We start from the raw sequence: 53,281 nt of genomic DNA on the forward strand, positions 1-53,281 counted from the left end.
CGACCCAACCGGGCGGGCAAAAGGCGGTGTCGCTCTTGCCCAAAAAGGCTTCCGGGCCTAGAACCTCGGGCAATATGCAAGGATATCGCGATGCTTGATCTACTCAGCTTTACCCCGCCGAAACCCAAAGTCATTCAGGGTGCAAAGCATGATTGGGAACTGGTGATCGGGCTGGAAGTCCACGCTCAGGTCGCCTCGAACGCCAAATTGTTCTCGGGCGCGTCCACGGGCTTTGGCGCCGAGCCCAACAGCCATGTGGCCTTTGTCGATGCGGCCATGCCGGGCATGCTGCCGGTGATCAACGAGTTCTGCGTCGCGCAGGCCGTTCGCACGGGGCTGGGCATCCAGGCCGAAATCAACCTGCGCTCGGCTTTCGACCGCAAGAACTATTTCTATCCTGATTTGCCGCAGGGCTATCAGATCAGCCAGCTGTATCACCCCATCGTGGGCGAGGGCGAGGTGATCGTCGATATGGGGCCGGGCATTGCCCGCCGCGTCCGCATTGAGCGCATCCACCTGGAACAAGACGCTGGCAAATCGATCCATGACATGGATCCCAATATGTCCTTTGTCGACCTGAACCGTACCGGTGTGGCGCTGATGGAGATCGTCAGCCGCCCCGATATCCGTGGTCCCGAAGAGGCCGCCGCTTATGTCGCCAAGATCCGCCAGATCATGCGCTATCTGGGCACTTGCGATGGCAATATGCAAAACGGCAACCTGCGCGCCGATGTGAACGTCTCGGTCTGCCGCCCCGGCGCCTATGAGAAATTCATCGAAACGGGCGATTTCAGCCATCTGGGCACGCGTTGCGAGATCAAGAACATGAACTCGCTGCGTTTCATCCAGGCTGCGATTGAATATGAGGCACGTCGTCAGATTGCCATCGTCGAAGACGGCGGCACGGTCGATCAGGAAACCCGCCTTTACGATCCCGATAAAGGCGAGACGCGCTCGATGCGCTCGAAGGAAGAAGCGCATGATTACCGCTACTTCCCCGATCCCGATCTGCTGCCGCTTGAGATCGAACAGGCTTGGGTCGATGACATTGCCGCCGCGATGCCCGAACTGCCCGACGCCAAAAAGGCACGCTTTGTCAGCGTATTGGGCCTGTCGGAATATGATGCAGGTGTCCTGACCGCCGAGGTCGAGAACGCCAATTACTTCGAGGCCGTGGCACAGGGTCGTGACGGCAAGATCGCTGCGAACTGGGTGATCAACGAATTGTTTGGCCGCCTGAACAAAGAGGGGCTGACGGTTGATACCTCTCCGGTTTCGGCCGAGCAGTTGGGCGGCATTGTCGATCTGATCACCAAGGGCGATATCTCGGGCAAGATCGCAAAGGATCTGTTCGAGATCGTCTGGACCGAAGGTGGCAACCCGGCCGAGATCGTTCAGGCGCGGGGCATGAAGCAGGTCACCGATCTGGGCGCGATCGAAAAGGCTGTCGATGAGATTATCGCGGCGAACCCCGATCAGGTCGAAAAGGCCAAGCAAAACCCGAAACTCGCGGGTTGGTTCGTGGGGCAGGTCCTCAAGGCGACGGGCGGCAAGGCCAACCCCGCCGCCGTGAACGAGCTGGTCGCCAAGAAGCTGGCTGACTAAATCCAGATGCTGCGCCCCCTGATCATCGGTCTGGGGGCGTTTCTTTTGGTATTTCTGCCTTTGCTGCTGATTTTCCCACCTGATCTGGATTTGCCAGATCAAGGTGCGCCTTGGCATTGGTGGGGCGCGCTGGTTGCTGGCGGCCTGACAGCGGGGCTGGCATCTGGGGCTTCGGCGGCGATGAAAGCGGTTCCAATGGGACGCATCGCGCTGACCGCAGCCATATTAGCCCTGTGCGCGGCAGCTTTGCTATTGGCGGCGGCCTATTCCACCATTTTGATCATGCAGGTTGTGGTGCTGGGCATCGCGGTTCTGGGCGATATTCTAACCGCAGGACGATTGGCGCTGGCCGATCAGCTGCAGCAAGATCTGGCCATGCCCATTCCGCTTTCATGGTCTGATCTGGCGATGGCCGTTGCGGTCTGCTGGATCGCAGTGATGGTGGGGCGCGCGCTTTCCCGGTGGAAAAAGACGGCGTAGCGCAGGGAAATCCTGCACCGATCAGCGGAAATTCGGCTGGCCTTGCCTCGGTTCTTTTCAAAAGGCTCGATTTGTCATAACCCTTTGCTACGAAACCAGCTTGCGAGGCCAAGATGCAGCTTTTCGAATATACCGTCGTGCCGGCCCCCGATCGCGGGGAAAAGGGACGGGGCAGCAAGACTGCGACAGATCGCTTTTCGCAGGCCTTCAGCACAGCGCTGAATGAGATGGCCCAGCAGGGTTGGGAATATCTGCGCGCCGAAACCCTGCCCACCGAAGAGCGCAGCGGGCTGACCTCGCGGACGATGGTCTATCATAATGTGCTGGTTTTTCGCCGCTCACTTACGGCGGTCAATGACGTTCAGCCAGCGGCTGTTTCGGCACCATCGGTGCAGCCCATCCATGCCCCGGAACCCGCGCCGCAGCCCGTCGAGCCTGCAATTACCCCTGCGCCGGAGGCTGCCCCGATTTCGGCCCCAACCCCCGAAAGGGATGGGGCTTGAGGCCCTAACCCTACCAATGGGGCGGCAGCTGATCAGCCAAGGGGATCGAGCCCTCTTGGCTGGCCTCGCGTTCGGCCTCACGCTCGAGCAGCATACCGACCCGGCGTGACAGCCGGGCGATCTCGCGCTCTTGACGCGCCACGATCGTCGATAGATCCTCGGCCAGGCGCGTCAGATGCGCCACGTTTTCTTCTAGCCGGTCAACCCGATCTAGGCTTGGCTTGTCCATAGAGCCTCCATCCGTTAGACCCTTGCCAGAATTAGCCAAAAGGCAGAAACATGGCCAAGGATCAAAAAAAACAGCCCCGTCCCAAAGCTGAGACGCCAAAGGGCTTTCGCGACTATTTTGGCGCGGATGTGACGGAACGCAAGGAGATGTTGGACCGCATCGCCGCAGTCTATCATCGCCACGGCTTTGATCCTTTGGAAACCAGCGCCGTCGAAACCGTCGAGTCACTGGGGAAATTCCTGCCCGATGTCGACCGTCCCAATGCGGGCGTCTTTGCTTGGCAAGAGGCGGATGTCCCCGGTGGTGGTTCGGGCGATTGGCTGGCGCTGCGCTATGATTTGACCGCCCCGTTGGCGCGCGTCGCGGCGCAGTTTCGCAATGACTTGCCCTCGCCCTACCGCCGCTATGCGATGGGTCCCGTCTGGCGCAATGAAAAGCCGGGTCCGGGGCGTTTTCGCCAATTCTATCAGTGCGATGCTGATACAGTCGGATCGGCATCGGTCGCCGCGGATGCCGAGATTTGCGGCATGCTGGCCGATGCGCTTGAGGCCGTCGGGATCGAGCGGGGCGATTACATCGTTCGGGTGAATAACCGCAAGGTGCTGAATGGCGTCCTTGAGGAAATGGGCGTAACGGCGGGCGAGCAGGCCGATGCCGTTCTGCGCACCATCGATAAATTCGACAAGATTGGTGAAAGCGGCGTACGCGAGCTGCTGACGACCGGGCGCAAAGACGAAAGCGGCGCCTATATCGACGGCATCGGCCTGTCCCCCGAGGCTGCGGGTCCGGTGCTGGCCTTTTTGACCTCGAAAGGCGCGGATAATTCGGCCACGCTGGACAATCTGCGGGCGGCCGTTGGCGCTTCGGTCATGGGGGCCGAGGGGGTCGATGAGCTGGCGCAGATCTCCGAACTATTGGCTGCTCAGGGTGTGGGTGCGGATCGCGTGGTCATTGACCCTTCGATCGTGCGCGGCCTTGGCTATTACACAGGTCCGGTTTTCGAGGCCGAATTGACCTTTGAGATCTTGGACGAGAAGGGGCGCAAGCGCCAATTCGGCTCGGTCGCGGGCGGCGGACGCTATGATGGTCTGGTCGAGCGCTTCACCGGGCAAAAGGTTCCAGCAACCGGCGTTTCGATCGGTGTGGACCGCCTTCTGGCGGCGCTGCGTGCCAAAGGTCTGGCGGGTCGCGAAGCCCATGGCCCGGTCGTGGTCACGGTGATGGATAAGACGCGTATGGCCGATTATCAGGCAATGGCTGCCGAGCTGCGAGCGGCGGGCATTCGCGCCGAAGTTTATCTGGGCAATCCGAGAAGCTTTGGTAACCAGTTGAAATATGCGGATAAACGCGCGTCTCCAGTCGCGATCATCCAAGGTGAGGACGAGGCCGCGCGTGGCGTTATTCAGGTCAAGGACTTGATCCTTGGCGCCAAAATCGCCGCCGAAGCCAGCCTCGAGGAATGGAAGGCGCAGCCCGCCCAATTCGAGGTCGCCCGCACAGATCTGGTTGCCGCTACCAAAAAGATCCTTGGCTCATGATTGACAAGCGCGCCCGCCAAGAGATCGGTCAGCGCCTGCTGGCTGATTTCCGCGCCGCCGGGGCGACCGAAGTCGCCCCCGATATCTTGCTGCCCGCCGAGACGCTGCTTGATCTTTACGGCGAGGATATTCGCGCGCGCGCCTATGTAACCCATGATCCGATCCGGGGCGAAGTTATGCTTCGCCCCGATTTCACTGTTCCCGTTGTTCAGATGCATATGGCCGGCGGCGCCGAGCCTGCGCGTTATTGCTATCTGGGCGAGGTATTTCGCAAGCAAGACCACGGCGATACCCGTCCCGAACATCCGCGCGACAATGAATATCTGCAGGCCGGATTCGAGCTTTTCGCCCGCGAAGATGCCGCCGACGCCGAGGTTTTCACGCTGTTTTGGAACATCCTTTCGCCCTACCGCCTTGCGGCCGTAATGGGCGATATGCGGTTGGTTCTGGACGCGATCCGTGCTTTGCCGCTTTCTGCGACGCGCCGCGAGATGCTGTTGCATTACATCTGGCAGCCAAAACGCTTTCGCGCCTGCCTTGCGCGTTTTTCCCGCCCTGCGCCGCGGCGCAATTTCGGCCCCGAGACCGGCCCCTGGACGGGATTACGCACCCCAGAAGAGATGCAGGCGCGCATCGCAAGGCTAAATGCCATCGCCGACGAAGAGCCTTTGGCACCGGAATGGTCGGGTCGGCTGCAGCACCTGCTGTCGATCACCGGCTCGGCGCCTCAGGCGTTGGCAGAGCTGCGCGCAATGGTCGATGAGCTGCCCCAGATCGGCGAGGCGGTCGAGCGTTTGGGCAAGCGGCTTGATCTGATCGCGGGCCTTGGGATCGACATTGCCGCGATTCGGTTCGACGCAAGCCACGGCCGGCAGTCGATGGAATATTACGACGGCATGACCTTTTCGTTCTTTGCCCATCGCGCGGATTGGCCACCGGTCGCCTCGGGGGGGCGCTATGATGCGCTGACCTCGGTTCTGGGGCATGGTCAGGCGATTCCGGCGGTCGGGGGCATCGTGCGCCCGGGCCTTTTGGCTGAGTTGGAGGCATTGGCATGATCCGGCTGGGGGTACCGTCCAAGGGACGGTTGATGGAGCAGACCTTTGACTGGTTCGCTGGACATGGGGTCAAACTGTCACGTGCGGGTTCTGATCGGGAATATTCGGGCCGGGTCGAGGGGGCTGATGGGGTCTCGCTTGTGCTGCTGTCGGCGGGGGAAATCCCGCGTGAGCTGGCGGCGGGCCGGATTGAACTTGGCGTGACGGGCACCGATCTGATCCGCGAAAAGCTGGCCGGATGGCGCTCTGATGTGACCGAGCTGGTCGGAATGGGCTTTGGCCATGCTGATCTGATCCTTGCCGTGCCCGCGTGTTGGCTGGATTGCGAATCCCTGGATGATTTCGCGGCCATTGCGCGCGATTTCCGGCAGACACATGGTTTTCGCATCCGAATCGCGACCAAATATCACCGTCTGGTGCGGGCCTGGCTCTCTGAGCAAGAGGTCGCCGATTATCAACTGGTCGACAGCCAGGGGGCGACCGAAGGCACCGTCGCCAATCTGACTGCCGAGGCGATTGCTGACATCACCTCATCGGGTGAAACGCTGCGCGCCAATCATCTGCGCATCATCACCGCCGAACCGATCCTACGTTCGCAGGCGACACTTTTCGCCAGCCGCGCCGCCCATGGCCCCGAGCTGGACCGTTTCCTTGCGCAAATGGGCCTGAGTGCTGCCACCGGCGCCTAAAGCGGTTTCAGGACGGTTTTTCTCTAGGGCTGCATCGTTCGTCCCTTTGCTGCATGCTGCTGTGTCGTGGAAAGATTGGGTCCTTCCACGACATTTAGCACGCAAATGACAAGCTTTGGTTAATGTGGGGCCTATTAGGGCGGAAACCCTCCGGCCTCGCGCCGCGTTCCTTTGCCATGACGCCCCGCTTGCCCAACCCGTTGAGGACCCATGCGCCATTCAGCCCTGACCGCCGCTTGCCTTTCCCTGGCCGCAGCACTGCCTGCCTTGGCTTCATCCGATGAAGCCTGGAACGCCTTTCGCGACGAGGTTCGCCAAAGCTGTGCGGCGCTGGCCCCGACCGGGGGCGAGACCATGATCGAGGTGAACCCCTTTGGCTCGGACAGCTACGGGGCTGCGTTGATCGTGCATACGGTCAATGACGATCTCGCGGATCGCTATGTCTGTATTTATGACAAGGCGAGCAAAAAGGCCGAGCTAAGTGCGCCATTCACCCCGCCCGGCAGCACCCAGACCCCGGTTGCCGCACCCGATGGCACGATCAAGCCGGAAACCCAGCCCACCACCGATGCCGAGCTGATCAAGCCATAAGTCCTAGCTTTCCAGCCCGACCAGTGCGCGTGCAAATTCGCCCGCGTCAAAAGCATCCAGGTCATCGATCTGCTCACCCACGCCAATGGCATGGATGGGCAGGCCAAAACGGTCGGCCAAAGCCACCAAGACCCCACCACGCGCGGTGCCGTCGAGCTTTGTCATGACCAAGCCGGACACATCGGCAAGTTTTTGGAAGGTCTCGACCTGTGACAATGCATTCTGGCCCGTGGTCGCGTCCAGAACCAGCAGCGTGTTATGGGGCGCCGAGGGATCTTTCTTGCGAATGACCCGCACGATCTTGGCCAGCTCTTCCATCAGATCCTGACGGTTCTGCAACCGTCCTGCCGTATCGATCATCAACAGATCGGCGCCATCAGCCTCGGCTTTGTTCATCGCATCAAAGGCAAGACTTGCCGGATCGCTTCCCTCAGGCGCGGTTAGAACCGGAACGCCTGCGCGCTTGCCCCAAACCTGCAATTGCTCGACGGCGGCGGCGCGAAACGTATCGCCCGCAGCAATGACGACATTCTTGCCAGCCGCGCGAAACTGACTGGCCAGTTTGCCAATGGTCGTGGTCTTGCCCGAACCATTGACGCCAACCACCAGCACAACCTGCGGCTTTTTGGCATAGATCGGCAAAGGTTTGGCCACCGGCGTCATGATACGGGTGATCTCCAAGGCCAAAAGTTCCTTTAGCTCGCGCGACGAAATCCGCCGCCCCAAGCGTCCTTCGGCGATATTGGCGGTCACGCGCAAGGCGGTCTCGACCCCCATATCCGCCTGGATAAGCATCTCTTCGAGCTCCTCCAGCATCTCATCATTCAGCTCGCGACGAGGCTCTGCCTCGCTGCGCCCCAAGAGCCGGCCCAGAACCCCGGGCTTGCTGTCAGCGGGCTGCGGTGCTGCAGGTGCAGGTGCAGGTGCAGGTGCAGCCGTAAACGCCGCATTGGCACTCTCCGCCCGGATCAAGGGCGCTGCAGCTGTCATCTCCGGCCGTACGGGCGGCGCTGCTTCGGCCTGGGCCTCAGCTGGCGCGGGCCGGGCCACTGGAGCGGTTTCTGGCAGGCTTGTCCCGCTCTGATGCTCAAGGCCTTCAAGACCCTTTGCAACAATTGCAGCGATCGGCGCTTCGGCGGTGGGCTCAGCAAGCGGCGCGGCCCCTTGCTCGCCAGAGGGGGCCGCATCTTTGACCAGATCATCCAAACCCTCGCCGATTTTCGACGAGGACCGGGTCAAACGCTCGCGGAGCTTCGAGAAAAACGACATGGGCTATCCTTTTGACTTGCGCAACGAACCTAGGGCTTTCCGCTCCAAAGGAAAAGACAAGCCAATAGAAAAGGGCGCCCGCAGACGCCCTTTCTTTATCATGAAAATACCCTCGGGGGGTCTGGGGGCAGAATGCCCCCAGCCTTGAACCCCGATCAGGCTTTGTTTTGATAGATGTCGACCAGCTTTTGCAGCATCGCCAAAGCATCCTCGCGCGAGCGCTGGAAGCTGTTGCGACCGATGATCGAGCCGTTGCCGCCGCCATCGCGAATGGCGCGTGCGTCGTCATAGACGGCATCCGCTCCTTTGGCGGCCCCGCCCGAGAAGACGACGATGCGGCGACCGTTGAAGGATGCCTGCATGCAATGCTCGACGCGTTTGGCTTGGGTCGCGACGTCGATCTGCTTGTCCTCATAGACCTTTTTCGCTTCGCCCAGCATCAGATGGTCGGTCGAAAGCTTGATCTTGATGATATGGGCGCCGATCAGCGCAGCGATCTGGGCCGCATAGGCTGCGATGTCGATGGCGGTTTCGCCGTCTTTGGTGATCGCCTCACCGCGTGGATAGGACCAAATGACGGTGGCGACGCCTTTGGCAGCTGCTTCTTGACGCATGGCCGAGATTTCCTCGAACATGTCCAGCGCCATATCCGAACCCGGATAGATGGTGAAACCGATCGCCGAGCAGCCCAGACGCAACGCATCGTCAACGGTGGCGGTGATCGCCTGGTTCTTGCCAGCGGTCTCCGACATCAGGCTGTTGGCCGAGTTCACTTTCAAGATCGTGGGGATCTGGCCTGCGAACGTGTCTGCGCCGGCTTCGATCATGCCAAGCGGGGCGGCATAGGCGTTCAGACCAGCGTCGATTGCCAGCTGATAGTGATAATGGGGGTCATAAGCGGCCGGGTTGGCGGCAAAGCTACGTGCCGGGCCATGTTCAAAGCCCTGATCGACCGGCAGAATGATCATTTTGCCGGTGCCAGCCAGTTTGCCGGTCATCATGATCCGGGCAAGCTGAGCCTTCACGCCGGGCGTTTCGCCTTCATAATTGGCGAGGATTTTGCGAACCGTATCTGTCATTTGCATTGGAAGCTCCCCTTTCCAGATTGAGGCGCTGATAGCATGCCAACCGAGAAGGGCAATCTCGGTTGCGCTAACGGGAACTCACAAGCCGTATTTGCGTTGATTTCTGCTTAATAGCGAGGATGTTCCCATGGCCAACGAAGACCCCGCCGGCATTCCCGACCAGATCCGTCAAAACCGACCCTTCATGCTTGTTCTGGCTTTGGCGCTGCTGATTGCAGTCGGGACATTTCTATTCATTTTGTGGCAAGACCCGAATGAGAACGACCTCGAGCGGACCTCGCCACCTGCTGAACTTGTGACGCCGCCTGCGGCCGAAGCCCCGGCAGCTACGACAACAGCCCCCGCAACCCCAGCGCCAGAAACCCCAGCACCTGCGACGACAGCGCCTGCAGCTACAGAACCGGCTGCGACTTCTGCGCCCGCGGCCCCTGCAACTACGCCTGCGCCCGCGGCACCCGCGACGAGCAATTGACGCGCTAAGGTAATTCGGCGCCGGGCCGTGCGGCTTGTAAGGTCCGGATGGCGCAATGAGCGCACGAAAAAAGGGGGCGTCTGACGCCCCCTTGTCGCATTCTTACTTCGGCTGGCCCTAAAGGATCAGCGCTTTTGCAACGCTGCAACGCCCGGCAGGGTCTTGCCCTCCATCCATTCCAGGAACGCGCCACCTGCGGTCGAGATGAAGGTGAAATCACCTGACACGCCCGCCTTGTTCAGCGCAGCGACCGTATCGCCGCCCCCTGCAACCGAGATCAGCTTGCCCGCACGGGTCAGCTCGGCCGCTTCGCGGGCGGCGGCATTCGTGGCCATATCGAAGGGCGGAATTTCAAAGGCGCCAAGCGGACCGTTCCAGATCAGGGTACGCGATGCCTCAAAGACCTTGCGGATCGCTGCGACCGTCTGCGGCCCGGCGTCCAGAATCATCGCATCCGCCGGACATTGATCGGCAGGCAGGGTCTCGGTTTCGGCATGGGCTTTGAACTCGCGCGCCACGACAATATCGACGGGCAGGTGAATCGTGCAGCCTGCGGTTTTGGACTTGGCCAAAATCTCGCGCGCCGTATCGGCCATATCCCGCTCGGCCAGCGATTTCCCGACCTCGATTCCTTGGGCCACAAGGAAGGTATTGGCCATGCCGCCACCGATCACGAGATGTTCAACTTTCTCGATCAGATTGGTCAGCAGCTCGAGTTTGGTCGAAACTTTGGCACCGCCCACGATGGCGACGACCGGGCGTTCAGGCGCGCCAAGGGCTGCGTCCAGTGCCTTCAACTCGGCCTCCATCAGGCGACCCGCCGCCGAAGGCAGCAGCTTGGCAATGCCCTCGGTCGAGGCATGTGCGCGATGTGCGGCCGAGAAAGCATCATTGATATAGACCTGACCCAAAGCGGCGACCGAGGCCGCAAAGGTCGGATCATTGCTTTCCTCGCCCGGGTAGAAACGGGTGTTCTCAAGCAGCAAAATATCGCCCGCCTTCAGATCGGCAACCGCACGTTTTGCCGGGCCACCGATTGCTTCGTCGGAAAACTTCACAGCCTGGCCAAGGGCGCTTTCAAGCGCGGGCACCAGTTGCTGCAGGCTCATCGAGGGCACTTTCTGGCCCTTGGGGCGATCGAAATGGGCCATCAGAACCGGGATGCCACCTTTGGCCTGAATGTCCTTGATCGTGGGCACGATTTTTTCGATGCGCGTGGCATCGCTGACCTGACCGTTTTCGACGGGCACGTTAATGTCCACGCGGACAAGCACAACCTTGCCGTCAAGATCCATGTCGTCGATCGTGTTGAAATCTGCCATGTTCGGGTCCTCTCCGCGACTTTCGCTGTCCAAGCGGTTTTTCTATCAAGTTAACATTACCGTCAACTGATGCTCCCCCAAGGTTTCGCTAATGCGCTGTCTGCCGTTGTCCAAGACGGACGAAAGGCTTAACTCTGGTGCAGACCATAAAATGAGGAAACCTCGATGGCCGAGATCAAAGATCCTGAGAACACTATCATTGTCGAGCTGAAAGACGGTCCGGTCGTGATCGAACTTCTGCCCGATGTGGCGCCCAAACATGCCGAGCGCATGAAGGCCCTGGCCCGTGCAGGTGCCTATGACAACGTGGCATTCCACCGCGTTATCAATGGCTTCATGGCGCAAACCGGCGATGTCGAACATGCCAATATGGAAAAGGATTACAATCCGCGCCGCGCTGGCACGGGTGGTTCGGATCTGCCCGACCTGCCGGCGGAATTCTCGAAACTGCCGCATGACCGTGGCACTTTGGGCGCTGCGCGCTCGCAGAATCCGAACTCGGCCAACAGCCAGTTCTTTATCAACTTCAGCGACAACCATTTCCTGAATGGTCAGTATACGGTCTATGGCCGTGTGATTTCGGGAATGGAGCATGTCGACAAGATTGCCCGCGGCGAGCCGCCAACCAATCCTGATCGCATGATTTCGGTCAAGGTGGCCGCGGATGTCGACAGCAATGCTTAAGTTCGCCCTTACCCCCGCACTGGCATTGGCCGCTTCGGTGGTTGGATCTGCCGCTTTCGCAGAAGGTCTGCCGGGTGTCACGGATGGTCCGGGCCCTAATCTGGTGATCGAGGTCGCTGATGCGGCCGGCGCGCCCAAGGGCAAGATCGTTCTGGATCTTTATGCCGATAAAGCCCCCAAACATGTCGAGCGGATCGTCGCTTTGGCAAAGTCGGGTGCCTATGACAATGTGGTTTTCCACCGTGTCATCGATGGGTTCATGGCCCAGACCGGCGATGTCCAATATGGCAAAAAAGACGGCGAAACCTCGCGCGCTGGTATGGGCGGCTCAGAGCTTCCCGACCTGAAAGCCGAGTTCAACGACGTCGCCTTTCAGGCGGGTACGGTCGGCATGGCCCGCTCGCAGGATCCCAATTCTGCCAATAGCCAGTTCTTTATCGACCTGGCCCCGGCAGAGTTCCTGAACGGCCAATATACTGTCGTCGGTCAGCTGATTGACGGCTGGGACGTCCTGAATGCCGTGAAAAAAGGCGATGCGGCGGCCAATGGTTCTGTCGATAAACCGGATGTCATGGTGAAAGTGACAGTTCAGGAATAATCGCGATAGGGGCAAAATGCCCCAAGCCGCGCCATCAACAGGCCCCGCCATTCGCGGGGCCTGTCCTTTTCCGGGGCCGTTCCTTCAGCTGAAACGCTGCTGCTTGGCAATGGCCGTGCCCCGATCGCCCGTTCACGGCAGCGCGCCAATCATGCTGTGGCTTTGCAAGAGTTGCAGAAAATCCGCCCAAGCCGGGAATCGTTGATGCGGCGATGGATAGGCGTCGACAGCAGAGCGGGCCAGTGATTGGTTCGGACCATGCAGCTGCGCCGATTTGCCCCCGCCCTAACCATTCTTGCCACGATCTTATTGGCTGCGGCCTGCCTGATCTGGTTTGGTCGTCAGATCATCTGCAAATGCGGCTATGTCAAATTGTGGCACGGCCAAGTCATCAGCGCAGAAAACTCGCAGCATATCGCCGATTGGTACAGCTTTTCGCATATCACTCACGGCTTTGTCTTTTATGCAATTCTGTGGTTTTTCCTGCCACGGCTGGGGTTTGGCTGGCGCCTGAGCATCGCCACCCTGATCGAGGCCGCCTGGGAGATCGTCGAAAATTCGGATGCGATCATTGAACGCTATCGCGCGGTCACGATCTCGCTGGATTATTACGGCGACAGCGTGGTGAACTCGCTGGCCGATATTGTGATGATGATGCTGGGTTTCTTGCTGGCCAGTCGGCTGCCGGTCTGGGTTAGCGTCCTGCTGGTCGTGGGGTCCGAGCTGATGTTGGCCTATGTCATCCGCGATGGTCTGGCGCTGAACCTTTTGATGCTGAGCTGGCCCATTGATGCGGTCCGGGTCTGGCAATCGGGTCTTTGAGCACACAAAAGGCAGGCGGTGCCAAAGGCCGCTGTCGGCTGGTGCTGCCCATCTGGTAAAAGAAAAGGCCGGGATCTCCCCGGCCTTGCCTTATCCGATTTGCACCATGCGGTGCTTTTTCTTGCCGACCGAGACCTTGAGCCCCGTACCGATCACCTTGCTGTCCACGACGGCTTGCGGGTCGCTGACCGTTTCATTGTTCAGCTTGAGACCACCCTCGGCAATCAGGCGCTTGGCCTCTTTTCCCGAGGGGGCAATCCCGGTCTGAACCAGCAGCTGAACCGCCGAGATCCCGTCACCCAGCGCATCCGCACCAATGATCACGGTCTCTAGATCGCCGCCTGCGCCGCCTTCTTCAAAGACTTTGCGCGCAGTCGCCTCGGCCGAAGCGGCAGCTTCGGCGCCATGCAGCAGGGTCGTGACGGCATTGGCCAGAATGATCTTGGCATCATTGATGGCCGCGCCCTCGAGTTTGCCCAGCCGTTCGCATTCTTCGACCGGAAGCTCGGTGTAAAGCTTCAGGAAGCGACCGACATCGGCATCGGTCGAGTTGCGCCAGAACTGCCAGAACTCATAGGGCGATAGCATATCGCCGTTCAGCCAGGTCGCACCGCCCGCCGATTTGCCCATCTTGCGACCATCCGAGGTGGTCAGCAAAGGCGAGGTCAGCCCCCAGATCTCGTGATCCAGAACGCGGCGGGTCAGATCGATCCCGTTGATGATATTGCCCCATTGGTCCGAGCCGCCCATCTGCAATTTGCAGTCATAGCGCCGGTTCAGTTCCAAAAAGTCATAGGCCTGCAGAATCATGTAGTTGAACTCGAGAAAGCTCAACGATTGCTCACGATCCAAGCGTGATTTGACCGATTCAAACGACAGCATGCGGTTGACCGAGAAGTGCCGCCCGATATCGCGCAAAAATTCAAGATAGTTGAGATTATCCAACCATTCGGCGTTGTTCAGCATCTGCGCCTTGCCATCGCCGTAATCAAGATAGCGCGCGAAAACCTTTTGCATGCCGTCGATATTGGCCTGGATCTGATCCTCGGTCAGCAGCGGACGCTCATCCGATCGGAAGGACGGATCGCCAACCTTGGTCGTGCCGCCACCCATCAAGGTGATCGGACGGTTGCCGGTTTTCTGGAACCAGCGCAGCATCATGATGTTCAGCAGGTGACCGACATGCAGGCTGGCCGCCGTTGCATCATAGCCGATATATGCCGTGATCGGCCCATCTTTAAGGGCTTCGTCAAGCGCTTGCATATCTGTGCAATCGGCCAGATAGCCGCGCTCGATCATCACGCGCATGAATTCGGACTTGGCATGGTAGGTCATGGTCTTTTCCTTTCGAACGTGCCGGGTATACCGGGGGCAGAGTTCAAGGGAAAGCCATTCATGAACCAGGTCATTCACGCATTGGGTATGATGTCGGGCACCTCGCTTGATGGGGTGGATGCCGCAATGATTGCAACTGATGGCGTCCAGATCACGGGCTTTGGACGCAGCGCCTATGCCAGCTACCGCGACAATGAGGCGCAGGTTTTGCATGCGGCCCTTGGGGCATGGCCGGGCGATCCGGGGGTGAGCGAGGCGGCGGCACTGTCGGTCGAGGCCCATGCCAGCCTTGCCGCGCGCTTTCCCGAGGCGGCAGTCATCGGCTATCATGGCCAGACGCTGGCGCATGATCCGGCGGGCCGGGGCACCCATCAGGCCGGCGATGGTGCCGCCTTGGCGCGGCGGCTGGATCGCCCGGTGGTGTGGGATTTTCGCAGCGAGGACGTGCGTCAGGGCGGAGAGGGCGCTCCGCTTGCGCCGTTTTTTCACTGGGCCTGCGCGCAATGGGCGGTGGGGCAGGGCAAACTGGCTGCCGGACCTGTCGCTTTTCTGAATTTGGGCGGAGTGGGCAATATCACCTGGGTCGACCCGCTTTCGCCAAGCCCCGAATCCCAAGGGGCCTGTCTGGCTTTTGACACGGGCCCTGCCAATGCGCCGATCAATGATCTGATGCGCCAACGCTTGCGGCGCGAGCGGGATGAGGGCGGCGCCTTGGCAGGCGCGGGGCGCGTTGACGAGCAGGTCATCGAGGCCTTTCTTGCGCATCCCTATTTCGCGCGCCGACCACCAAAATCGCTTGATCGGGATGATTTCCGCGCCATTTTACCTGCCGTTGCCGCCCTGAGCGACGCCGATGCCGCAGCAACCCTGACCGAGGCCGCCGCAGCAGCAGTGGCAGCAGGGCTGCAATGGATGCCCTCGATGCCCAGCCAGCTGTTGGTATGTGGTGGCGGTCGCCACAATCTGACGATGATGGCAGCGCTCAGGCGCAGGACGGGGCTGGATGTGCAGCCGGTCGAGGCCGCCGGGCTGGATGGTGACATGCTCGAGGCGCAGGCGTTTGGCTGGCTTGCCGTGCGTGTTTTGCGCGGGCTGGCAACCTCGGGGCCTAAAACCACGGCGGCGCCCGCTCCGGTTTGCGGGGGGCGCATCAGCCATCCACGCGCGCACGCTCAGCAGATCTAAGCGGATCGGGGCATTTCTGCGCAACTGCGCCCATCGGGCGTTTTTGCGGGAACGCCTGCGGGGGTCAGGGGTTGTGTTGGCAACGGGCCTTTCGGCTCGAATCAACAAAAGCCTCGAAAGGACAAAGCCATGAAAGCATTTGTCATTGCCGCAACCAGCCTTGCAATTTCGGGGGCGGCCTTTGCCCAGACCGCCACAGGCGATGCGCCTGCCGTCGTTGTTCAGACCCCAGAGCAGACCCCTGCGCAAACCACCGTGGGCCAAGCTGCCGACGAGGCCGTGAATTCGGCCAAAGAGGCCGCAAAATCGGCCGCCGATGCAGCTAAGGCAGTCGGCGCAGATGCGGCTGCAGCTGCCGGAAACGCGGCAAGTGATGCGGCCGCCACCGCAAAAGCTGCGGGACAGGCCGCCGAAGCCGCAGCCGAAAAGGCCGTGACCGCCGCCGAAAGCGCAGCCAAGGACGCCGCAGAAGATGCAGCCAAAGCTGCCGATGCAGCGGCCTCGTCGGCCAATGAGGCAGGCCAGCAGACCAAGGCGATTGCCGCCGACGCGGCCCATGACGCGGCAACGGCTGCAGAGGCTGCCACCGATTCGGCCAAAGCTGCCGTCAAAGAGGCCGAGGCCGTGGTCGCTGCACCTGATGTCAGCGCCCCTGCAATCTCTGAGACCGAGCCGGGCATTCTGGGCTCGTGGATGACCAGCCGTCGCATCTGGACCACGAACGAGCCTTCAAGCACCGCTTGGGACAACCCCGCGCTGACCGAGCGCCCGGCCGAGTGGCAAGACATCGCCAAAGTGGATGACGTGGTGCTGGATCGCCAGGGCCAACTTGTCGGCTATGTGGCCGATATTGGCGGCTTTTTGGGAATTGGCGCGAAAAAGGTGCTGCTGGGCAAAGATGCGATTCACCTGGTTCAGGTGGGCAAGGACCGTTTCTATGCCACAAATTTCACCAAAGCCGAGCTGGAAGCCCTGCCTGACTTTAATCCCGCGACGGTCGTGAAATAGGCCAACTGCGTCAAAAACCTGCAAATCCTGTGTAAAACCACAGGTTTTGCGGGCGTGGATTTTGCGAATGGGACGCCTTCGGGCGTCTCTTTTACTTTTCATCAAGAATGTCTCAGATCGGGCCTTGACGCTGCGCGCTGCCACCCGTAGATACCGCCTCACTCCAGAGGCGATCTGGAGATGGTATACGCGGTTGTAGCTCAGTTGGTTAGAGTACCGGCCTGTCACGCCGGGGGTCGCGGGTTCGAGCCCCGTCAACCGCGCCACTACCATAAACAAATTCGCCAGATAAAATGCGCGGTTGTAGCTCAGTTGGTTAGAGTACCGGCCTGTCACGCCGGGGGTCGCGGGTTCGAGCCCCGTCAACCGCGCCATTTATCCTTCGCGTCAGCGACGACAAGCCCCTTTGGGGGCTTTTGTCGTTTCTGCATCATCTTTTCTATCGATGGTCATGTTTTTGCCGGTGATCGGATTTCGGCATTTCCGATTTCGGCAGGGCTTTTCATCGCCGGACATTTGCCTATTCTGGCCACGATCTGACTCAAGAGGTAAGCCATGGCACGCGGAATTGATTACGGCGGGATGATGCACCGCGCCATGCAGGGGCTGATTGCGAATGTCCTTCGCGAAATCGCTGCTGAAGGTCTGCCGGGCGAGCATCATTTCTTTATCACTTTCGACACGCGCGATCCGGGTGTCGAAATGGCGGATTGGCTGCGCGAGCGCTATCCCGAGGAAATGACGATCGTGATCCAGCACTGGTTCGACAACCTCAAGATCGAGGACGACCACTTCGAGATCACGCTGAATTTCGGCAACTCTCCCGAGCCGCTGCATATTCCTTTTGATGCGCTGCGCACCTTCGTCGACCCTTCGGTTGAATTCGGCCTGAGATTCGAGACCCAGTCCGATGACGAGGATGAGGACGACGAAGAGGAAGATGAAGAGCTGGAGATCGCGGTCGCTGAAGAAGCCCCCAAATCCAGCGCAGAAGTCGTCAGCCTGGATAAGTGGCGCAAGTAAGCAGGCACGAACGATGGCGTGCCTAGCCAAATGGCACGCCAGCTTCGCATACAATCGCATACAGTTGCGAATCTTTGCCCCACGGCCTACAACCTTCGCAAAACCGTGAGGGATTACCGCCATGACCAAGACCCGCACCGAAACCGATAGCTTCGGTCCGCTTGAAGTCGATTCGAGCAAATATTGGGGCGCTCAGACGCAGCGCTCGATCATCAATTTCCCGATTGGTTGGGAAAAGCAGCCGGTCCCAATCATCCGTGCGCTGGGTGTGATCAAGCAAGCCGCTGCTGAAGTGAACATGGCGACCGGCAATCTGGATCCGAAAATCGGCAATGCCATGGTCGAAGCCGCCAAAGAGGTGGTTGCCGGAAAATTTGACGACAACTTCCCGCTGGTCGTCTGGCAGACCGGCTCGGGCACCCAGTCGAATATGAACGCCAATGAGGTCATTTCGAACCGCGCCATTGAAATTCTGGGCGGCGAGCTGGGCAGCAAAAAGCCAGTTCACCCGAATGATCATGTGAATATGGGGCAGTCCTCGAACGACACCTTCCCGACCGCAATGCATGTGGCAATTGCCATGCTGGCACGTGATACGCTGCTGCCGGGCTTGGAAAAGCTGCATAAGGCGCTGGTCGCGAAATCCGAAGAGTTCAAGGATATCATCAAGATCGGGCGCACCCATACGCAAGATGCAACGCCACTGACCCTGGGTCAGGAATTTGGCGGCTATGCGCATCAGGTGGCCAAGGGGATCGAGCGCGTCAAGCTGGCGCTTGGCGATATCTATGAGCTTGCACAGGGCGGCACCGCCGTCGGCACGGGGCTGAACACCAAGAAGGGCTGGGATGTCGCGATTGCCGCAAAAATCGCCGAGATCACCAATCTGCCTTTCGTGACCGCGCCCAATAAGTTCGAGGCCTTGGCCGCCCATGACGCCATGGTCTTTTTCTCGGGCGCGCTGAAAACAGTTGCGGGCTCGTTGTTCAAGATTGCCAATGACATGCGTTTGCTGGGCTCGGGGCCGCGTTCGGGGCTGGGCGAGCTGATCTTGCCGGAAAACGAGCCGGGTTCTTCGATCATGCCGGGCAAGGTCAACCCGACTCAGGCCGAAGCGCTGACCATGGTCTGTGCCCATGTCATGGGCAATGACGCAGCCGTCACCTTTGCCGGTTCGCAGGGGCATTTCGAGCTGAACGTCTATAACCCGATGATGAGCTATAACGTGCTGCAATCGATGCAGCTTTTGGGCGATGCAGCGGCGTCCTTTACCGATAACATGGTCGTGGGCACGCAAGCGAATATTGCGCGCATCGACAAGCTGATGAAGGAATCGCTGATGCTGGTCACGGCATTGGCCCCCACCATCGGCTACGACAATGCCACCAAAGTTGCCAAAACCGCGCATAAAAATGGCACCACCTTGCGCGAAGAGGCGATCGCATTGGGCTTTGTCGACGGCGAGACCTTTGACAAAGTTGTCCGTCCCGAACAGATGATCGGTCCGGAGGATTGATGAAAGCGCTGCCGCAACTCATGTTCCAAGGGGGTATCCTTGCGGATGTCCTTGGGCATTGGCAGCGGGCTTTTCTCGATATGGAGATCAAGGTTCTGGCCGGTGATGACCGGCCGAACCGCGTTCAGGTAGACATCGGCGGACAAAAGCTGATGCTGTTTGACAGCCCCGCGGTTCATGCATTCGGCTTTACGCCCGCGATCTCGATCGTGGTGACGGCAAGCACGGCAGAGGTTGACCGGATGGCCGCGGTCCTGTCCGAAGGCGGCAAGGTTATGATGCCGCTTGGCGCTTATGACTTTTCCCCGCATTATTGCTGGCTTGAGGATTGTTTTGGTGTGAGCTGGCAATTGATGGTCGAACCATGAGCGTGATCAATCTGCGACAGGTCCGCAAAGAGCGGGCACGCGCCGAAAAGCGGGCCAAGGGCGATGAAAACGCCGCAAAATTCGGCCAAAGCAAAGCGGAAAAAGCGCTGAGCCAAGCCGAGGCCGCGCGCCTTGCACGTGGGCTTGATGGCCATAAGCGTGAAACCGACGATGATTGAGCTGCCGGATATGGGCGCGCCTGCCAAGCGCTCGGTCACTATCGATGGTCATCGGACCAGCGTCAGCCTGGAGCATGCGTTCTGGCGCGAGTTGCGCGCGATCTCGGCATGCCATCAGATGACGCCGGCGGCGGTGATTGCGCGCATCGATCACCTGCGCCCGCCCGATGTCGGACTGGCAACCGCGATCCGGCTTTATGTTCTTGCAGAGGTCAAAGCAGGGAGAAACCTTGCGGCGACGGCGCCTGACGCATAAAAGCACGGATGAAAACCTTCAGATTTACGACAAACGGGACCCCGCAAAATGGCAGGCCATTCCAAATGGGCGAACATTCAGCACCGTAAAGGACGCCAGGACGGCATCCGCTCGAAGCTGTTCTCCAAACTTTCCAAAGAGATCACCGTCGCTGCGAAAATGGGCGACCCTGATCCTGACAAGAACCCGCGTCTGCGCCTTGCGGTCAAGGAAGCCAAGTCGAACTCGGTTCCCAAGGATGTGATCGATCGCGCGATCAAAAAGGCGATCGGGGGCGATGCCGAGAACTATGATGAGATCCGCTATGAGGGCTATGGCCCGAACGGGATTGCGATCATCGTCGAGGCCATGACCGACAACCGCAACCGCACCGCGTCGAATGTGCGCAGCTATTTCACCAAAAGCGGCGGCGATATGGGGCAGACCGGCTCGGTCAGCTTCATGTTCGATCGGGTTGGCGAGATCTTTTACAAAGCGGCAGCCGGTGACGCGGATACCGTGATGATGGCGGCGCTGGAAGCGGGCGCGGATGATGTCGAAAGCGACGAAGAGGGGCATTGGATCTATACGGCCGATACCTCTTTGGTGGATGTCAGCAACGCATTAGAGGCCAGCTTGGGCGAATCTGAGCATGCCAAGTTGATCTGGAAGCCGCAGGCTCCGACCGAGATCACCGATCTTGAGACGGCGCAAAAACTGATGAAGCTGATTGATACGCTGGAAGACGATGACGATGTTCAGACCGTCACCGGCAATTTCGATTTGTCAGACAGCGTTGCTGCCCAGCTTTAAGCAGATGCGCCGGAGTTGAGGTCAATTTGCCTCCGGCGGGGATATTTCTGACATGGAAGAAATCAGGGTCGCAGTTCTGCTGCGGCCCTTTTGCTTATGGCGCGGCTGAGCGGAATAAGCGGGGCAGCCATGGCCCGGGTGACCTGCCAAAAGAGCGGCACATCAAGCGCGCTTTCGGGGATCAATGGGCAGAGCCTGTTTTGGGCAATATCGTTCTGGGCCATGGATTCGGGGATCATGCCCCAACCCAGCCCAAGGGCAATAACGCGCGCGAAAGGTTCTGATGCCGGGATCAGATGGCCGCTGAGGCGCAGTCGTTTGCCAGTTGCGCGCTCGGCCCATTGGTTTTGCAGATTGTCCTTGGCGTTGAAGATGACCGCCGGGGCAGAGGTAAGGGATTGGGGGCTGACACCATCTGGAAAATACCGAGCGATGAAAGCGGGGCTTGCCAGAGCCAGGTAGCGCATCCGCCCCAAAGGGGTTGAATCGCAGCCCGCCACAGGCTGATCGTTCGAGGTGATTGCCGCTGAGACCTCGCCGCGGCGTAGCCAATCGCGCGCGTGATCCTGATCATCGATGACGAGGTCATAGTTCACATCAAGTTCGGTCATCGCGGGGGGAAACCAAGTGGCGAGGCTATCGGCATTCACGGCAATGCGCAGCACGGCAGTGGCGCGGGTGGGGCGGATGCGGGCATCCAGGTTCTGTTCCAGGAGCCGGACCTGATCGAGATGCTGCATCAGTCGCAAGCCTGTCTGGGTTCCGGTTGCAGGTGGGCCGCGGTGGACCAATACAGCCCCCAGCCGTTCCTCGAGCCCTTTGATGCGCTGGGAAATCGCTGAAGGGGTAACACCAAGGCGCGCGGCGGCAGCATCGAAAGAACCCGCGCGGATGATTTCTGCAAGGGCCTCGAGGGCGGGGTAGTCGTGCATCAGTTTTCCTTAAGATGCTGAACAAGAATTAATTTGATTGAAAGGTGGACGCAGGGCAAGACGGCGTGCAAGCGGGGCCGCAGTCATGCCCCGGAAAAAGGAGGGGCAATGCAGTCCTATTTCGCTGGTCTGGCCGCGGGCCTGTCGTTGATCGTGGCCATCGGGGCGCAGAATGCATTCGTGCTGCGTCAGGGCCTGATGCGACAGCATGTCTTTGCGGTGGCGCTATTTTGCGCGCTGTCGGATGCGATTTTGATTGCGGCTGGCGTGGCCGGGGCGGGCGCGATCGTTGGCGCCCATCCGGGATTTTTGATCGCCATGCGCTGGGGAGGGGCTGCTTTTCTGGTGGTCTATGGCGCGCGCGCCTTTCGTTCAGCCTGGGCCGGAGGGCAGGCGCTTGAGCCAGATCAGGCGCGCCCCATGGCAATTGGCACAGTCTTGGCGACGGCTGCGGCGCTGACCTGGCTGAACCCTCATGTCTATCTTGATACTGTCATCTTGCTGGGCGCGATTTCAGCCCAGGAGAACAGCCGTTTTCTGTTTGCTCTGGGCGCGATCGCCGGCTCATTCTTGTTTTTCTTTTCTTTGGCCTATGGTGCGCGTTTGCTAGAGCCGATTTTTGCCAGGCCTGTTTCATGGCGGATTCTGGATTTTCTGGTGGGGGCCATGATGTGGACCATCGCCTTCAGTCTGATCCGAGGCGCCTAAGCCTTGCCTTTGCCAATGGCTCGGGGCAAGCGAGGCGGATGAACAGCACCTCGACCGCGACCCGAAATGATCTGCTTGGCATCGGCTGGATGCTGTTGGCCGGGCTTTGCTTTGTGATCGTTAATGGCACTGTGAGGTGGCTGGGCACCAGTCTGCCGTCGCCAGAAGCGGCCTTTATTCGCTTTGCCTTTGGGCTGGTTTTTCTGCTGCCGGTTCTGGTGCCTGTTATGCGCCGAGGGTTTACGCCCCGCAGTTGGCGGCTGTTTGCGCTGCGGGGGGCGGTGCATAGTTGCGCGGTGGCCTTTTGGTTTTACGCCATGGCTCGTATCACCGTGGCCGAGGTGACGGCGATTGGCTATCTAAGCCCGATCATCGTCACCCTGGGTGCGGCGCTGATCCTTGGTGAAAGCTTGTCATGGCGGCGCATGACGGCGATTGTCGTCGCGCTATGTGGGGCGCTGATCGTGTTGCGCCCGGGCCTGCGAGAGCTGACGCCTGGGCATCTGTCACAGGTCGTTGCATCGATGTTTTTCGGCTGCTCTTATCTGATCGCAAAACGGCTTTCTGCGGAAAATCCCGCGACAGTGGTCGTGGCGATGTTGTCGCTTAGCGTGACCATCGGGCTTGCGCCCCTGGCGATGATGGTCTGGGTCATGCCCCAGTTGTCGCAATTGCTGACGCTGGCACTGACGGCTGCATTTGCCACGACGGGCCACTATTGCATGACCCGCGCCTTTGCGATTGCGCCTTTGACCGTGACCCAGCCTGTGACCTTCTTGCAGCTGCTTTGGGCCAGCCTGCTGGGGTGGTTTGTCTTTTCCGAGAAGGTCGATCTATGGGTGCTTTTGGGTGGCACGCTGATGATCTCGGCGATCTGCTATATCACCTGGCGCGAGGCAGGGGCGCGAAGGGCGCGCCCCGCTGTGGTCTGAGCGGCGCCCTTCATTCCGGTCAGGGGGCTTGCGCCCCCGTGATCTTCGGGTGTCCGCATTCGGCCGGCGTCAGTCATCATCCCAAGAGGCGCGCGGGTCGATCAATGCGGCGATCACACCTGCACGGCTGACGCGGCCCCCGCCTTGCAGCGGCAGGCTGTCGGCATCTGCCAGCGCGGCCATGACCTCTTTGACGGGCATGTCGCGCGGTAATGGAATGCCCGTTGCCTCGCCTTCTTCGGCGATGTCTTCGGCGCGCAGAACCGCCATCGGGTTCATATGGGCCACGAATTGCTCGACATAATCATCGACGGGATTGGCAATGATTTCACGAGCGGTGCCAATCTGCACGATGCGCCCCCCCTCCATCAGGGCGATGCGGTTGCCCAGTTTGAAGGCCTCATCAAGGTCATGGCTGACAAAGATGATGGTGCGCTGAAATTTGGCCTGAAGCTCAAGCAGCTCATCTTGCAGGCGCGAGCGAATGAGCGGATCCAGCGCTGAAAAGGGCTCGTCCATCAGCAGGATCGGGGCCTCGGTGGCGAAGGCGCGAGCAAGGCCAACGCGCTGTTGCATCCCGCCTGACAGCTCACCGACGATGCGGTCCGCCCAGTCGGTCAGGCCGACGGTTGCCAGCTGGGCATCGACCTTGGCGCGACGCTCGGCGCTGCCCATGCCAGCCAGTTCTAGCCCTAGCCCGACGTTTTCGCGCACCGTCCGCCAGGGCAGAAGGCCGAATTGCTGAAAGACCATGGCGATGTTTTTCAGGCGCAATTGGCGCAGTTTCGCGGGACTGGCTTGCGTGACCGAGACCATCTGTTTGCCGTCCCAGATCCGGACTTCGCCGCGGCAGACCTCGTTAAGGGCGTTGACCCCGCGAAGCAGCGTCGACTTGCCCGAGCCTGAAAGGCCCATCAGGACCAGAATCTCACCCTCGCGCACGGTCAGCGAGCAATTGTGAACCCCAAGGACTTGGCCGGTTGTGGCCTTGATCGCGGCGCGGTCTGCGCCAGCGTCCATCAAGGGCAGGGCGGATTGGGGGCGGTTGCCAAAGACGATATTGACCTGGTCGAATTCGACCGCATTGCGTTCAGTCATCCTGTTTCCCCACGCGCAAGATCCGGTCCAGCATGATGGCCACAACCACGATGATGATGCCGCTTTCAAATCCAAGGGCGGTATTGACGCTGTTCAGCGCACGCACCACCGGCACGCCCAGCCCCGAGGCGCCGACAAGTGCGGCAATCACCACCATCGACAGCGACAACATGATGGTCTGGTTCATCCCCGCCATGATCTGGGGCATTGCGCTGGGCAGTTCGACCTTCCACAGCAGCTGGCGCGGCGTGGCACCAAAGGACTTGGCGGCCTCGACGAGTGAAGCCGGGGTCGAGGAAATCCCCAGATAGGTCAGGCGCACCGGGGCTGGCAGCACGAAGATCACGGTGGCGATCAGCCCCGGCACCATGCCGATGCCGAAAAAGACAATGGCTGGGATCAGATAGACAAAGGTCGGCAGGGTCTGCATCAGATCCAGAACCGGACGCATCCAAGCATAAAGCGTGGGGCGATGGGCGGCGGCAATTCCGATTGGAACGCCAACGACCATGCAGACAACGCAAGCCGACAGCACCAGGGTCAGCGATTGCATCGTCTCATCCCAATAGCCTTGGTTCAGGATGAAGATAAAACCCAATGCGACCAGAAGGCAGACCTTCCAATTGCGCTGCAGCGCCCAGGTCAGCACAACGATGATCAGCGTAAAGATCAAAGGATGCGGCAGTTCAAGAAGCCACAATATTCCTGCGATCAGCGATTCCATTACTTTTGAGATGGCGTTGAACACGACCGAGGCATGGGCATTCAGCCAGTCAAAGACCGTTTTGGCTGTTTTGCCGACTGGAATTTTCCAATCGGTCAGAAAGGCCGTCAATTGTTCCATCTTGCTATTTTCTCCGGCTTTCGGGCGCGTGGCGCCGGGGCAGGTTTGGACCGGTTGGCCGCAGGTTCAGGCGGGGCTGAGTGATCTCTGGAAATGCAGCCACCTTTGGGGCCTTTGGGGAAATGGACGCGCGGTTTGCGGTCATGTCCGATGGCCGGGCCGATGAGGGGGCCGACGGGGTGGCCGAGGGTATGGCTGACGGGATGCGCGACGCGATGGGAACCGCGAATGGCGCTTGCGCAGCATGTGCAGCCCAATGCGGGCCGCATTCGCCCGGCCCGACGAATGCCAGGCCGGGCGGGGGCAGAACCGCTATTGTCGGGGCAATGGCGGTTCCACGCTGTGACATCACTTTGCCAGTGCCGCATCCAGCGCAGCCTGCGCATCGCCGCCATCTGCGGTCGTTACACCGACCAGCCATGGTTTGCTTGCTTCGGGATTGCCCTTGAGCCATTCTTTGGCTGCTTTGGCCGGATCTTCCCCATCGTTGAGGATCTTGCCCATGACTTCGCTTTCCATTGGCAAGGTGAACTCGAGGTTCTCGAGGAATTTTCCGACGTTCGGGCATTCCTTTACGTAACCTGCGCGCACGTTGGTGTCGACCCGTGCCCCGCCGAAGTCGGGGCCAAAAATGTCATCCCCGCCCGTCAGATAGGTCATTTTGAACTGGGTGTTCATCGGATGGGGCTCCCATCCTAGAAAGACCACCGGCTTGCCGGCGCTGTCTGCACGTGCGACCTGGGCCAGCATGCCCTGTTCCGAGCTTTCGACGATTTCCATCGTGCCGGTTCCGAATTTGTCCGAGGCAACCATCTCAAGCAGCAGGCGATTGCCGTCATTGCCCGGCTCGATCGCATAAATCTTGCCGTCCAGATCTTTTTTATGCTCGGCGATCTTGGCGTAATCGGTGATGCCAAGGTTTTTGCCGGCCTCATTTGTCGCCAGCGTATATTTTGCGCCGGTCAGGTTGGTGCGTACCGTGTCGATCGTGCCCGAATCGCGATAGGGTTTCAGATCGCTTTCCTGGCTGGGCATCCAGTTGCCCAGAAACACATCCACATCGCCTTTCGCCATGGCGGTATAAGTCACCGGCAGCGAAAGGATCTTGGTTTCGGTCTTATAGCCGAGCGCCTGCAGGACGGTCGTGGTCAGTGCCGTAGTCGAGGTGATGTCCGTCCAGCCGACGTCGGAAAAGACGATATCTTGGCAAGATTGGGGTTCGGCGGCGAATGCTGGCGCGGCCAGCAAACAAACGGTGGCGGCCAGCAAGGTGCTACGAGCTGTCATTATTTAGGCTCCCTGTTTGTTGATTGACGAGTCAATTAAGAATAAGCTACCCCAGTCTGGCAACGATTTTTTTCGAAGAAGGCCAGAGGTTATGCCGAAACTTGGTGTCGAACCTATCCGAAAGGCGGCATTAATCAACGCTGCCATCACGATGGTGGGGCGGACCGGGTCCTTGGATGTGACCGTGGCCAAGATCGCCAAAGAGGCAGGAATGTCGCCCGCTTTGGCGCATCACTACTTTGGCTCGAAAGATAAGATCTTTCTGGCGGCGATGCGGCAAATCTTAAGCAATTACCGCGATGCTGTGCGCGAATCGCTGCAAACGGCCACGACGCCGCAGGAACGGTTACAGGCGATTGTGACCGCCAGTTTCGCCATGCCGAACTTTGATCGCAATACGGTCGCAGCATGGCTGAATTTCTATGCTTTGGCCTTGATCGATCCCGAGGCCACGCGCCTTTTGCGGGTCTATCGTAAGCGATTGCGCTCGAATCTGATGGCGGCACTTCGTCCGTTGATCCCGACCGATCCCACCCGCGCGGATGAAGTGGCCGAAACCCTTGGGGCGCTGATCGACGGCGTCTACCTGCGCGCGGCCCTATCGGAAAAACCTGATGCCTCGATGGCCGAGCGCATTGTTCACGACTTTCTGCAGGAGATCCTAGCATGACCCTGAATGCCCAGCCTCAAGCCAGCCTTTACATCAACGGCGCTTATGTCGAGGGCGAGGGGCCAGAGCTGCAGGTGCGTTATCCTTACAGCAACGCGGTCATCGCCACGCTGAAAGAGGCATCGGCGGCGCAGGTCGCGCAGGCAGTGGCTGCGGCCGCGCAGGCCCAAAAGGCATGGGCGGCGCTGCGACCGGTCGAACGGGGGCGGGTGCTGGCGCGCGCAGCCGCGATCATTCGCGCGCGCGGACCCGAACTTGCGCGGCTTGAGACGCTGGATACAGGCAAGCCCATTCAGGAAACCGAGGTCGCAGATTGGCCCTCGGGTGCGGATGCGCTTGAATATTTCGCAGGGCTTGGGCCGGTGCTGACGGGCGAATCGATCCCGTTGGGCGGGGATTTCGTCTATACGATCCGTGAGCCTTTGGGGGTTTGCGTGGGCATTGGCGCGTGGAACTATCCCAGCCAGATCGCCTGCTGGAAAGCCGCGCCTGCCCTGATCATGGGCAATGCCATGGTGTTCAAACCCAGCGAGGAAACCCCGCTTGGCGCCTTGAAACTGGCCGAGATCCTGACCGAGGCTGGCGCGCCTGCGGGCCTTTTCAACGTCGTTCAGGGGCGCGGCCAAGTGGGGGGGGCTTTGGTCAGCGACCCGCGCGTGGCCAAGGTTTCATTGACGGGTTCGGTTCCGACAGGGCGTAAGGTCTATGCCGCTGCCGCCGAAGGAATGCGCCATGTCACGATGGAACTGGGCGGGAAATCGCCCCTGATCATCTTTGATGACGCCAGCCTTGAGGATGCGGTCGGGGCGGCGATTTTGGCGAATTTTTATTCCTCGGGGCAAGTTTGCTCGAATGGGACGCGGGTGTTCGTGCAAGATGGCTTGCGCGACGCCTTTCTGGCGCGACTGGCCGAGCGCTGCGCCCAGGTGCGCATGGGCGATCCGCTGGATCCGCAAACCCAGCATGGGCCGGTGGTCAATGCGGCCCAGGCAGATAAAATCCGCGCAGCAATTGCCGCAGGCATCAGCGAGGGGGCAAGGCTGGTTTGTGGCGGCCCCGGCGAGGGGGCGTTCATTCCGCCAACGGTTTTTGCCGATGCCGATGACAAGATGAGCATCGCGCGCGACGAGATCTTTGGTCCGGTGATGACGGTCTTGTCCTTTACTGACGAGGACGAGGTCATTGCCCGCGCCAATGCCACCAGCTTTGGCCTGGCCGCTGGGGTGTTTACCCGCGATCTGGCCCGCGCACATCGCGTGATTGCCCAGCTTGAGGCGGGAACCTGTTGGATCAACGCCTATAACCTGACGCCGGTCGAAGCGCCCTTTGGCGGAGTCAAACAATCCGGGATCGGCCGCGAAAATTCGGCGGCGGCCATCGCTCACTATTCACAAATCAAATCCGTTTACGTCGGGCTGGGGGCCGTTGAGGCGCCATATTAAGGCAGATCCGCAACAAGCGGTGAAGGAGGGAAGATGAAGGCCGACTACGTCATTATCGGTGCCGGTTCTGCCGGATGCGCGCTGGCTTACCGGCTGGTCATGGCGGGCAAGCGGGTTGATCTGATCGAATTCGGGGGCTCGGATATTGGCCCCTTCATCCAGATGCCTGCGGCTTTGTCCTATCCGATGAACATGTCACGCTATGACTGGGGCTTTGCTTCAGAGCCCGAGGCCAATCTGGGCAATCGCCGTTTGGTGACGCCGCGCGGCAAGGTCATCGGCGGATCGTCCTCGATCAATGGCATGGTGTTCGTTCGTGGCCATGCCTATGATTTCGATCATTGGGCCGATCAGGGCGCTCATGGTTGGTCCTATGCCGATGTGCTGCCCTATTTCATCCGGATGGAAACATCGCATGGCGCGGTCAGCGACTATCGCGGCAGCGAGGGTCCGCTGCATGTCACCCGCGGTCAGCGTAAAAACCCGTTGTTCAACGCCTTTATCCGGGCGGGCCGCGAGGCGGGCTATCCCACCACCGAAGATTACAATGGCGCCCAACAAGAGGGATTCGGCGCGATGGAGGCCACGATCTGGGAGGGTCGCCGCTGGTCCGCCGCCAATGCCTATCTGCGTCCGGCGCTGAAAACGGGGCTGTTGCGGCTGCGTCGCGGTTTGGCAACGCGGGTGGTTTTTGACGGCAAAAGGGCCACCGGGGTCGAGATCCAGAATGCGCGTGGGCGCGAAGTGATCAGCGCAGCCCATGAGGTGGTCATTTCAGCCAGTTCCATCAACACGCCCAAGATCTTGATGCAATCAGGCATCGGCCCGGCGGATCATCTGCAAGAACATGGAATCACGCCTTTGGTTGATCGGCAGGGGGTCGGCGCCAACCTGCAAGATCACCTTGAAATCTATATGCAATACACCGCGACCCAGCCGGTGACGCTCTACAAGCATTGGAATCTTTGGGGCAAGGGCTCGATCGGGGCTCAGTGGATGGCGACGGGGCAGGGGCTTGGGGCCTCGAACCAGTTCGAAAGCTGCGGCTTTATCCGCTCGGCGCCCGGAGTGGCCTATCCCGATATTCAGTACCACTTCATCCCGCTGGCGGTGCGCTATGATGGCAAGGCCGCAGCCGAGGGGCATGGTTTTCAGGCCCATGTCGGGCCGATGCGTTCAAAATCGCGCGGAACGGTGCGGCTGCGCAGTGCCGATCCCGCCGAATCGCCCGAGATTCGCTTCAATTACATGTCCCATGAAAGCGACTGGGCTGAATTCCGCGCCTGTGTGCGCCTGACCCGCGAGATCTTTGACCAGCCAGCCTTTGCCGAATATCGCGGCCACGAGATCCAGCCCGGCAAGGATGTCAATTCGGACGCCGAAATTGACGCCTTTATTCGCGAACATGCCGAATCGGCGTTTCACCCCTGTGGCACGGCGCGGATGGGACGGGCCGACGATCCATTGGCGGTGGTCGACCCGGAATTGCGGGTCATCGGGGTCGAGGGGCTGCGCGTTGCCGATAGCTCGATCTTTCCGCGCATCACCAATGGCAACCTGAATGCCCCTTCGATCATGACCGGCGAAAAAGCCGCCGATCATATCCTGGCACGGGGGATGCTTGCGCCCAAGAACCTTGGCCCGCAGATGATTGCGGATTGGGAGCGGGCGCAAAGATCGGGCTAGGCGCCGTCGTTTTTCTTCAGCAGATCCGCCAGTCCCGCAAAGGGGCGGCGGGCGCTGTTTTCGTCGGTCGTATCATCGGCCTTGGGGGCGTCCAGCTGGGCGCCCTCGGCGCGCGGATAAAGCGGCAAAGCCAGTGCCAAAGCCTCGGCCATGACCTCGGCTGCGTCGATATACTGACCCAAGGGCTCGATATCGTCCTCGGGGATCTCGACCTCATCCTCTTCGGGGGGCGTGATATGGGGCGAGTAGACACGAGAGACATGCTCGGAGATCGAGGTCTTGACCGGCTCCAGCGTCACGACGCATGCCTGAACCACTGTGGCGGTCAGCTTACCGCTTAGCCGCCAGTCGTCCGATCCCGACGCCGTCAGGCGGCCCGAGAAGTGCAATTCGGGCAGGGCAAGCAGATTCAGCTGTTTTGCAAGCTCGGCCTTGGCCTCGGCATTTGGGGCAATTTTGAACTCTGTCGCTTGGCGTGGGTTCAGATGGGCCACGCGAAAGCGCGTATTTCGATCATTTTGGCGGGTCATAGGACGGTCTTTTGCTTACAAGTCTGATAGACTCAGGGATATTCTTGAGCGCGGGGGCCGAGTTTGCTAAGTCAGTCCCAAGGCGTCAACAGACGCATATGGGGGCAGACGATTAAGATGACCAGTTTTCGGCAGCATATCCGCGCGCTTGCCCTTATCTTGCCACTGGTGGCCGCCGGTTGCACCCATGTTTATCGCAATCATGGATATGTTCCGCCGCAGAATGATCTGGCCTTGGTCCAAGTTGGCAAAACCAGCCAATCCGAGCTTGATTCGTTGATCGGACGGCCAAGTGCTCAAGGTGTTCTGACGGGCTCGACCTGGTATTACGTCGGCTCGCGTTGGGATTATTTCGGGGCGCGCGAACCACGCGAGGTAGAGCGTCGCGTCGTCGCGATCAGCTTTAACGAGCAAGGCGTTGTGCAAGATGTGGCGACCTATGGGCTGGATCATGGCCGCGTGATCGAGCTGTCACGGCGCGTGACTGATTCGGGTATCGCCAATGTCAGCATCGTTCGCCAGCTGATGGGCAGCATCGGCCGGGTATCGGCAGGCGAGTTGCTGGATCAGTAAAACGCCCCAAGTCAGGCGCGGCGCAAGTCCTGTGCCGCATGAAAAAGCCCGGCCAAGGCCGGGCTTTTTGGTTTAAGCCACCGTCGCAGGTGTCAGCACTGATTTCAGCACCATTCCGGCTGAGCCGTCACGGCCGGGCAGGGGCGTTGCGTGCCACATTGCGTTAAGGACCGCTTCTTCGACGGCTTCGACCGTAGCCAGAAACAGCGGGTCCAGCCCATCGTCATCCAACCGCTCAAGCGACAAAAGCCCGCTGTCGGTTTTTTGGGGGCGGGCGGTGGAAAAGCCCAAGGCGATATCGCCGCTGCCATGGCCCAAATGGCTGCCAAGCCGCCCCAGACCCGCAGCCGCACGGCGCGAGATCCGCGTCAGCTGGCGCGAATCAAGCGGGGCATCGGTTGCCAGCACGATGATGATCGAGCCCTGATCGCGGGTCTCGGGGCCAGAAAGCGGGACACGCTGCCCCATGACCCGCAATTCAGAGCGCTGACCGAAGTTCGACAAGACCAATGCGCCAAGCGTATATCCGCCAACCTGACGCGATGCGGTGCCGATGCCGCCGTTGAAGCCAAAGGTTTTCATGCCGCGGCCAGCCCCGACAGTGCCTTGCGCAACCGGTCCCGGTTGGGCGGCGGCAATTGCGGCTGCCGCATCCGCAGGGCGCACGGCCAAGGCCTGAATATCATTCACGCGGCCATCATTGCATTCCAGCACCAGTGGATTGACCGTCGAGGTCGTGCGCCCAATCGCGGGATTGGCCGCGATGGCGTGGCGAATCAGTGCCTCGCTGCAGGCCGCGATGCCAAAGGTGTTGGTCAGCAGGATCGGGGTCTCGATCTCGCCCAGCTCGATCAGCTGGATCAGCCCTGCGCTTTTGCCAAAGCCGTTCAGCACCACCGCGCCCGCAGGAACCGGATCGGCGAAAAGATTGCCGTCATGGGGCAGGATTGCGGTGACGCCGGTTTGGATCGGGCCGTCATCCAGCGTGACCTGACCGACCGCCACCCCAGCGACATCACAGATAGAATTAGCCGGGCCGGCGGGCAGCGCCCACCAGTTCTGAGGATCAATATCGTGGCGCATATCAGCTTTCGGGGACGAATTTCAGGGCAAGACCGTTGATGCAATAGCGCAAACCGGTCGGTGGTGGGCCATCGGGAAAGACATGGCCAAGATGCGCATCACAGCGATGGCAGCGCACCTCGGTGCGAATCATCCCGTGGGTGACGTCACGATGTTCATCGATTGCGCCCCCCGGTTGCGAAAAGCTGGGCCAGCCGCAGTGGCTTTCGAATTTGGCATCGCCGTCAAAAAGTCTGGTCCCGCAGCAGGTGCAGACGTAATGGCCCGGCCCTTCGGGAAAGCCCGGATGTGAAAATGGGCGCTCGGTTCCGGCCTGACGGGTGATGCGGTAAGTCTCGGCGTCCAGAAGCGCACGCCATTCGGCATCTGATTTCGTGATCTTGTCGGACATCTGACCTCTACCATCTTGTTGTAGTCCTGTTACAACATAGAGCTAGCGATGAGCGGGACAAGGCAGGTTGGATCCACGGGGATCGGCGTTGGTTTCACTATGGGGTCTTCAGCCATGAGGGCGATTGAAAAAGGCCGCTATTCCCTTCGTCTCGCGGGAAATGCTCAGGATCTGGCAGCGGCGCAACGGTTGCGATGGTTGTGCTTCATGGGGGATCGGGGACCGTCGGGTTCACGCGATACCGATGATTATGATGCGCGCTGCGAGCATGTTTTGATCGAAGAGCGCAGCAGCGGCCAATTGGTTGCCTGTTTTCGCCTGCTGACGTTGCAGGGGGGCGCGGACATCGGGCAGAGCTATTCCGCACAATATTATAACCTATCGCTTTTGCAGACCTATTCGGGACGAATGGTCGAAATTGGACGCTTTTGCCTGCATCCGGAATGGCATGATCCCGATATCTTGCGCCTTGCCTGGGGCGCACTTGCGCGCCATGTCGATGAGGCCGGGGTTGGCATGCTTTTTGGCTGCTCGAGCTTTCAGGGCACGGCCACCGATCTTTATGAGGATGCATTTGCGATTTTGCGCGAAAAGCATCTGGCGCCGAAGCGTTGGCTGCCCCGCGTGAAGGCGCCGCAGATTTTCCGCTTTGCTCGTGCTTTGCGGGCGCGCAAGCCCGATCCCAAACGCGCCATGGCCGCCATGCCGCCTTTGCTGCGCAGCTATTTGCTGATGGGGGGGTGGGTGTCCGATCATGCGGTGGTGGATCCGCGCATGAACACGCTGCATGTTTTCACCGGGCTGGAGATTGCAGCCATTCCTCCCGCCCGAGCCCAGCTTTTGCGGGCGGCGGCAAGGTAGGATTTGGGTATTTAGGTGATGAAGAAGCCGTTGCGTTCTTATGTGTGAGGGACGCAGGCAAACACTTTGCATCTGCTCGGGGCTGGAGTATCTGTCCCGCTCATGAGCAAAAACTTTTCATTTTCGGTCTCGGCGAGCGATGGGCGGGCGCGAACTGGCGTGATCTCGACCCCGCGTGGCGAGATCCGCACCCCTGCCTTCATGCCAGTCGGTACGGCTGCGACCGTCAAGGCCATGATGCCTGAATCTGTCCGCGCGACCGGCGCGGATATTTTGCTGGGCAATACCTATCACCTGATGCTGCGCCCTGGCGCGGATCGGATCGAGCAACTTGGCGGTCTGCATAAGTTCATGAACTGGGAGCGTCCGATTCTGACTGATTCGGGCGGGTTTCAGGTCATGTCGCTGTCGGGGCTGCGCAAGCTGACCGAAGAGGGTGTGACCTTTTCCAGCCATGTCGACGGCTCGAAACATTTCCTGTCGCCCGAGACGAGCATGGAAATTCAGCGCAAGCTTGGCTCTGATATTGTCATGTGTTTCGACGAATGTCCGGCGCTGCCTGCGACGGATGAGGCGGTGGCCATGTCGATGCGCATGTCGATGCGTTGGGCGCAAAGATCGCGCGATGCCTTTGGGGATCGTCCGGGGCATGCACTTTTTGGGATCATGCAAGGTGGCGTGACCCGCGAGCTGCGCGAGGAATCGGCTGAGGCGCTGAAAGCGATCGGCTTTGAGGGTTATGCCATCGGCGGCCTTGCGGTCGGTGAGGGGCAAGAGGCGATGTTTGGCGTGCTTGACTATGCGCCAGGATTTTTGCCCGAGGACAGGCCACGCTATCTGATGGGCGTGGGCAAGCCTGATGACATCGTCGGCGCAGTTCAGCGCGGTGTGGACATGATGGATTGCGTTCTGCCCTCGCGTTCGGGGCGCACGGGCCAAGCCTGGACCCGTCGTGGTCAGGTCAATATCAAGAATGCGCGCCATGCAGACGATCCGCGCCCGCTGGATGCCGAATGCAGCTGCCCGGCTTGTACAGGCTATAGTCGTGCCTATCTGCATCATGTCTTCCGTGCGGGAGAGATGATCTCGGGGATGCTGCTGACTTGGCACAATCTGCATTATTTCCAAGAGCTGATGGCTGGAATGCGTGCGGCGATCGCCGCAGGCAATCTTGACGCCTTTGTTGCGGACTTCCATGCGCAGCGCGCCGAGGGTGATATTGAACAGCTTTAGGCTGCACCACCCGGATCGGCCGAGCGGCCCCTAGAAATTCCCAAGGCGGGCATTCTGCCTTGGGTGCTGTTTGCGCCACACCTGTGTTGCGTGAATTCATCACCGCAAAACATCTATGGGTTGAAAGTGCGCTTCGTGCCTGAGCGTGCTTGATATTTGTTCATTAAATCTGCTTTTGCACGGGTACGAAATGCGCAAAAGTTGGCGGACGACCCGCCCAATTTCGAAAGGCTCAGGCGGATGTCCGCAAAAGACGTCGAGACGATTACCACCACCGAAGAGCTGGCCGCTTTTTGCGCGCTGGCAAAAACAATGCCCTATGTCACGCTCGACACCGAGTTTCTGCGAGAGCGGACTTATTATTCCAAGCTGTGCCTGATTCAGGCCGCTTTGCCGCCGGCCGGGGTTGGTAAAAGTGGGGGCGGGCGCGCTGTCTTGATTGATCCGCTGGTGGGCGAAATGTCGCTTGAGCCGCTGTATGACCTGTTTCGCCATCGCGATACCGTCAAAGTTTTTCACGCCGCACGTCAGGATCTTGAGATCTTTTTTCACGACGCCGGCGTCTTGCCAGATCCGCTGTTTGATACGCAGATTGCGGCCATGGTCTGTGGCTTTGGCGAGCAGGTTGGCTATGAAACGCTGGTCAAAAAGATCGCACGTCATCCGCTGGATAAATCCAGCCGCTTCACCGATTGGTCGCGCCGCCCGCTGTCTGACGATCAGGCAGCCTATGCTTTGGCTGATGTGACCTATTTGCGGGCGATCTATGAATTCCTCTCTGCCCAGCTTGCCAAGACCGGCCGCGGTCCTTGGGTTGAGGAAGAGGTTGCCGTTTTGCTGAACGCAGAGACCTATATCAACCGCCCCGAAGAAGCATGGGAGCGCGTGCGCACACGCTCGGGTTCGCCCAAGTTTCTTGCAGTCGTGCGTGAGCTGGCCCAGTTCCGCGAGGCCTATGCCCAAAGCCGCGATGTCCCGCGCTCTCGGGTGTTCAAGGATGATGCCTTGGTCGAGCTGGCATCGACTCGGCCCCAAAGCGAGGCCGATCTGGGCAAGTCGCGCCTGTTACTGCGTGAGGCGCGCAAGGGCGAGATCGCGACAGGCATTCTGGCTGCGGTCAAGGCCGGGATGGAGAGCAAGGACCCGCCCAAAGTTGCCCATGAAGAGCCCGGACGCCCCGGCAATGCGGCCCTTGCCGATCTGTTGCGCGTTCTGTTGAAGGCCAAATCGGATGCGGCTGATGTTGCGCCGAAACTGATCGCCTCGGCATCTGATCTGGATGCCATCGCATCGGGCGAGCGGAACCTGCCGGCTTTGTCTGGCTGGCGCGCCGAGGTATTCGGCGCAGATGCCATTCGTCTGGCCGAGGGCGAAATTGCATTGTCTGCCGAAGGCGGTTCGGTGCGGATCGTCCAAGTTCCAGGGAAATAATGGTTCATATGTGATGCGCGTTACACTGGGTCGGCCATCGGTTGCGGATACGCTTGCGATCTCCGTCGCGATGATGGACCCGCGCATATCGAGCTGGCTGAACAGCTTTCCCTATGACGGGTTCAAGTCGCTGGACGCTCCGCTGAACTCGGCGACGCTTGGGGAATATGCTATTCTGGTCGAGGGGCGGTTTGCCGGACTTTTTCTGGCCGCCCCCGAGCTGGGATGCTGGGTTGACCGCAAATATCGGCGACAGGGCGTGGCCACCCGCGCGGCGGTTCTGGCCTTGTCGCGCTACTTTGCGCAAGGCGGCGGCTTTAGCCAAGCCCGAAGCCTGCCCGAGAACGAAGCCATGCGGTTTTTCCTGAAGGTGCTGGGCTTTCGGGAAAGTGCAGATGCATCGAGGCTAGAGCATCCGCCTGCGGTGATCTTGCATCGTCTGACCCGCGATGATTTCGCCCAAGCCCAGCCCTTTGCACTGACAACCGCGCGCACCACTGTCTCGCTGATACAGCCGAAAGATTACGCGTTGATCTATGACATCGCCATGCGCCGCGATGTCTTGAACGGGCATTCTCTGGCGGCTCCGGCGATGACAAAGGCCGCTTTTACGGCGCGATTCACGCCTTTCCGCGCAAGCCTTCCCGTACATGCGCTGATCCAGATTCAGGGACGAACAGTGGGCTATATCGGCATCAACGATGATCCCCTGCCCAAGGTCGATCTGCTGCTTCTTCCCGAGGTCTGGGGGCTTGGCATCGCCTCGGAGGTATTGCCAGCCTTCTGCGCCGAGATCTTCGAGCGTTACCTGCCCACAGAAATTTATGCCGAGGTGCGCACCGATAATCTGGCGGCCTGCAAGGTCATGGAGCGTTCAGGCTTCAAGCCAGATCTATGCATGACCGACATGCTGAGCCAAAACGCAATTTTGCGTTTTCGCTGCAAGCGGCCCTTTTCGCAGATCTAATCCCCTTGATCGGGGCGGCGGGCCGTCCAGCCGGGCAGGGCGTGATCGCAGGCCCGGCCTAGCTGGGGTGGGTGCATGCGCACCTGGATCGGATCAGCCCCGGGCCGCTTTTTCCTCGATGCCGGAACGCCCCTCGCGACGCTCGAGCTCGCAGATGACATCAGCCAGCGAGACATCGCGCGCCGTCAGCATGACCAGCAAATGATAAAGGACGTCGCCTGCCTCTGAGATCAGGCGGTCACGGTCGCCTTTGACGGCTTCGATAATGGCCTCTACCGCTTCTTCACCGAATTTCTCGGCGCATTTTTCGGGGCCTTTGGCCAAAAGCTGGGCAGTCCAGCTTTCCGCTGGATCTGCGCCACGCCTTGCAGAAATCGTTGCGGCAAGACGGGTCAGCGCGTCAGATTGCGGCAGGTTCTGGGTCATGACAGCCTCATGGGGATGCCGGCTGCAGCCATGTAAGCCTTGGCCTCGCCGATGGTGTAGGTGCCGAAGTGAAAGATCGAGGCGGCCAGAACGGCGCTTGCATGACCGTCTTTCACGCCTTCCACCAGATGTTCCAGCGTGCCAACTCCGCCAGATGCGATCACGGGAATATTGACGGCATCGGCGATGGCGCGGGTCAAAGGCAGGTTGAAGCCCGCCCTTGTGCCATCGCGGTCCATACTGGTCAGCAAGATTTCTCCTGCCCCTTTTTCTGCCACCAGGCAGGCAAATTCCACGGCATCGATACCGGTCGCTTTGCGCCCGCCATGGGTAAAAATTTCCCAGCGTCCCGGTGCCACGGTCTTGGCGTCGATGGCGCAGACGATGCATTGGCTGCCGAAACGGTCTGCGGCCTGTGCGATCACATCCGGATCAGCGACTGCCGCTGAATTGAAGCTGACCTTATCGGCCCCGGCCAGCAAAAGCGCACGCACATCATGATGGCTGCGAACGCCGCCCCCAACGGTCAGCGGGATAAAGCATTGCTCGGCGGTGCGGGTGACCAGATCGAACATGGTGCCACGGTTTTCATGGGTGGCATGAATGTCCAGAAAGCACAGCTCATCCGCACCTGCTGCGTCATAGGCACGCGCGGCTTCGACCGGATCACCGGCGTCGATCAGATCGACAAAGTTCACGCCCTTGACGACACGGCCGTCGGCGACATCCAGACAGGGAATAATGCGGGTTTTCAGCATGAGGCCTCCTGACCGGGCCGGGTGTAGCGGCTTGCGCCGCCAAGGGAAAGCCTAACCCACATGACGTGCTGGCAAAACGGGCTTGCGAATGCGCATCATGGCAGGTCTTGGGCGATCGGGTGACGGCTCCCGCCACTAAGCGGGAACCTGAATAAGCGGGGCCGTGCGACCCGAGGCGCCCCCTTAGGCAAGCGCCTTCAAGGCCGCGCTCAGGTCAATTGCGCCGTCATAAAGCGCGCGCCCCGAGATGGCGCCTGCGATCACGCCGGTTGCCTTCAAGGCCGCCAGATCCGCCATCGAGGATACCCCGCCCGAGGCAATCACCGGGATCGATACCGCGCGGGCCAAGGCCTCGGTCGCCGAGATATTGGGGCCCTGCATCGCGCCATCACGATCAATATCGGTATAGATGATCGCAGCAACTCCGGCATCCTCGAACTTTTTCGCCAGATCGGTCGCGTTGACATCGGTTTCCTCAGCCCAGCCGCGGGTCGCAACCTTGCCCTGACGCGCATCGATGCCGACGGCAATCTTGCCAGGAAAAGCCATGGCCGCCTCGTGGACCAAAGCGGGGTTCTCGACCGCCACCGTCCCCAGAATGACGCGCGAAAGACCGCGGCTGATCCAGGCCTCGATCGTTGCCATGTCGCGGATACCGCCTCCCAATTGCGTGGGAATGTCCAAAGCATCCAGGATCGCCTCTACGGCCTCGGCATTGACCGGATGACCAGCAAAGGCACCGTTCAGATCAACAAGATGCAGCCATTGCGCACCCGCATCCTGAAAAGCACGCGCTTGTGCAGCGGGATCCGTGCCAAAGACGGTCGCAGCCTCCATCTCGCCGCGCAGCAGCCGCACGCAATTTCCGTCTTTAAGATCGATTGCGGGGTAAAGGATCATCGCGTCTCTCCTGTAACTGCCCTTTGCGGGAAAGGTCTGGCGTCCCTTTGCCATATCTCGAGCGTTTCAGGAACCCTGACCGAGCCGCACAAAGCCTCCCCCCTGCGTGCTGACCAACAATCGCCCCCACCTGCCGCAAGCAACAGCCCTCATCACGGGCCGTCACTGCCCAAGGCCTGTCACATCCCCGCGGATTTGAACCTCACGTCACGCTTGCCGCAAACCCATCCCGCAAAGCATGCTTTGGGGTGTCCGTGGGTCTTAAGCAGGGGAGAGCAATGAAGACACTCATCTGGGCCGGCGCCATCTCGATGTTGGCCATGACCGCACAAGCCGAAGGTATCAGCGGCATTTTCCAAACTCAGCCCAATGATCAGGGCCATATCGGCATGGTCGAGTTCTACCCCTGCGGGGCAGCCTATTGCGGCAAATTGATCCGCTCTTTCGATACCCAGGGCAAGGAAATCACATCGCCCCATCAGGGCAAAAACATCGTTGCCAATATGAAAGACAACGGGGACGACACATTTTCGGGTGGCACGATCTGGGATCCCGGTTCCGGGAAAACCTATAAATCCAAAATGACGCTTTCAGGAAAGACGCTGAACGTGTCGGGCTGTGTCGCAGTCTTTTGCCGAACGCAAAGCTGGACGCGCGTCAAATAGGTAAGGACTGGCTTCCAGGCAGGCATTGTCTTTCATGCAGAAATATCCTGCGGGGTACGGGGGCGCATAGCCCCCGTGAGCTTGCCTGCAGATATCCGCTAAAGGTGATCGTTTCAGGCCCCTGTCACGACGCTTAAGGTTTCCAGCGCAGAAAGTTCGAAATCAGCCGCAAGCCAAGCGCTTGTGATTTTTCCGGGTGAAACTGCATGCCAAGAATATTATCGCGCCCCACGATCGCTGTAACCGCGCCGCCATAATCGACCGATGCAATCAGATCGGCAGGGTTGCTCACGCGGAACTGCCAGCTATGGACGAAATAGGCGTGATCCCCGGTCGAAACCCCGTCCAGCACAGGATGCGCGCGGTGCAAAACCAGATCGTTCCAGCCCATATGCGGCACTTTCAAGTTGCCCGCGTCAATCGCGACGATTTCGCCGCCGATCCAGCCCAAACCTTGGGTGGGGCGATATTCATAGCCGCGCTCGGCCAGCATTTGCATGCCCACGCAGATGCCCAAGAAGGGGGTTGCGCGTTTTAAAACCGCCTCCTCCAGCGCATCGATCATGCCCGGTACGGCACTTAGCGCGTCGCGGCAGGCGGGAAAGGCGCCATCGCCGGGCAGGACGATGCGGTCGGCTTTGGCGACGACCTCGGGGTCCGATGTTACCACCACTGTCGCCCCGACCTCTTGGCCGGCAAGCATCATCGCCTTGGCGGCAGAGTGCAGATTGCCGCTGTCGTAATCAACTAATGCGACCCGCATCAAAGCGCGCCCTTGGTCGAGGGGAGAATGCCCGACATCCGCGGATCTGGCTCGACCGCCTCGCGCAGCGCCCGCGCCACCGCCTTGAAGGTGGCCTCGGCAATGTGATGGCTGTTAAAGCCGTGCAGGCGATCGATATGCAGCGTGATCCCGCCATGTGTCGACAGCGCCTGAAAGAATTCGCGCACCAGCTCGGTGTCGAAGGCGCCAATTTTCTGGGTCGGAAAATCCACGTTCCAGATCAGAAACGGGCGTGCGGACAGGTCCAGTGCCGCGCGGATCAGGCTGTCATCCATCGCCAGATGGAATGAGCCATAGCGGCGAATGCCACGCTTGTCGCCAAGAGCCTGAACCAATGCCTGCCCAATCGCAATGCCGGTGTCCTCGACGGTGTGGTGATCGTCGATATGCAGATCGCCCGTGGCGCGAATGGTCAGATCGATCAGCGAATGTCGCGAGAGCTGATCAAGCATGTGATCGAAAAATCCGACCCCGGTCTGATTGTCGTATCGACCGCTTCCATCCAGATCGAGGGTAACCTCGATTTTGGTTTCGGCCGTCTCGCGGGTGATCGTGGCGCGGCGCATCGGCAATCCCTCATCATGTGACAAGGCCTTATAGGTCGGCTTCCTCTTGCTGGAAAGCCGCGCTTTACGCGCAATTGCTGCGTGAAAGTGCCTCGGATTTCATCGCAACCTTGTCATGAGGGTCTTGGGATGCCAAAAGTTGGCAATGACTGAAAAGGACGCAAAGACATGATCGGTAACCTGACCGCCAGCGAGCAACGTCTGAATGCGGCCTTGGACAGGATCGATGACGCCATTTCCCGCACGGCCGAGGCGCTGAGCAAGCCCGCTGCTGCGCCGCAAACCTCTGGATCGTTATCCGACGATGAGGTGCTAGAGGCGCTGGCAGCCGAGCAGGATGAGCTGCGCAAGGGCTATGAGGGGGCTTTGGCCCGTCAGGCCGAGCTGCAAGCCCAGCTTGATGAGATGCACAAGCAATTGAGCGCGGCTTGTGCGCAGGCCGAGGCGCTGGCAACTGCCAATGAGGCACTGACCCAGGCCAATCGCCAGCTGTTGTCGCGCGCCGATAGTGGTGGCGCACAGGCTGATGATATTCGCGCGGCACTCGAGGCTGAACTTGACGCCCTGCGTTCCGTGCGCAGCGCCGAAATCGGCCGAATCACGGGCATCATTGATGCGCTGGATCGCATGATCGGTACGCCACGCCCGCAAAGGCATGACGCCGATCCGCATCACCAACCAGCCGCAAGCAACGGTGTTGAGCAGGTGCAACACGCGCAAGAAAGCGAGAGGGGCTAAGAATGGCTGAGGTCGAATTCACCATCGGGCACAAGCAATATGTCGTGGCCTGTCAGGAGGGCGAAGAACGTCTGTTGAAGCGTGCCGCCGGTATGCTGGATACAGAAGCCCAGCAGATCCTGTCGCAGGCAGGACGGATGCCCGAGCCGCGCCTGTTGTTGCTGACCGGGCTCATGCTTGCAGACCGCACCTCGGCCCTTGAAGATCGCGCGATGGCCGCCGAACGCGAGGTCGCCCGACTGAAAGCCAACCCTCCCAAAGTCGAAGTCCCGATCGTGCCGCCGCATGTCGCCGAGGCCTTGGCCGAAATGACCGCACGTGCCGAGGCACTGGCCATGAAGCTTGAGGATTGCTTGGCGGGCAAGTGATCTTGCTGGCCCAGTCGCCGCAGCACCGCTTTAATCCATGACCTGAACCTGAAAGCGCCGTCCCACACTGGGGCGGCGTTTGCGATTCGCGGGAATATTCTTCTGATCCGGCCTATCTGGTTGCGATGATGCGAACCGTTTCCCGACAGGAATGGGGATCAAGGTAAATTTTCCTGATTGCGGCAGTGAAATCAGAAAGACTTAAAGTCTAGTGACTTTATCGTAATTTTTTCCTTGCTAATTACGACTAACACTGTCGATATTTGCGACGGATAAGGGTCGCGGGATCAAAAGCCGCCGCCTGATAGGAACAGCAGGAAGGATGTGGAAATGAACGGCACTGATCTTTTCTTCGGCAAGACCCTAAGATTGCGCGGTCTGCGCGGACGTGCCGCGGTGGTGATGACGGCGCTTGGTCTGGCTCTGGCCGGGCACGGCGCAAGCGCGGCCGACAAGTTGCTGAACGTCAGCTATGACCCCACGCGCGAACTTTACCGCGCCGTCAACGAAGCTTTCGCGGCCAAATGGAAGACCGAGGGCCATGAGGCCCCCTTGCTAGAGGCATCCCATGGTGGTTCGGGTTCGCAGGCGCGTGCGGTGATCGATGGGCTTCCCGCTCAGGTCGTGACGCTGGCGCTGGGCGCGGATATCGATCAGATCGCGGCCAAGGGGCTGCTGCCTGCCGATTGGCAATCACGCCTGCCGCATAACTCCTCGCCCTATACCTCGACCATCGTGTTTCAGGTGCGCGAGGGTAACCCGAAGGGCATCAAGGACTGGGGCGATCTGGTCAAGGACGGGGTCGAGGTGATCACACCCAACCCGAAAACCTCGGGTGGGGCGCGCTGGAACTATCTGGCGGCTTGGGCCTGGGCGCAGAAAAACAACCAAGATCCCAAGGAATTCGTCGGCAAGCTTTATCAGAACGTTCCGGTTCTGGACAGCGGGGCGCGCGGCTCGACCACGACCTTTACCCAGCGCGGTATCGGTGATGTGCTGCTTGCCTGGGAGAATGAGGCCTATCTGGCCTTGGCCGAGCTGGGCGAGGGCGAATTCGACATCGTCGCACCTTCGGTTTCGATCCTGACCGAGCCGCCGGTGGCCGTGGTTGATAAAAACATCACCTCGCCGGAACAGGGCGAGCTGGCCAAAGCCTATCTCGACTTTCTGTATTCGCCCGAGGGGCAGGCCATCATCTATAAGAATTTCTACCGCGGTTGGGACACATCCAAGGCCGATCCCGCTGATGTGGCGCGTTTCCCGGAACTTGACCTGGTGACGATTGCCGATTTCGGCGGCTGGGGCAAAGCGCAGGCCGAGCATTTCGGCGATGGCGGCACCTTCGACCAGATCTATACGGCGAAATAAGGCGAGGTCGTTTGATGAGGGCGCTAGTACAGAAATCCCCCATGCCAGGCTTCGGCCTTGGCATGGGCATCACCCTGACCATGCTGTCGCTGGTCGTGCTGTTGCCGATCGCGGCGCTGCTGGTTCAAGGGTTCAGCTTTGGTCCGGGCGCTGTTTGGAAAGTGGTCAATACTGAACGTGTCTGGGCAGCCTTGTTTCTGTCCTTTCGCGTGGCGCTGTTTGCGGCGGCATTCAACCTGATTTTCGGCGTGGTACTGGCCTGGGTGCTGGCGCGCTATGAGTTTCCCGGCCGGCGGGTCGTCGATGCGATCGTCGATCTGCCCTTTGCCCTGCCGACGGCTGTGGCAGGCATCGCGTTGACGGCGCTTTATGCGCCGAACGGTCTTTTTGGCGGCTTTGCCAAGGCTTATCTGGCGCCGTTGGGAAATACCCTGCTTGGCCCCTTTGGCCTGCATTTCTCGGGCAAGATTGCCTATACGCAATGGGGTATCCTGATTGCGCTGATCTTTGTCGGACTGCCTTTCGTGGTGCGCACGGTTCAGCCGGTCATCGCCGAGATCGAACGTGAGGTCGAAGAGGCCTCGGCCACATTGGGCGCAAGCCGTGGCTATACGTTGCGTCGGGTGATCTTGCCGATGCTGATGCCGGCTGCGCTGACGGGCTTTGCCCTGTCGCTGGCGCGCGCCGTTGGAGAATACGGCTCGGTCATCTTTATCGCGGGCAATATTCCCCTCAAGACCGAAATTGCCCCGCTGTTGATCGTCATCCGCCTCGAGGAATTCGACTATGGCGGTGCCTCGGCCATCGGGATCGCGATGCTGGCCATCTCGTTCACGATGCTGCTGGTCATCAACCTTATCCAGATCTGGAGCAGACGGAGAATTGGCAATGTCTGAGACCTCACTCGACCCCGTTGCCCTTGCCCCAACCTGGCAGCCCGTCACCGAAGAGCGGCGCCCCGTTCGCATCGCGCTGATCATCATCTGCCTTGCCGTGCTGGCACTTTTGGTAGTCGCGCCCTTGATGTTGGTCTTTGCCGAGGCGCTGGCAAAAGGGGGCCAAGCCGCCCTTGACTCGCTGAGCCAGCCCGAGGCGCGATCCGCGATCTGGCTGACCTTGCTTGTCGCGGGGATCTCGGTGCCGTTGAACGCGGTTTTCGGGGTTGCCGCAGCCTGGACCATCACCAAGTTCGACTTTCGCGGCAAAGCCTTTTTGATCACGCTGATCGATCTGCCCTTTTCCGTATCGCCCGTGGTGGCGGGGCTGGCGCTGATTTTGCTCTTTGGGACCAATAGCCTGATCGGGGGCTGGCTTGTTGGCATGGGCTATCCGGTGATCTTTGCCTTGCCGGGGATTGTGCTGGCCTCGATGTTCGTGACCTTTCCCTTTGTCGCCCGCGAGCTGATCCCGGTGATGGTCGAACAGGGCCGCGTCGAAGAGGAAGCCGCCTTGACCCTGGGGGCATCGGGCTGGCGCACCTTCATGACTGTCACCTTGCCCAATATCAAATGGGCGCTGCTCTATGGCGTCTTGTTGTGTAACGCGCGCGCCATGGGTGAATTCGGTGCGGTTGCAGTGGTTTCGGGCAAGATCCGGGGCCAGACCGCCACCATGCCGATCGCCATCGAAATGGCCTATAACGAATATTTGTCGGTTGCGGCCTTCAGTATGGCCGCAGTTCTGGCGGCACTGGCACTGGTCACCTTGCTGCTCAAGACGTTGCTGGAATGGCGTTATGCCGATCAGCTTGCCTCGGCGCGTCGTCATTAAACGCCAGATGAAAGGTTTGCAGATGCATATCGAAATCGACGAAATCGCAAAAAGCTTTGGCGCAACCTCGGCCTTGATGCCAGTCAGCTTGCAGATTCCATCGGGGGCGCTGGTCGCGCTGCTGGGGCCTTCGGGCTCGGGCAAGACGACGCTGCTGCGCATTCTGGGCGGGCTCGAATTTCCCACTTCGGGGCGGGTGCTGTTTGATGGCCAGGATGCGACCGGGCTGACGGTGCAGGAACGACGCGCGGGCTTTGTCTTTCAAAGCTATGCCTTGTTTCGCCATATGACGGTCTTTGAAAATATCGCCTATGGGCTGCGGGCGCGACCGCGCAAGACCCGCCCAACCGGCCCCGAGATCGACCGCCGTGTCCACAAGCTGCTTGAGCTGATCCAGTTGCCCGACATCGGCAAGCGCTATCCCAGCCAGCTGTCAGGCGGCCAGCGCCAGCGCGTGGCCCTGGCCCGCGCCTTGGCCATCGAGCCGCGCATGCTGCTGTTGGATGAGCCCTTTGGCGCGCTGGATGCGCGGGTGCGCAAGGAGTTGCGGGCCGGTTTGCGTGACATTCACGATTCGACCGGGCTGACATCGATCTTTGTGACCCATGATCAGGAAGAGGCGATGGAACTGGCCGATCTGGTCGTGGTCATGTCGATGGGCCGGATCGAGCAGATCGGCCGTCCCCAGGACATTCGCGCCCGTCCGGCGACCGAATTCGTTCGCAGCTTCATCGACGCCTGACGCGGATCTGACCGCCCGGATGCCTTGTACGAACGCGCCGCCCCCTTAGGATTAGGGGGCGCGCAGATGGCTGACATAGACCATCATCGCATTATCCAGTGCCGATACGATCCCCTCATTGGGGTGCCAATCCTCGATATGGCCATCCGTTGCCATGCGCGCCAAGCCGTAAACGATGGCGCGCGCGCCAAGGATGATGTGGTCAGGGTTGGCATCCGCACGCAGGATCTTTTTGCTTTGCGCATCAGCCAGCAGCCGCAGCATCAGCGCACGCAGCTCGCTATTGTTGCGCAACAACAGTTCCGAGGATTCGAATTCGATGAACTGACGCGAACTGATCACCGTGAAATGCGTAGGGTTGTTCATCGCCCAGCTTAGGTACCCACGACCAATCGCAGTCAAAGAGGCAATCGGATCGTCCGAAGTCTCTTTGGCCATCGCGACCTGAACCGCTTGGCGGAGCAGTTGCGATGCCTGTTCGGCGACAGCCGTCAGCAGCGCGGTCTTGGACGGGTAATGGCGAAACGGCGCGCCCGGCGAGACCCCCAACCGTTTGGCGACCTCACGCACGGAAAGTTTTTCCAGACCGGATTCTGCAATCACCTCGACCGTGGCCAGCAGCAGCGCCTCGGCCAGATTTCCATGATGATAGCCGCGAGACTGCAATGAATCGTCCGAGGGCAAATTTGTGGATTTCTCAACCGGTGGGGGAAACATGGCGGCTCAATGTAATCATTGTTTACAACGAAAGCAAAAAAAGTAGAGTTGTCGTGTGAGGCTTAGGTGGTGGTTTGTTTTTTTTAGCGTATGCCTAACGTAACGAGTTTGTTTTTATTTACAATTCCAGTGATCGCCTCTGCGAAAGTGCGTCCAAGGATTCGCCTACTTTGGCCGCCTGACGCAGAAGCGATTACAACGTAGCCCCCCTCCAGCGCCGCAAAAGCTTGGTTCCGTCGAAAGCAACCACGACCGGAAGTCAACCGGCATTGCACGCTGATCCCAGAGGTTTTGGCCAGCTTGGCCCAGGGCAGTTGCAGATTGCCGGCATGACGCGGGGCAGGCTCTATCGGCGCTTGTCAAAGTCGAAATGAATTCGCATTCTGCCGTGGGGTCGCAGTTTTTCCTTGCCGAAAAGCTGTGTCTGCACTTGCGCGTCTTTCAGCCATAGCTATAACCCCGGACGATTTATCAGCCGCCAACCGCCCGAGGAACATCCCATGCCGAAAAGAACCGATCTCAAATCCATCATGATCATCGGCGCGGGACCTATCGTCATCGGCCAGGCCTGCGAGTTTGACTACTCGGGCGCCCAGGCCTGCAAAGCTTTGCGTGAAGAAGGTTACCGGGTCATTCTGGTCAACTCGAACCCGGCGACGATCATGACCGACCCGGAAATGGCAGATGCCACTTATATCGAGCCGATCACCCCAGAAATCGTCGAGAAAATCATTGCCAAGGAACGCCCCGACGCGCTTTTGCCGACGATGGGCGGTCAGACTGGCCTGAACACCGCATTGGCGCTGGCTGATGCAGGCGTTCTGAACCGTTATGGCGTCGAACTGATCGGCGCACAGCGCGCGGCCATCGAAATGGCCGAAGACCGCAAATTGTTCCGCGAGGCCATGGACCGTATCGGCCTGGAAAACCCACGCGCGACGATTATCTCGGCTCCGAAGCTGGCCAATGGCAAATATGATGTCAGCGCCGGCGTTGCCGAAGCGATGAAGTCGCTTGAAGATATCGGCCTGCCCGCAATCATCCGCCCCGCCTTTACCCTTGGCGGCACCGGCGGTGGCGTGGCCTATAACCGCGACGATTACGAGGCGATTTGCCGCTCGGGTCTGGACGCATCGCCCGTGGCACAGATTCTTGTCGATGAATCGCTGCTGGGTTGGAAAGAATACGAGATGGAAGTCGTGCGCGATCGCAACGACAATGCCATCATCGTCTGCTCGATCGAAAACATCGATCCGATGGGCGTGCATACGGGCGACTCGATTACTGTCGCACCGGCTCTGACGCTGTCGGATCGCGAATATCAGGCGATGCGCAATGCTTCGATCGCGGTGCTGCGCGAGATCGGCGTCGAGACCGGCGGTTCGAACGTGCAATGGGCGGTGAACCCCGCTGACGGCCGCATGGTCGTGATTGAAATGAACCCGCGTGTGTCGCGTTCGTCTGCGCTGGCCTCGAAAGCGACGGGCTTCCCGATTGCGAAGATCGCGGCGAAACTGGCTGTTGGCTATACGCTGGACGAGCTGGACAACGACATCACCAAAGTCACCCCCGCGTCGTTCGAACCCTCGATCGACTATGTCGTGACCAAGATCCCGCGCTTTGCCTTTGAGAAGTTCCCCGGCTCCAAGGCCGAGCTGACCACGGCGATGAAATCGGTGGGCGAGGTTATGGCCATTGGCCGCACCTTCCACGAATCGCTGCAAAAGGCCCTGTGCTCGATGGAGAACGGCCTGACCGGCCTGGACGATATCGAGATCCCCGGCGCGCCGGAAAAGGCAGCTGTCATCAAGGCAATCTCGCCCCAGACCCCTGACCGCCTGCGCCTGATCGCACAAGCGATGCGTCACGGCCTTAGCGATGACGAGATCCAGCAAGCGACCGCATTCGATCCGTGGTTCCTGTCGCGCCTGCGCGAGCTGGTCGAGGTCGAGGCCGATGTGATCGCCAATGGTGTTCCCGCCGATGTGGATGGTTTGCGCCGCCTGAAAATGATGGGCTTTACCGATGCCCGTCTGGCGACCCTTGGCAAGCAGTCCGAGGCCGCTGTTCGCAAGGCGCGTCGTGCGCTGCAACTGCACCCGGTCTTTAAGCGCATCGATACCTGTGCCGCCGAATTCGAGGCACAGACGCCTTATATGTATTCGACCTATGAGGCCCCGGCGATGGGCGATGTCGAAAACGAGGCCCGTCCTTCGGACCGTAAGAAAGTCGTCATCCTGGGTGGCGGCCCGAACCGGATCGGGCAGGGGATCGAATTCGACTATTGCTGCTGCCATGCGTGCTTCTCGCTGTCGAAGGTCGGCTACGAGACGATCATGATCAACTGCAACCCCGAGACGGTTTCGACCGATTACGACACCTCGGACCGGTTGTATTTCGAGCCTTTGACCTTTGAACATGTGCTGGAAATCCTGCGCATCGAAAAGGAAAACGGCACGCTGCACGGCGTTATCGTTCAGTTCGGTGGCCAGACGCCGCTGAAACTGGCGAATGCTTTGCAAGAGGAAGGCATTCCGATCCTTGGCACCACGCCGGATGCAATCGACCTTGCCGAAGACCGTGAGCGTTTCCAGCAGTTGCTGAATGATCTGGGCCTGAAGCAGCCGATCAACGGCATTGCGCATACCGATGAGCAAGCCATTGAAATCGCGGGCCGCATTGGTTTCCCGCTGGTGATCCGCCCGTCCTATGTTCTGGGTGGTCGCGCGATGGAAATCGTGCGCGACATGGATCAGCTGCACCGCTATATCCGTGAGGCCGTGAAGGTTTCGGGCGACAGCCCCGTGCTGCTTGACAGCTATCTTTCGGGCGCAATCGAGGTTGATGTCGATGCGCTGTCGGATGGTAAAACCGTCCATGTCGCTGGCATCATGGAACATATCGAAGAGGCAGGGGTCCATTCGGGCGACAGTGCCTGCTCGTTGCCGCCCCACACCCTTAGCCCGGCAATCATCGCCGAGCTGAAAGAGCAGACCGTCAAGATGGCGCTTGCTTTGAACGTGGTCGGCCTGATGAACGTGCAATTCGCGATCAAGGGCGAGACGATCTATGTTCTTGAGGTGAACCCGCGTGCGTCGCGCACCGTGCCTTTCGTCGCAAAAGCGACCGATAGCGCGATCGCGTCGATTGCTGCACGTTTGATGGCCGGTGAGCCGATGGCGAACTTCCCCGCCCGCGCAGCCTATCCTGAAGGCGTTGGCATGGATGATCCGCTGCCCTTCGCCGATCCGATGACGCTGGCAGACCCCAATACGCCTTGGTTCTCGGTCAAAGAGGCCGTGCTGCCCTTCGCCCGCTTCCCCGGTGTCGACACGCTGCTTGGGCCGGAGATGCGCTCGACCGGTGAAGTGATGGGTTGGGACCGTACGTTTGCACGCGCTTTCCTGAAGGCGCAAATGGGTGCGGGCGTCGAGCTGCCCAGCTCGGGACGTGTGTTCATCTCGGTCAAGGATGCCGATAAGACCCCCGAGCTGGCCGAGGCCGCGCGGGATCTGACCGAAATGGGCTTTACGCTGATTGCCACCCGCGGCACGGCGGAATTCCTGCGCGAGGCTGGTGTTCAGACCGAGCTGGTCAACAAACTGTACGAAGGTCGCCCCAATATCGTGGATCGCCTTAAGAACGGCGAGATCACGATGGTTCTGAACACGACCGAAGGGACGCAGGCCATTGCCGACAGCCGCGAAATTCGCGCGGTCACGCTTTACGGCAAGACGCCCTATTTCACCACCGCAGCGGGCAGCATCGCCGCTGTTGCCGCGATCAAATCGCGCGGTGAAGGCGAAGTGGGCGTGCGCGCGCTGCAAGCCTAAAGCCACAAGCGAACACGAGTAAGAAAAGGGCCCCGATGACGGGGCCCTTTTTGTTTGTCGGAAACTGTTTGGTCTGGCGCGACCTTGCCCCGCAACCCTTCGCGCGCAGGGGCAGGGGCAGGGGGATGGCGGCGGCGTGGGGGGCCGAGTGCGTGGGCGAATGGCCACGGGTCGCTAACCCGCAGGAAAAGCGCGGGTGCAGGAAAAGCAGAGACCGGGAAAACAGGGGTCAGAAAAAGCAGGGGCGGCGGTCAGCGCGTTGTGGAGGTGCGCGCCTCAAAGCGGGCATAGCTGGCTCGGCTTAGACCAAGCGTTACCAGCGCCATGATGACCACACCCGCCATCATCAGATACCAAGCCTGCGTCAAGGATGCGAAATGGTCTTTGATCGCACCCGCAACAAAGGGCAGCGCGCTGGCCAGAATATAGCCCCCGCCCTGAACAAATCCTGCAAGATCACCGGCGATTTCGGGGTTCGAGGCGTGGTCCATTGTCACGATCAGGCCCAAAGGAAAGACCGAGCCGATGCCGATGCCGATGCCCAAAAGCACCATTGCCGGAACCGCCATGCTGATCGGGGCCGCCACCAACAAGATCAGTCCCAGCATCAGGCAGGTCAGCACCGCAAAAATCGGGCCCCGGCGGTCGGGAAAGCGCCCGATCAGGGCAGCGATGGCAAGGCCTGCAAAGACCTCGGTGATGGTCAGACCTGCCAGCATATAGCCGCTGGCCTCGCGGCCCAGACCAAGGTCCTGATAATAGGGCGGCAGCCAGGCAAGCACCAAAGTATAAGATCCGGTCCCCAGGCCGAAAAAGACGATCAACTGCCAGGCGCGCGCAATCGTATAAAGCGAGACCTTGCGGTTTGCGCTGTGACTTGCCGTCCCCACCGGGGTTGAGGGGGCAACCCACCACCATACGAGCAACCCCATCAGCGCGGGCAACGACCACAGGGCCAGCGCGCCGGGCCATCCCAGCACCCGCGTCAGATCCGCCGAGCTGGCCGCGCCAAAGGCCGATCCGGTCATGATGCCGGTGGTATAAAGAGCCATGACCGTGCCCGTCGACATGCCAAAATGGCGCTTGATCAGGCCAGGCAGCAGCGTCTGAACCAGCGCAATGCCCAACCCGCCCAGAACTGCACTGCTCAGCATTCCCGCCGCATTGTGAAAGGGCAGTCGCATTGCGCAGGCCACCGTCAAACAGAAGGCCCCCAACGCAATGCCACGCTTCTCGCCCATCAGTCGCCGCACGCCAGAGCCGCACAGAGCGACCAGACCCATCACCAAAATGGGCAATGTGGTCAAAAGGCCCGCCTGAGCCGAGCTTAGCCCGGCATGCTCCTCGATCAGATCAATCACCGGGCCAAGCACAGCCATGACCGGGCGCAAGCTGAGCGAGAGCAGCAAGATCGCCAAAAGAAGCGGGCGGTTGGCTTTGGTCATTGATCTGTCTCCTTCGGGCGTCAGCTTCGCGAACCTAAACCAGTGTCAACGGAATGACCCGCGCTAATGCGCCTTTACGGTTTCAGGAAAAGGTTGAACCTGCTGTCGGTATTTGTTGAAGGTCACGGCACAACAGGTCACACCGCTGCAAATTGGATCGGGGCGCAAAAGCATGACGACGGATTTTCTGGTGATTGGTGGCGGGATTGCCGGCGTATCGGCCGCGGCCGAGTTGTCTGGCCTGGGCAGTCTGCGCCTGATCGAGGCCGAGGCCCAGCCTGCCTATCACGCCTCAGGGCGCTCTGCCGCGCTTTACGAGCCATTCTATGGCCCGGCCCCGATTGTCACGTTTAGCCTGGCCTCGGGCGAGGGGCTGCGCGAGGCCGGGGTTTTGTCGCCGCGTGGTGTGATGCTGGTGGCCGGACCCGAGGATCACGCAGCCTTCGCCGCCGAGGCCCAGGACATGCAGATGGAGCAGATCACAACCGAAGCTGCGGTTGCTGCCTTTCCCGCGCTGGATCCGGCGCGGCTGGCTTGGGCCGCGATGGGGACGCTGGCACAGGATATTGATACCGATCTTTTGATCCAATCCTATTTGCGAGCGGCCAGATCGCGCGGCGCTGTTACCGACTTTTCAGCGCCCGCGACCCAGATCCGGCGCGAGAATGGCATGTGGCAGGTGACGACCCCCAAGGGCTGCTTTGGTGCGCGTATCTTGGTCAATGCCGCAGGGGCCTGGGCCGATCAGGTTGCAATCATGGCCGGGGTCGCGCCCAAGGGGATCGTACCACACCGGCGCTCGATGGCGCGTATCCCGGCGCCTGAGGGCATGGATGTCTCGGGCTGGCCGATGTTGTTGGGGGTCGGTGAAAGCTTTTATGCCAAACCGGATGCGGGCGCGCTGATCGTATCGCCCGCAGATGCCG

General features: G+C 60.1%; 57 protein-coding genes and 2 tRNA genes. 40 read left to right on the forward strand and 19 right to left on the reverse strand.

From position 1 onward, the window contains the following. Positions 1 to 90: 90 nt before the first annotated feature. From gatB to RTS12_RS04735, 3 genes are all read left to right on the forward strand, one after another. Complete coding sequence (gene gatB, locus RTS12_RS04725) at positions 91 to 1,605, forward strand: Asp-tRNA(Asn)/Glu-tRNA(Gln) amidotransferase subunit GatB (protein ID WP_312526001.1); 1,515 nt, start codon at positions 91 to 93, stop codon at positions 1,603 to 1,605. A 6-nt stretch (positions 1,606 to 1,611) separates the two neighbouring features. Continuing rightward, positions 1,612 to 2,085, forward strand: coding sequence for a hypothetical protein (locus RTS12_RS04730; RefSeq protein ID WP_312526002.1), 474 nt, complete (start codon positions 1,612 to 1,614; stop codon positions 2,083 to 2,085). A 113-nt stretch (positions 2,086 to 2,198) separates the two neighbouring features. Further along, positions 2,199 to 2,588, forward strand: a complete 390-nt coding sequence (locus tag RTS12_RS04735) for a DUF4177 domain-containing protein (protein ID WP_312526004.1) — start codon at positions 2,199 to 2,201, stop codon at positions 2,586 to 2,588. 10 nt (positions 2,589 to 2,598) lie between these two features. Here RTS12_RS04735 and RTS12_RS04740 read toward each other — a convergent pair whose 3' ends face one another. Further along, complete coding sequence (locus RTS12_RS04740; RefSeq protein WP_312526006.1) at positions 2,599 to 2,817, reverse strand: SlyX family protein; 219 nt, start codon at positions 2,815 to 2,817, stop codon at positions 2,599 to 2,601. Positions 2,818 to 2,867: 50 nt separating this feature from the next. Between RTS12_RS04740 and hisS the strand changes: the two genes are divergently transcribed. From hisS to RTS12_RS04760, 4 genes are all read left to right on the forward strand, one after another. After that, entirely contained in the window at positions 2,868 to 4,355 is a 1,488-nt protein-coding gene (hisS, locus tag RTS12_RS04745; protein ID WP_312526008.1) for a histidine--tRNA ligase, read from the forward strand. Continuing rightward, positions 4,355 to 5,413 carry an ATP phosphoribosyltransferase regulatory subunit gene (locus tag RTS12_RS04750; protein ID WP_409455667.1) on the forward strand — a complete coding sequence of 353 codons (1,059 nt, stop codon included), beginning with the start codon at positions 4,355 to 4,357 and terminating at the stop codon, positions 5,411 to 5,413. Before hisS ends, RTS12_RS04750 begins: the two co-directional genes overlap by 1 nt. Then, complete coding sequence (gene hisG / locus RTS12_RS04755) at positions 5,410 to 6,102, forward strand: ATP phosphoribosyltransferase (RefSeq protein ID WP_312526012.1); 693 nt, start codon at positions 5,410 to 5,412, stop codon at positions 6,100 to 6,102. The genes RTS12_RS04750 and hisG overlap by 4 nt, the downstream gene beginning before the upstream one ends. Positions 6,103 to 6,312: 210 nt before the next feature. Beyond that, complete coding sequence (locus RTS12_RS04760) at positions 6,313 to 6,693, forward strand: hypothetical protein (RefSeq protein WP_312526013.1); 381 nt, start codon at positions 6,313 to 6,315, stop codon at positions 6,691 to 6,693. 3 nt (positions 6,694 to 6,696) lie between these two features. Here RTS12_RS04760 and ftsY read toward each other — a convergent pair whose 3' ends face one another. After that, positions 6,697 to 7,962 (reverse strand): signal recognition particle-docking protein FtsY, encoded by a 1,266-nt coding sequence (ftsY, locus tag RTS12_RS04765; protein ID WP_312526015.1) that lies wholly within the window; start codon positions 7,960 to 7,962, stop codon positions 6,697 to 6,699. 155 nt (positions 7,963 to 8,117) lie between these two features. Further along, a complete protein-coding gene (locus tag RTS12_RS04770) occupies positions 8,118 to 9,047 on the reverse strand; it encodes a class I fructose-bisphosphate aldolase (RefSeq protein WP_312526017.1) in 930 nt (309 codons plus the stop codon). Positions 9,048 to 9,174: 127 nt separating this feature from the next. Between RTS12_RS04770 and RTS12_RS04775 the strand changes: the two genes are divergently transcribed. Then, positions 9,175 to 9,519 (forward strand): hypothetical protein, encoded by a 345-nt coding sequence (locus RTS12_RS04775; RefSeq protein WP_312526019.1) that lies wholly within the window; start codon positions 9,175 to 9,177, stop codon positions 9,517 to 9,519. Between the two features lie 125 nt (positions 9,520 to 9,644). Here RTS12_RS04775 and RTS12_RS04780 read toward each other — a convergent pair whose 3' ends face one another. Beyond that, positions 9,645 to 10,841 carry a phosphoglycerate kinase gene (locus RTS12_RS04780; RefSeq protein ID WP_312526020.1) on the reverse strand — a complete coding sequence of 399 codons (1,197 nt, stop codon included), beginning with the start codon at positions 10,839 to 10,841 and terminating at the stop codon, positions 9,645 to 9,647. A 165-nt stretch (positions 10,842 to 11,006) separates the two neighbouring features. Here RTS12_RS04780 and RTS12_RS04785 point away from each other — a divergent pair, with 165 nt between their 5' ends. From RTS12_RS04785 to RTS12_RS04795, 3 genes are all read left to right on the forward strand, one after another. Beyond that, positions 11,007 to 11,525: a peptidylprolyl isomerase gene (locus RTS12_RS04785; protein ID WP_312526021.1), complete on the forward strand. Its 519-nt coding sequence runs from the start codon at positions 11,007 to 11,009 to the stop codon at positions 11,523 to 11,525. After that, positions 11,506 to 12,123: a peptidylprolyl isomerase gene (locus RTS12_RS04790; RefSeq protein ID WP_312526023.1), complete on the forward strand. Its 618-nt coding sequence runs from the start codon at positions 11,506 to 11,508 to the stop codon at positions 12,121 to 12,123. The genes RTS12_RS04785 and RTS12_RS04790 overlap by 20 nt, the downstream gene beginning before the upstream one ends. A gap of 258 nt (positions 12,124 to 12,381) precedes the next feature. Further along, positions 12,382 to 12,945, forward strand: a complete 564-nt coding sequence (locus RTS12_RS04795) for a DUF2585 domain-containing protein (RefSeq protein ID WP_312526025.1) — start codon at positions 12,382 to 12,384, stop codon at positions 12,943 to 12,945. A gap of 90 nt (positions 12,946 to 13,035) precedes the next feature. Here RTS12_RS04795 and tyrS read toward each other — a convergent pair whose 3' ends face one another. Further along, a complete protein-coding gene (tyrS, locus tag RTS12_RS04800) occupies positions 13,036 to 14,280 on the reverse strand; it encodes a tyrosine--tRNA ligase (RefSeq protein ID WP_312526027.1) in 1,245 nt (414 codons plus the stop codon). 60 nt (positions 14,281 to 14,340) lie between these two features. Here tyrS and RTS12_RS04805 point away from each other — a divergent pair, with 60 nt between their 5' ends. The 10 genes from RTS12_RS04805 (at position 14,341) to RTS12_RS04850 (ending at position 20,607) form a co-directional block, all read left to right on the forward strand. Further along, positions 14,341 to 15,465 carry an anhydro-N-acetylmuramic acid kinase gene (locus RTS12_RS04805; protein ID WP_312526029.1) on the forward strand — a complete coding sequence of 375 codons (1,125 nt, stop codon included), beginning with the start codon at positions 14,341 to 14,343 and terminating at the stop codon, positions 15,463 to 15,465. Between the two features lie 129 nt (positions 15,466 to 15,594). Beyond that, entirely contained in the window at positions 15,595 to 16,473 is an 879-nt protein-coding gene (locus RTS12_RS04810) for a PRC-barrel domain-containing protein (RefSeq protein ID WP_312526030.1), read from the forward strand. Between the two features lie 189 nt (positions 16,474 to 16,662). Beyond that, positions 16,663 to 16,739: transfer RNA gene (locus tag RTS12_RS04815), tRNA-Asp, on the forward strand. Between the two features lie 31 nt (positions 16,740 to 16,770). Next, positions 16,771 to 16,847 (forward strand) — tRNA-Asp (locus tag RTS12_RS04820). Positions 16,848 to 17,028: 181 nt separating this feature from the next. Next, positions 17,029 to 17,496: a ClpXP protease specificity-enhancing factor SspB gene (locus RTS12_RS04825; protein ID WP_312526032.1), complete on the forward strand. Its 468-nt coding sequence runs from the start codon at positions 17,029 to 17,031 to the stop codon at positions 17,494 to 17,496. A gap of 121 nt (positions 17,497 to 17,617) precedes the next feature. Further along, positions 17,618 to 19,012, forward strand: coding sequence for a class II fumarate hydratase (fumC, locus tag RTS12_RS04830; protein WP_312526034.1), 1,395 nt, complete (start codon positions 17,618 to 17,620; stop codon positions 19,010 to 19,012). After that, positions 19,012 to 19,380 (forward strand): VOC family protein, encoded by a 369-nt coding sequence (locus RTS12_RS04835; RefSeq protein ID WP_312526036.1) that lies wholly within the window; start codon positions 19,012 to 19,014, stop codon positions 19,378 to 19,380. Before fumC ends, RTS12_RS04835 begins: the two co-directional genes overlap by 1 nt. After that, positions 19,377 to 19,559 carry a DUF4169 family protein gene (locus RTS12_RS04840; RefSeq protein WP_312526038.1) on the forward strand — a complete coding sequence of 61 codons (183 nt, stop codon included), beginning with the start codon at positions 19,377 to 19,379 and terminating at the stop codon, positions 19,557 to 19,559. The genes RTS12_RS04835 and RTS12_RS04840 overlap by 4 nt, the downstream gene beginning before the upstream one ends. After that, positions 19,552 to 19,815 carry a ribbon-helix-helix domain-containing protein gene (locus RTS12_RS04845; RefSeq protein WP_312526040.1) on the forward strand — a complete coding sequence of 88 codons (264 nt, stop codon included), beginning with the start codon at positions 19,552 to 19,554 and terminating at the stop codon, positions 19,813 to 19,815. The genes RTS12_RS04840 and RTS12_RS04845 overlap by 8 nt, the downstream gene beginning before the upstream one ends. A gap of 48 nt (positions 19,816 to 19,863) precedes the next feature. After that, positions 19,864 to 20,607 carry a YebC/PmpR family DNA-binding transcriptional regulator gene (locus RTS12_RS04850; RefSeq protein ID WP_312526042.1) on the forward strand — a complete coding sequence of 248 codons (744 nt, stop codon included), beginning with the start codon at positions 19,864 to 19,866 and terminating at the stop codon, positions 20,605 to 20,607. A 62-nt stretch (positions 20,608 to 20,669) separates the two neighbouring features. Here the strand turns inward: RTS12_RS04850 and RTS12_RS04855 are convergent, their stop codons facing one another. Beyond that, positions 20,670 to 21,539: a LysR family transcriptional regulator ArgP gene (locus tag RTS12_RS04855; RefSeq protein WP_312526043.1), complete on the reverse strand. Its 870-nt coding sequence runs from the start codon at positions 21,537 to 21,539 to the stop codon at positions 20,670 to 20,672. Between the two features lie 108 nt (positions 21,540 to 21,647). Between RTS12_RS04855 and RTS12_RS04860 the strand changes: the two genes are divergently transcribed. Next, on the forward strand, positions 21,648 to 22,247 hold the full coding sequence (locus RTS12_RS04860) for a LysE/ArgO family amino acid transporter (protein WP_312526045.1): 600 nt from the start codon (positions 21,648 to 21,650) through the stop codon (positions 22,245 to 22,247). Between the two features lie 38 nt (positions 22,248 to 22,285). Then, positions 22,286 to 23,179 carry a DMT family transporter gene (locus tag RTS12_RS04865; protein ID WP_312526047.1) on the forward strand — a complete coding sequence of 298 codons (894 nt, stop codon included), beginning with the start codon at positions 22,286 to 22,288 and terminating at the stop codon, positions 23,177 to 23,179. A gap of 69 nt (positions 23,180 to 23,248) precedes the next feature. Here the strand turns inward: RTS12_RS04865 and choV are convergent, their stop codons facing one another. From choV to choX, 3 genes are all read right to left on the reverse strand, one after another. Continuing rightward, on the reverse strand, positions 23,249 to 24,277 hold the full coding sequence (choV, locus tag RTS12_RS04870; protein ID WP_312526048.1) for a choline ABC transporter ATP-binding protein: 1,029 nt from the start codon (positions 24,275 to 24,277) through the stop codon (positions 23,249 to 23,251). After that, positions 24,270 to 25,121 carry a choline ABC transporter permease subunit gene (gene choW / locus RTS12_RS04875; RefSeq protein ID WP_312526049.1) on the reverse strand — a complete coding sequence of 284 codons (852 nt, stop codon included), beginning with the start codon at positions 25,119 to 25,121 and terminating at the stop codon, positions 24,270 to 24,272. The genes choV and choW overlap by 8 nt, the downstream gene beginning before the upstream one ends. A 348-nt stretch (positions 25,122 to 25,469) precedes the next feature. Continuing rightward, positions 25,470 to 26,408 carry a choline ABC transporter substrate-binding protein gene (gene choX / locus RTS12_RS04880; protein WP_312526051.1) on the reverse strand — a complete coding sequence of 313 codons (939 nt, stop codon included), beginning with the start codon at positions 26,406 to 26,408 and terminating at the stop codon, positions 25,470 to 25,472. A 91-nt stretch (positions 26,409 to 26,499) separates the two neighbouring features. On the opposite strand from choX, the gene betI reads away from it, so the two are divergent. Genes betI through betA form a run of 3 tightly spaced genes read left to right on the forward strand, consistent with a single transcriptional unit; the run spans position 26,500 to position 30,206 of the window. Beyond that, entirely contained in the window at positions 26,500 to 27,078 is a 579-nt protein-coding gene (betI, locus tag RTS12_RS04885) for a choline-responsive transcriptional repressor BetI (RefSeq protein WP_312526053.1), read from the forward strand. A gap of 2 nt (positions 27,079 to 27,080) precedes the next feature. Next, positions 27,081 to 28,520, forward strand: a complete 1,440-nt coding sequence (gene betB / locus RTS12_RS04890; protein ID WP_312526100.1) for a betaine-aldehyde dehydrogenase — start codon at positions 27,081 to 27,083, stop codon at positions 28,518 to 28,520. Positions 28,521 to 28,553: 33 nt separating this feature from the next. Further along, positions 28,554 to 30,206 (forward strand): choline dehydrogenase, encoded by a 1,653-nt coding sequence (gene betA / locus RTS12_RS04895; protein WP_312526055.1) that lies wholly within the window; start codon positions 28,554 to 28,556, stop codon positions 30,204 to 30,206. Here the strand turns inward: betA and RTS12_RS04900 are convergent. Next, complete coding sequence (locus RTS12_RS04900) at positions 30,203 to 30,736, reverse strand: DUF177 domain-containing protein (protein ID WP_312526057.1); 534 nt, start codon at positions 30,734 to 30,736, stop codon at positions 30,203 to 30,205. The genes betA and RTS12_RS04900 overlap by 4 nt on opposite strands. A 117-nt stretch (positions 30,737 to 30,853) precedes the next feature. On the opposite strand from RTS12_RS04900, the gene RTS12_RS04905 reads away from it, so the two are divergent. Further along, positions 30,854 to 31,309, forward strand: a complete 456-nt coding sequence (locus RTS12_RS04905) for an outer membrane protein assembly factor BamE (RefSeq protein ID WP_312526059.1) — start codon at positions 30,854 to 30,856, stop codon at positions 31,307 to 31,309. Between the two features lie 72 nt (positions 31,310 to 31,381). Here the strand turns inward: RTS12_RS04905 and RTS12_RS04910 are convergent, their stop codons facing one another. Next, the gene (locus tag RTS12_RS04910; RefSeq protein ID WP_312526061.1) at positions 31,382 to 32,392 is read right to left on the reverse strand and encodes a P1 family peptidase; all 1,011 of its coding nucleotides are present in this window, start codon (positions 32,390 to 32,392) and stop codon (positions 31,382 to 31,384) included. Between the two features lies 1 nt (position 32,393). Beyond that, a complete protein-coding gene (msrB, locus tag RTS12_RS04915) occupies positions 32,394 to 32,783 on the reverse strand; it encodes a peptide-methionine (R)-S-oxide reductase MsrB (protein WP_312526063.1) in 390 nt (129 codons plus the stop codon). Positions 32,784 to 32,897: 114 nt separating this feature from the next. Between msrB and RTS12_RS04920 the strand changes: the two genes are divergently transcribed. From RTS12_RS04920 to RTS12_RS04935, 4 genes are all read left to right on the forward strand, one after another. Further along, positions 32,898 to 33,644: a GNAT family N-acyltransferase gene (locus tag RTS12_RS04920; protein WP_312526065.1), complete on the forward strand. Its 747-nt coding sequence runs from the start codon at positions 32,898 to 32,900 to the stop codon at positions 33,642 to 33,644. Positions 33,645 to 33,746: 102 nt separating this feature from the next. Further along, positions 33,747 to 34,877, forward strand: a complete 1,131-nt coding sequence (gene tgt, locus RTS12_RS04925; protein ID WP_312526067.1) for a tRNA guanosine(34) transglycosylase Tgt — start codon at positions 33,747 to 33,749, stop codon at positions 34,875 to 34,877. Positions 34,878 to 35,117: 240 nt separating this feature from the next. Next, positions 35,118 to 36,308 carry a ribonuclease D gene (gene rnd, locus RTS12_RS04930; protein ID WP_312526069.1) on the forward strand — a complete coding sequence of 397 codons (1,191 nt, stop codon included), beginning with the start codon at positions 35,118 to 35,120 and terminating at the stop codon, positions 36,306 to 36,308. A gap of 13 nt (positions 36,309 to 36,321) precedes the next feature. Further along, a complete protein-coding gene (locus RTS12_RS04935) occupies positions 36,322 to 37,275 on the forward strand; it encodes a GNAT family N-acetyltransferase (RefSeq protein ID WP_312526071.1) in 954 nt (317 codons plus the stop codon). A 93-nt stretch (positions 37,276 to 37,368) separates the two neighbouring features. On the opposite strand, the gene RTS12_RS04940 is transcribed toward RTS12_RS04935, so the two are convergent. The 3 genes from RTS12_RS04940 to hisA form a co-directional block, all read right to left on the reverse strand. Continuing rightward, positions 37,369 to 37,701 (reverse strand): phosphoribosyl-ATP diphosphatase, encoded by a 333-nt coding sequence (locus RTS12_RS04940; protein WP_312526072.1) that lies wholly within the window; start codon positions 37,699 to 37,701, stop codon positions 37,369 to 37,371. Then, positions 37,698 to 38,459, reverse strand: coding sequence for an imidazole glycerol phosphate synthase subunit HisF (gene hisF, locus RTS12_RS04945; protein WP_312526074.1), 762 nt, complete (start codon positions 38,457 to 38,459; stop codon positions 37,698 to 37,700). The genes RTS12_RS04940 and hisF overlap by 4 nt, the downstream gene beginning before the upstream one ends. Before the next feature lie 183 nt (positions 38,460 to 38,642). Continuing rightward, positions 38,643 to 39,359, reverse strand: a complete 717-nt coding sequence (gene hisA / locus RTS12_RS04950) for a 1-(5-phosphoribosyl)-5-[(5-phosphoribosylamino)methylideneamino]imidazole-4-carboxamide isomerase (RefSeq protein WP_312526076.1) — start codon at positions 39,357 to 39,359, stop codon at positions 38,643 to 38,645. Between the two features lie 278 nt (positions 39,360 to 39,637). Between hisA and RTS12_RS04955 the strand changes: the two genes are divergently transcribed. Next, positions 39,638 to 40,024 (forward strand): DUF2147 domain-containing protein, encoded by a 387-nt coding sequence (locus RTS12_RS04955; protein ID WP_312526078.1) that lies wholly within the window; start codon positions 39,638 to 39,640, stop codon positions 40,022 to 40,024. 133 nt (positions 40,025 to 40,157) lie between these two features. On the opposite strand, the gene hisH is transcribed toward RTS12_RS04955, so the two are convergent. Together hisH and hisB are read right to left on the reverse strand one after the other, a co-directional pair. Then, on the reverse strand, positions 40,158 to 40,787 hold the full coding sequence (gene hisH, locus RTS12_RS04960; RefSeq protein WP_312526080.1) for an imidazole glycerol phosphate synthase subunit HisH: 630 nt from the start codon (positions 40,785 to 40,787) through the stop codon (positions 40,158 to 40,160). Then, positions 40,787 to 41,374 carry an imidazoleglycerol-phosphate dehydratase HisB gene (gene hisB, locus RTS12_RS04965; protein ID WP_312526082.1) on the reverse strand — a complete coding sequence of 196 codons (588 nt, stop codon included), beginning with the start codon at positions 41,372 to 41,374 and terminating at the stop codon, positions 40,787 to 40,789. Before hisB ends, hisH begins: the two co-directional genes overlap by 1 nt. 168 nt (positions 41,375 to 41,542) lie before the next feature. On the opposite strand from hisB, the gene RTS12_RS04970 reads away from it, so the two are divergent. From RTS12_RS04970 to RTS12_RS04995, 6 genes are all read left to right on the forward strand, one after another. Next, positions 41,543 to 42,112: a hypothetical protein gene (locus RTS12_RS04970; protein ID WP_312526084.1), complete on the forward strand. Its 570-nt coding sequence runs from the start codon at positions 41,543 to 41,545 to the stop codon at positions 42,110 to 42,112. A gap of 2 nt (positions 42,113 to 42,114) precedes the next feature. Beyond that, positions 42,115 to 42,480, forward strand: a complete 366-nt coding sequence (locus tag RTS12_RS04975; RefSeq protein ID WP_312526086.1) for a cell division protein ZapA — start codon at positions 42,115 to 42,117, stop codon at positions 42,478 to 42,480. A 402-nt stretch (positions 42,481 to 42,882) separates the two neighbouring features. After that, positions 42,883 to 43,848 carry a sulfate ABC transporter substrate-binding protein gene (locus tag RTS12_RS04980; RefSeq protein ID WP_312526102.1) on the forward strand — a complete coding sequence of 322 codons (966 nt, stop codon included), beginning with the start codon at positions 42,883 to 42,885 and terminating at the stop codon, positions 43,846 to 43,848. A gap of 14 nt (positions 43,849 to 43,862) precedes the next feature. Beyond that, positions 43,863 to 44,744 carry a sulfate ABC transporter permease subunit CysT gene (gene cysT, locus RTS12_RS04985; RefSeq protein ID WP_312526088.1) on the forward strand — a complete coding sequence of 294 codons (882 nt, stop codon included), beginning with the start codon at positions 43,863 to 43,865 and terminating at the stop codon, positions 44,742 to 44,744. Continuing rightward, positions 44,737 to 45,618: a sulfate ABC transporter permease subunit CysW gene (cysW, locus tag RTS12_RS04990; RefSeq protein WP_312526090.1), complete on the forward strand. Its 882-nt coding sequence runs from the start codon at positions 44,737 to 44,739 to the stop codon at positions 45,616 to 45,618. Before cysT ends, cysW begins: the two co-directional genes overlap by 8 nt. Positions 45,619 to 45,640: 22 nt before the next feature. Next, positions 45,641 to 46,360 (forward strand): sulfate ABC transporter ATP-binding protein, encoded by a 720-nt coding sequence (locus tag RTS12_RS04995; protein WP_312526092.1) that lies wholly within the window; start codon positions 45,641 to 45,643, stop codon positions 46,358 to 46,360. 51 nt (positions 46,361 to 46,411) lie between these two features. Here the strand turns inward: RTS12_RS04995 and RTS12_RS05000 are convergent, their stop codons facing one another. After that, the gene (locus RTS12_RS05000) at positions 46,412 to 47,077 is read right to left on the reverse strand and encodes a TetR/AcrR family transcriptional regulator (RefSeq protein ID WP_312526094.1); all 666 of its coding nucleotides are present in this window, start codon (positions 47,075 to 47,077) and stop codon (positions 46,412 to 46,414) included. Between the two features lie 500 nt (positions 47,078 to 47,577). On the opposite strand from RTS12_RS05000, the gene carB reads away from it, so the two are divergent. Further along, the gene (carB, locus tag RTS12_RS05005) at positions 47,578 to 50,910 is read left to right on the forward strand and encodes a carbamoyl-phosphate synthase large subunit (protein WP_312526095.1); all 3,333 of its coding nucleotides are present in this window, start codon (positions 47,578 to 47,580) and stop codon (positions 50,908 to 50,910) included. A 251-nt stretch (positions 50,911 to 51,161) separates the two neighbouring features. Here the strand turns inward: carB and RTS12_RS05010 are convergent, their stop codons facing one another. Then, positions 51,162 to 52,355 carry an MFS transporter gene (locus RTS12_RS05010; RefSeq protein WP_312526097.1) on the reverse strand — a complete coding sequence of 398 codons (1,194 nt, stop codon included), beginning with the start codon at positions 52,353 to 52,355 and terminating at the stop codon, positions 51,162 to 51,164. A gap of 172 nt (positions 52,356 to 52,527) precedes the next feature. Here RTS12_RS05010 and RTS12_RS05015 point away from each other — a divergent pair. Next, positions 52,528 to 53,281, forward strand: a 754-nt coding sequence (locus RTS12_RS05015; protein WP_312526098.1) for an FAD-dependent oxidoreductase, incomplete at its 3' end; no start/stop codon positions are given.

The organism is Paracoccus sp. (in: a-proteobacteria), assembly GCF_032007265.1.
Classification (GTDB): Bacteria; Pseudomonadota; Alphaproteobacteria; order Rhodobacterales; family Rhodobacteraceae; genus Paracoccus.

Coding starts and splice junctions, on each gene's coding strand:
- gatB (WP_312526001.1), top strand. CDS start 91: ATGCTTGATCTACTCAGCTTTACCCCGCCGAAACCCAAAGTCATTCAG.
- RTS12_RS04730 (WP_312526002.1), top strand. CDS start 1,612: ATGCTGCGCCCCCTGATCATCGGTCTGGGGGCGTTTCTTTTGGTATTT.
- RTS12_RS04735 (WP_312526004.1), top strand. CDS start 2,199: ATGCAGCTTTTCGAATATACCGTCGTGCCGGCCCCCGATCGCGGGGAA.
- RTS12_RS04740 (WP_312526006.1), bottom strand. CDS start 2,817: ATGGACAAGCCAAGCCTAGATCGGGTTGACCGGCTAGAAGAAAACGTG.
- hisS (WP_312526008.1), top strand. CDS start 2,868: ATGGCCAAGGATCAAAAAAAACAGCCCCGTCCCAAAGCTGAGACGCCA.
- hisG (WP_312526012.1), top strand. CDS start 5,410: ATGATCCGGCTGGGGGTACCGTCCAAGGGACGGTTGATGGAGCAGACC.
- RTS12_RS04760 (WP_312526013.1), top strand. CDS start 6,313: ATGCGCCATTCAGCCCTGACCGCCGCTTGCCTTTCCCTGGCCGCAGCA.
- ftsY (WP_312526015.1), bottom strand. CDS start 7,962: ATGTCGTTTTTCTCGAAGCTCCGCGAGCGTTTGACCCGGTCCTCGTCG.
- RTS12_RS04770 (WP_312526017.1), bottom strand. CDS start 9,047: ATGCAAATGACAGATACGGTTCGCAAAATCCTCGCCAATTATGAAGGC.
- RTS12_RS04775 (WP_312526019.1), top strand. CDS start 9,175: ATGGCCAACGAAGACCCCGCCGGCATTCCCGACCAGATCCGTCAAAAC.
- RTS12_RS04780 (WP_312526020.1), bottom strand. CDS start 10,841: ATGGCAGATTTCAACACGATCGACGACATGGATCTTGACGGCAAGGTT.
- RTS12_RS04785 (WP_312526021.1), top strand. CDS start 11,007: ATGGCCGAGATCAAAGATCCTGAGAACACTATCATTGTCGAGCTGAAA.
- RTS12_RS04790 (WP_312526023.1), top strand. CDS start 11,506: ATGTCGACAGCAATGCTTAAGTTCGCCCTTACCCCCGCACTGGCATTG.
- RTS12_RS04795 (WP_312526025.1), top strand. CDS start 12,382: ATGCAGCTGCGCCGATTTGCCCCCGCCCTAACCATTCTTGCCACGATC.
- tyrS (WP_312526027.1), bottom strand. CDS start 14,280: ATGACCTACCATGCCAAGTCCGAATTCATGCGCGTGATGATCGAGCGC.
- RTS12_RS04805 (WP_312526029.1), top strand. CDS start 14,341: ATGAACCAGGTCATTCACGCATTGGGTATGATGTCGGGCACCTCGCTT.
- RTS12_RS04810 (WP_312526030.1), top strand. CDS start 15,595: ATGAAAGCATTTGTCATTGCCGCAACCAGCCTTGCAATTTCGGGGGCG.
- RTS12_RS04825 (WP_312526032.1), top strand. CDS start 17,029: ATGGCACGCGGAATTGATTACGGCGGGATGATGCACCGCGCCATGCAG.
- fumC (WP_312526034.1), top strand. CDS start 17,618: ATGACCAAGACCCGCACCGAAACCGATAGCTTCGGTCCGCTTGAAGTC.
- RTS12_RS04835 (WP_312526036.1), top strand. CDS start 19,012: ATGAAAGCGCTGCCGCAACTCATGTTCCAAGGGGGTATCCTTGCGGAT.
- RTS12_RS04840 (WP_312526038.1), top strand. CDS start 19,377: ATGAGCGTGATCAATCTGCGACAGGTCCGCAAAGAGCGGGCACGCGCC.
- RTS12_RS04845 (WP_312526040.1), top strand. CDS start 19,552: ATGATTGAGCTGCCGGATATGGGCGCGCCTGCCAAGCGCTCGGTCACT.
- RTS12_RS04850 (WP_312526042.1), top strand. CDS start 19,864: ATGGCAGGCCATTCCAAATGGGCGAACATTCAGCACCGTAAAGGACGC.
- RTS12_RS04855 (WP_312526043.1), bottom strand. CDS start 21,539: ATGCACGACTACCCCGCCCTCGAGGCCCTTGCAGAAATCATCCGCGCG.
- RTS12_RS04860 (WP_312526045.1), top strand. CDS start 21,648: ATGCAGTCCTATTTCGCTGGTCTGGCCGCGGGCCTGTCGTTGATCGTG.
- RTS12_RS04865 (WP_312526047.1), top strand. CDS start 22,286: ATGAACAGCACCTCGACCGCGACCCGAAATGATCTGCTTGGCATCGGC.
- choV (WP_312526048.1), bottom strand. CDS start 24,277: ATGACTGAACGCAATGCGGTCGAATTCGACCAGGTCAATATCGTCTTT.
- choW (WP_312526049.1), bottom strand. CDS start 25,121: ATGGAACAATTGACGGCCTTTCTGACCGATTGGAAAATTCCAGTCGGC.
- choX (WP_312526051.1), bottom strand. CDS start 26,408: ATGACAGCTCGTAGCACCTTGCTGGCCGCCACCGTTTGTTTGCTGGCC.
- betI (WP_312526053.1), top strand. CDS start 26,500: ATGCCGAAACTTGGTGTCGAACCTATCCGAAAGGCGGCATTAATCAAC.
- betA (WP_312526055.1), top strand. CDS start 28,554: ATGAAGGCCGACTACGTCATTATCGGTGCCGGTTCTGCCGGATGCGCG.
- RTS12_RS04900 (WP_312526057.1), bottom strand. CDS start 30,736: ATGACCCGCCAAAATGATCGAAATACGCGCTTTCGCGTGGCCCATCTG.
- RTS12_RS04905 (WP_312526059.1), top strand. CDS start 30,854: ATGACCAGTTTTCGGCAGCATATCCGCGCGCTTGCCCTTATCTTGCCA.
- RTS12_RS04910 (WP_312526061.1), bottom strand. CDS start 32,392: ATGCGCCACGATATTGATCCTCAGAACTGGTGGGCGCTGCCCGCCGGC.
- msrB (WP_312526063.1), bottom strand. CDS start 32,783: ATGTCCGACAAGATCACGAAATCAGATGCCGAATGGCGTGCGCTTCTG.
- RTS12_RS04920 (WP_312526065.1), top strand. CDS start 32,898: ATGAGGGCGATTGAAAAAGGCCGCTATTCCCTTCGTCTCGCGGGAAAT.
- tgt (WP_312526067.1), top strand. CDS start 33,747: ATGAGCAAAAACTTTTCATTTTCGGTCTCGGCGAGCGATGGGCGGGCG.
- rnd (WP_312526069.1), top strand. CDS start 35,118: ATGTCCGCAAAAGACGTCGAGACGATTACCACCACCGAAGAGCTGGCC.
- RTS12_RS04935 (WP_312526071.1), top strand. CDS start 36,322: ATGCGCGTTACACTGGGTCGGCCATCGGTTGCGGATACGCTTGCGATC.
- RTS12_RS04940 (WP_312526072.1), bottom strand. CDS start 37,701: ATGACCCAGAACCTGCCGCAATCTGACGCGCTGACCCGTCTTGCCGCA.
- hisF (WP_312526074.1), bottom strand. CDS start 38,459: ATGCTGAAAACCCGCATTATTCCCTGTCTGGATGTCGCCGACGGCCGT.
- hisA (WP_312526076.1), bottom strand. CDS start 39,359: ATGATCCTTTACCCCGCAATCGATCTTAAAGACGGAAATTGCGTGCGG.
- RTS12_RS04955 (WP_312526078.1), top strand. CDS start 39,638: ATGAAGACACTCATCTGGGCCGGCGCCATCTCGATGTTGGCCATGACC.
- hisH (WP_312526080.1), bottom strand. CDS start 40,787: ATGCGGGTCGCATTAGTTGATTACGACAGCGGCAATCTGCACTCTGCC.
- hisB (WP_312526082.1), bottom strand. CDS start 41,374: ATGCGCCGCGCCACGATCACCCGCGAGACGGCCGAAACCAAAATCGAG.
- RTS12_RS04970 (WP_312526084.1), top strand. CDS start 41,543: ATGATCGGTAACCTGACCGCCAGCGAGCAACGTCTGAATGCGGCCTTG.
- RTS12_RS04975 (WP_312526086.1), top strand. CDS start 42,115: ATGGCTGAGGTCGAATTCACCATCGGGCACAAGCAATATGTCGTGGCC.
- RTS12_RS04980 (WP_312526102.1), top strand. CDS start 42,883: ATGACGGCGCTTGGTCTGGCTCTGGCCGGGCACGGCGCAAGCGCGGCC.
- cysT (WP_312526088.1), top strand. CDS start 43,863: ATGAGGGCGCTAGTACAGAAATCCCCCATGCCAGGCTTCGGCCTTGGC.
- cysW (WP_312526090.1), top strand. CDS start 44,737: ATGTCTGAGACCTCACTCGACCCCGTTGCCCTTGCCCCAACCTGGCAG.
- RTS12_RS04995 (WP_312526092.1), top strand. CDS start 45,641: ATGCATATCGAAATCGACGAAATCGCAAAAAGCTTTGGCGCAACCTCG.
- RTS12_RS05000 (WP_312526094.1), bottom strand. CDS start 47,077: ATGTTTCCCCCACCGGTTGAGAAATCCACAAATTTGCCCTCGGACGAT.
- carB (WP_312526095.1), top strand. CDS start 47,578: ATGCCGAAAAGAACCGATCTCAAATCCATCATGATCATCGGCGCGGGA.
- RTS12_RS05010 (WP_312526097.1), bottom strand. CDS start 52,355: ATGACCAAAGCCAACCGCCCGCTTCTTTTGGCGATCTTGCTGCTCTCG.